Source organism: Streptomyces sp. NRRL B-24085 (assembly GCF_001282115.1).
GTDB lineage: Bacteria > Actinomycetota > Actinomycetes > Streptomycetales > Streptomycetaceae > Streptomyces.
Genome location: NZ_LJBR01000023.1, coordinates 1 through 49,119, shown reverse-complemented (window position 1 = coordinate 49,119; position 49,119 = coordinate 1). Strand labels below are relative to the sequence as shown.

Genomic DNA, 49,119 nt, shown 5'->3' with positions numbered 1-49,119 from the left:
GATCAGGGCGGGCATGCGTCGCCTCCAAGACGGGGCGGCCGGGGTGTGCGGGTCGGTTCTGACTGCGCCGGCCCGCGAGCCGGAGGGACGGGTGCTGCGGCGGTGTTCAGGTGCGGCGACGCCGTGTACGGGGGCGGTCCGGGCCGCTTGCGAGGGCGTGGTGCGAGTGCCTGGGGGACAGCGGCTGGGTGAGACCTCTGAGCCGGAGCTGGCGGGGTGGGCGGAGCTGCACGGTTTCACCTCCGTGGGACACCGTCTGGCCACCTGACCAGTGAGCTGCACTGGTCAGTTCACCTGTTGAGGTGAGGAAGAAGGTGGCATAGACCAATTGCGCCGTCAACCCCCGTCGCAGACAAGGGTTTTGTCGGGCAGGACAGCCAATACGCTGACGACCACCGCTGGTCTGCGGCTACACTTCGGTGGCTGAGACGGGGAAGATACTGCCTTACCACTGGTCAACTGGTCAGGCTGAGGGCTCAGCGCTGGGGCTGACGGCTCAGGGCTGACGGCTCGGGGCTGAGGGTTCAGGAGTGAGGGTTCAGGGCGAGGGGGAACGCATGAAGGCCGACGCACCTGGTGCGGTGCTCAAGCGTGAGCGAGTCCGCGACTTCCTCCTCGACCTGGTGGAGTCCCACCGCCCCGGGGACGCGATCCCCTCCGAGCGTGCCCTGTGCGCCCAGCTGGAAGTGTCCCGGCCGACCCTGCGCGCGGCGGTGGACGAACTCGTCGCCGCGGGTCTGCTGGTGCGCGAACACGGGCGGGGCATGTTCGTCGCACCCGAGAAGATCACTCAGGAACTCGTCTCCGCCGAGCAGTCCATGACCGTGCCCCAGGCCGCGGGGGCCTGGTCGAGCCGCCTGCTGGAATTCGTCACCATTCCGGCAGGCGCGCGCGTGGGCCGCAAGCTGCGGATCTCACCCGCCGCCGAGATCGTGTACGTCGCGCGGCTGCGCCTGGTCGACGGCGCCCCGATGGCCATCGAGCACCTGCACATCAAGGCCGAGCTGGTTCCCGCGCTGTCCGCGGAGGAACTGGAGGCCGGCGACCTCTACGAGCACCTGCGCCGGCAGCACGGCGTGCACGTCCGGGAGGCGGTGCAGGCGATCGAACCGACCGTCGTCACCCGTGCCGAAGCGGAACTCCTCGACGTCCCCGAGCTGTCCCCGGCGCTGCTCTTCGAACGGCTCACCTCCGACACCAGGGGACAGCCCGTCGAATACGTCCACTCCGTCTACCGCGGCGACCGCTACCGGATCGTCTCCCGGCTCACCCTCGGCCCCACGGCCACCGCGCCGACCGACCGGCTGGGACACCACCCGGGCATCCCCCCGGGCGACTTCGCCCACCGGGACGCCATCGCGTCCTCGACGCGGGGGGACGTTCAGGCGGGGTCGTGAGGTGGTACGGCTTGCCCGGCAGAGCGCTGTTGCCGCTGCCCGGGGTGTCGTCGGGGCAGGCCCTCCGCAGGGACTTCAAGCCGTCAGGATGCGCCGCCGGGCTCGACACCTGGTGGGAGTCCGTGGATTCCCGGGGCGGTGACGGAGTCGTCCTCGATCAGTGGTGGGCAGATGCTCCAGTCGGCGGCGATGCGCATCACGTCGTGTTCGGTCGGCATGGCTTCGTGCCAGGCGTCCCATTCGGCGTCTCCCCAGTCCTGCCGGACCTCTTCGCGCCCGACCAGCCCGACGCCGAGCTGCCTCTCGACGGCGGTGGGCTCACCGTGGCGCAGGGGAACTTCACCGCTCATCCCGACGTAGCAGTAGGCGCGGGTCAGTTCACCGGCTTCGACTTTGGCCCAGGCGTGGTACTCGCTGACACGGTCGGTGCCGAAGTACTGGAGGTCCCCGAGGCGCGCGGCCAGTGTCCGCAGCCAGGTGGGAAAGTTTGGGCGCGTGGGGTCGGTCTCGTGCGTCAGATGGATCCTGCCGTGGGCGAGGGTCCACTCCGGGACGGGTCTGGCCACGAAGACCCCTTGCCGGTAGGCGAGTTCGGTGCCGGTCGTCCAGTCGACGGGCTGCCGATGCCGCAGGCCGAGGGCATCGGCGACCTCTTCCGGCCCGGCGTCGCGTATCGCGAGCCATGACGTCTTGAAGCCGAAGGACATGAACCCTCCCACCGTGGTGTCCGTAGACCAGGCGGGATAATCGCAGACGGCACTGACAGCCGCGGAGTGCTTGGAGTCTTATGCAGGGGAGGGTTGGCCGTGGTCGGCGGTCGGTCCTTGAGCAGGTCGGGCGTGTGTTGGTCGTGTGTTGGTCGTGCCACTTCCGCGTACATGACTTTCCGGAGGCGGCACACGTATGCCCGTGTGAGTGTCCTCAGGGTTTCCGAGGGGGCGGGTTTCCGAGGGGGCCCGCGTCGGTGGCGGCTTGATCAGCGCCTGACGATGCAGAAGGGATGCCCCACCGGATCGGTGAGGACCCGTGCCTTGTCCCCGTGCGGCTGATGATCCGGCTTGCCCGCACCCAGCTCCAGGAGCCGGGCTTCGGCCACGGCCAAGTCCTCTTCGACCGCGAAGCAGATGTGAAGCTGCTGGGGAACGATCTGGTCAGGCCAGCTCGGAGCCCGGTAGTCGTCGGCCCGCTGAAACCCGAGCAAGAGTCCGTGCTCACCGTTGAGGCCCGCGAAACCGGCGTCCGACTTCGGATGCAGCTCAAGACCCGTGGCCTCCTGATAGAACGCCGCCAAGGCCGGCGGATCGGGGCAGTCGAGTGTTATCGCAGCCAACTTCATCTGCAGTGGCATGGGGCCTCCGCCCACATCGGCGTTGCTGTGCGGTCGCTGACGCTGACAAGTATCAACGTGTCGGCCGACTGCCTTGACGGCCATGACGTCCCCCGTCGAAGCACTGATACCTCATGCAGTTGGCATAGAATTCATGAATGCCCTCTTTTCGCGCGCTGGAATGTCTCGTCGCTGTCGCGGACACGGGATCGATCACTCAGGCCGCGCTGCTGCTGCACTCCTCGCAACCCGCCGTCTCCCATCAGATCGCCTCACTCGAGCGCGAGACCCGCACGGCCCTGCTGCGTCGGGAGGCACGGGGGGTCAAGCTCACCGCCGCGGGGCGGGTCGCGGTCGCGGACGCCCGGCGCGCGGTCGAGGCGGCTACCGCTGCCGTACGGTCGGCGCGCGCGGTGGGAGAGGCCGGGGGCGGGTCGCTGCGCATCGGTTGCGCGCAGAGCCTGACCGTCGCCTTGCTCGCCCCGGTGCTTCGCGACTGGCGCCGGCGCCACCCGGAAGTGACCATCGCTCTGCGTGAACTCACCGTCATGGACGAGGCACTGAGGCTGATCGAGTCCGACGATCTTGACGTCGTGGTGCTGCCGGACCCCCCGTCCGACCGCTTCCATGTCACTGCCGTCGCCGAGGAGGAGATCGTGCTGGCCGCGCCCACCGGTCACCCTCTGTCCCAGCGGGCCGCAGTGCGGATCCAGGACCTTGATGGCGCGCCCCTCGTGCACTTCACGGCGGACAACGCCCTCGGCGCATGGCTTGACCAGTCGTTCGCCCGGGCCGGGGTCCAGCCGGAGGCGGTCATGCGGACGTCCGTCACTGTTGCGGCACCTCAACTCGCCGCCGCCGGGCTGGGCGTGGCGGTCTGTCCGGTGAGTGCGGTCACGGCGGGCTTTCCGGGCGTCGTCCGACCCTTCTCACCACGGTGGACCAGACAGCTGATGGCGGTGACCTCGGCAGGACCCGATCCGCTCGTCGCGCGGTTCATCGCAGGGCTGCGCCGTCACGGAGTGCGGGTTCCCCGCAGCGTGCAGACGCAGCTCGACGCAGGAGCTGCGGTCGCGGGCGAGTGACTATGGACGCTCTGTCCTGCGGCCCTGATCCCGGAGAAGGGGTTGGGGTTGCGGCACTGGCGACCAGTCAGCACTCAGACCGTCCGTTCATTGAGTTCCGCGGCAACCGGGGACCGGCTCGGGACGGGCGCCCTCGGCGTCGTAGGCAGGCAACGTTCGTCTTCAGCGACGGATGTTGCCGACCCACTCGCAGTCGGACTGCCGTTGGGAACTGAGACGCCTCCACGCCCACCTTTCCGACGGCCGGCAACGGGTCGCGGGGTGCCGCCGGGACCTCTTCCGAAGGGGTCCGCAGTGGCGAGCTCTGGGAGCGCGCGGTCGGGCGATGCCGTACAGATTCCCGCGTCCTCTCAACGAGCTGGAGGCATTCATGTTTTCTTTGGCAAGCCGTCGAGTCATGAATGACTTCGAGGGAACACCGGCCAGCCCCTGATCGCTGCACATCACATGGCTCACCGCCCCAGCGGGCGGAAGCGTCACACACGAGGAAGGGAGATTCCCATGGCACAGGCATTCGTCACGGGTGGTTCGGGTTTCATCGGTCGGGCCCTGATCCGTCGACTTGTCGGAGACGGTCACACGGTCCGCGCACTGGTCCGCAGCGAGGCGTCGGCCGACAAGGTCGCGGCCCTCGGCGCGGAGCCGGTGCGGGGCGAGTTGACGGAGCCGGCCGGATGGCAGGACGCGGTGGCCGGCAGCGAGGTGTTCTTCCACCTCGCCGCCGAGACGGACATCACCGCCGACCGCGAGCGCCAGGAGCGGGTGACGGTCGGCGGCACCCGAGCGGCCGTGGAAGCAGCCCACGCCGCGGGGGTCGCCACCTTCGTCAACTGCGGCAGCGAGTCCGCGCTCCTGGCCGGCGAACCGCTGCTGGACGTGGACGAGACCGCACCGCTGCGGCCGGACTCCGAAGCCGCCTACTGCGCGGTGAAGGCCGTCGCCGAGCAGATTGTGCTGGATGCCGACGCGCCGGGCTTCACCACCGTCTCCGTACGGCCGCGGTTCGTCTGGGGTCCCGAAAGCAGCCTGACCGAGGGCCTGGCGGCTGCGGCCAAGGCCGGGCATTTCGCCTGGATCGAGGGCGGCCGGCACACCACCGATGTGACCTACGTGGACAATGCCGTCGAGGGCTTGGTACGCGGATGGCAGCACGGCCGGCCGGGTCAGGCGTACTTCGTGACCGACCAGCACCGAGTCGTCCTGCGGGAGTTCCTGGAGACGCTCTTCTCGCTCTACGGCGTCGACACACCCATCCCTGACATGGACGCCGACATCGCCGCCCGTGTGGTGCCGGTCCCCGCCCGGTGGTTCGTCGGACAGTCGTGCACGCTGCGCACCGACAAAGCCGTGGCCGAACTGGGGTACCGGCCCATCGTCCCGTACGCCGCCGGCCTCACCGCCGTGAAGGAAGCGCTCTTTTCCGACGCTGCGTGACGACCTCACCGGCCTACTAACCGGCCTACTCGCCGGCCTGCACCCGTCCGTGGTGTCCGCCGTGCTCACGCGGTGGAGCCGGTGCAGGTGGGTGAACGCGCCTTCTTCGACCAGGCGTTGGGTGCCCGGGCCGGTCGTGCTCACTCCGTGGGGGCCATCAACGGTTTTGCCCCGGCACCTACCTCAGACCATGCGTCGACGACTCTCGTCGCGGTCGCAGTCCGGGCCGGACACCACCACATCCGGGTGGGCGAGCGGGGCCACTTCCGCTTGCCCACCCGGCGGTATCGCCTCAGCTTCGCCCTGCCGGGGATCTTGGACGGTCGAGGTCACGGGCCGAGGTGTGCCAGGTGGCTGCGCAGGCGAGACCGCAGAGCGCTTGTAGACGGCTTCGGAGCGCTGTCCGGGCTCTGGGCCCCGCCACCGCGTGCAGGGACGGCCGCCGGGAGCCGAGGCCGCTCGTGTGCAACCGGGTGTGACACCGGTTCATAATCGGTCGCGTGATGCGTCTTGCAATTCTCGGTCCTGTCCGTGCATGGCGGCGGGACGAGGAGGTCGACCTCGGATCCCCACAGCAACGCGGACTGCTCGCGCTGCTCCTTCTGCGCGAAGGGCGCCCGGTGGAGACCGAAGCGATCCTCGACGCCCTGTGGGGCGAGGAAGGGCCGCGAGGCGCTCGGGGCACCGTCCGCACGTACGTCTATCGTCTGCGGCCGATCCTCGGCGACGTCGCGACCATCGAATCGACCGGGAGCGGTTACCGTCTCACGGTTCGTGACGGGCAGGTCGACCTGAGCAGGTTCCGCGAGCTGATCGCACAGGCTCACACGGCGCGCGGCGCCGGCGCCTCGGCGCGTGCCGCCGATCTCCTGCGCCAGGCCCTCCGCACCTGGCAGGGACCGGCACTGTCGGGTGTCCGGGGCCGCTTCTTCGAGCTGGAGCGTGACCGGCTGGAGGAGCTGAGGCTGGCCGCCCTGGAGGAAGTGTTCGACCTTGAGCTGGAGGCCGGAGGGCACCCAGGTCTGACGTCCGAGATCCGGGCAGCCGTCATGGAGCACCCACTGCGGGAGCGCCTGCACGAACAGCTCATGCTGTCGTTGTTCCAGGCCGGCCGCCGAGCCGAGGCTCTGGCCGCCTATCAGCACACACGGCAGCTTCTGCGCGAGGAACTGGGCGTGGATCCCGGGCCCGGCCTTCGCTCCCTGCACAGCCGTGTCCTGCACGAGGACGACGAGTCGCCCGCCCCCGCAGACCGTGAGCCGGCCTCGGCCGTCGCGCCGGTTCCGGCCCAACTCCCGCCGGATTCAGCAGTGTTCACCGGGCGCCGGGCAGAGATCGGGGAACTGAGCTCAGTGCTGCGTGATGCTGCGCATGCTCCGGTCGTCGGCATCACCGGCCTGGGCGGGATGGGCAAGACCGCGCTCGCCGTGCACCTCGCGCACACCCAGCGCCACCTGTTTCCCGACGGGCAGGTTTTCGCCGACCTCGGCGGTTTCAGGGAGCCGGTCGGCCCGCTGGAGGTGCTCGGCCAGTTCCTGCGCGCGATCGGGGTGTCGCGGCTGCCGGGGTCCCTGGACGAACGTGCCGCGCTGTGGCGTACGTCGGTGTCCGGGCGCCGCCTGCTGATCGTCCTGGACGCGGCAACCAGCGGTGAGCAGGTGCGTCCCCTGCTGCCGGCCGCCCCGGGCTGTGCCGTCATCATGACCAGCCCGCGTCGCATCATCGACCTGCCTGGCATTCCCTGGTTGCGTCTGGGCGTTCTGCAGCCCGAGGACGCGTTGCAGCTGCTCGCCGCCATCTCCGGGACCCGGCGGGTGTTCGCGGAGCGGGAAGCGGCCAGTCGCCTGGTGCAGGCCTGCTCCTACCAGCCGCTCTCGGTGCATGTGGCGGCAGCCCGGTTGGATGCCCGGCCGTCGTGGACGATCGACCAGATCCTGGCCCAGCTCGAGGACGATCTGCGCCAGCCGGTCGTCATGCACGAGGACTGCAAGATCGTCGACAAGCCGTTCCGTGACGCCCAGGCGCGCATGGACGCCTTCCACCGCGACGCCTTCCATCTCGCCGCTGTTCCCGACTGCGGCCGGCTGGACCCCGCCATGGCGGCAGCGGTGCTCGATCTGCCGGTCAACGAAGCCACAGCGGTCATGGAAGCCCTCGTCGACGCTCATGTGGTGGAGACCGGCGAGAACGGGGACTACCACTTCCTCGGGCTCGTCAAGGCGTTCGCGCGGCGCCAAGCCCTCAACGGGCTGGGACACGAGCGCTGCCAGCAAGCGCTGCACCGGCTGCTGGGACACTGCCTGGCCGGCGAGAGCACGGTCGGTGACGAGGACCTGCGCGCGGTACTGAACCAGATCACCGACCTTCCGGACACGGTCGCGGAGAAGGTGTCGCTCTCGCCGCGCTGATCGCCGCACCGCCGCGCGCGAGGCGACGCACCCGCACACACCCTGGCGTGGCCAGCGACGGTCGCGGGCGACCGGGTCTCGGTCACCGGCTTCGGTTCGCCCCGCGGCTACGTAGGCGAAACGGCTCGTCGACGCGCCGTCGACGCCACGTCGACACGCGTCCGATGCAATGCACGCATGCTCAATCCCCTCACGCGCGCCGAACTGGCAGCGCAGATCACCGGGCCCGTACTCGAGCCGGAAGACGAAGGCTTCGCCGCCGAGTGCGCCCCCTTCAACCTTGCCGTGACCCACCGCCCTCGCGTGGTTGTCGGGGCCGTGAACAGTGCCGACGTGCAGGCCGCCGTTCGCTTCGCCGCACAGCGGCGTCTGCCGGTCGCCGTCATGGCCACCGGCCATCAGGCGACCCTCACGGCCGACGATGCGGTACTCATCACCACGCACCGGATGACGCAGGTGAGCGTCGACCCCGCGTCCCGCACGGCCCGCGTGGCGGCGGGAGCCCGCTGGCAGCAAGTGATCGACGCCGCAACCCCGTTGGGGCTTGCCCCGCTCAACGGCTCCTCACCGCTCGTCGGCGTCATCGGCTACACCCTCGGCGGGGGCTTGAGCCCCACCATGGGCCGCGCTCTCGGATGGGCGGCCGATCACGTCACCTCCATGGAGGTCGTGACAGCCGACGGTGAGTTGCGTTCCGTGGACGCCGCGTCGGAACCCGACCTGTTCTGGGCGCTGCGCGGCGGCAAGAGCAACTTCGGCGTCGTCACCGGCATGGAGTTCGCTCTCTTCCCGGTGGAACAACTGTGGGCGGGTGGACTCTTCTTCGACGGTGCCGACGCGGAAGCCGTCCTGCACGCCTATGCCGAGGTCACGGCGGGGGCCCCGGACGATCTGAGCTCCTCGATCGCCCTGCTGCGGCTGCCGGCACTGCCCGGTGTGCCGGAGTTCCTCGCCGACCGGTTCGCCGTGCACGTACGCATCTCCTGTCTCGGCTCGCCGGACGAGGCCGCCCGGCTGGTCGCGCCGCTGCGGGCGGCCGCACCTGTCCTCGTGGACACTCTGGGCCCCATGCCGTACGCGTCCTTCGCCCAGATCCACAACGATCCGGCGGACCCGGCACCGTTCATGGAGCGCACCGCGATGCTGCACTCACTGACCGCCGAGGCCGTCGGGGAAATCCTGGCCGCAGCGGGCCCGGCGGCCGACTGTCCGGTGCACTTCGTCGAGTTGCGGCACCTCGGCGGCGCTCTGGGCCGGGCCGCGGACAACGCCGTCGGACACCGGGACGCCCGGTTCGCACTCTGGGTCGTGGGTGTCGGCGCACCCGACGCCTTCACCGCGATGAACGCCTACGCCGATGAACTGCTGCAACGGATGCACCCCTGGTCGACGGGCGGAAAGTACCTCAACTTCATGGCCGCCCAGGACACCGGCGCCTCCGACGTGAGCGCGGCCTACGACGAAGCCGCCTACCACCGGCTCCGCAGCATCAAGAGGCGCTTCGACCCGGACAACCTCTTCCGCCTGAACCACAACATTCCCCCCGAGGAGCGCCCGATGGCCGACGACAAACTGCAGCTTCTGATCGACCACGCCGCGATCGTCGACGCACTCCACCGCTACACGGCCGGGCTCGACCACGGTGACGCCGATCTGCTCGCCTCGTCACTGACCGAGGACGCCATGGTCGACCTGACACCGGCCACGAGCAAGATCGGTCTCGACTTCCCAGCACTCAAGCCGCGCGACACCGTGGTGGGCGTCCTCATCCCGGCGGTCGGCCCGCTCGACACCAGCCACGTGATCAGCAACGTCCGCGCCAGCGTGGACGGCGACAACGCCCACGTGAAGTGCTATGCGACGGCCCAGCACTACCTGCCCGGAGAGGGCCCCAAGCCGGACCGGACCCGCCACGCCCTGATGATGAACCGCTACGACGCAGAACTGACGCGTGACGGAAGCACCTGGCGCATCAGCCGGCTGACGATAGACAACGCCTGGTTCGAGGGCGACGAATCCGTGTTGCTTCCCGGCGACTGATCTCGGAACGCACCGTCCCACCGGGGTGGCGCCCGCAGCACACAGCCGCAGGGCGCCCCCTTGTACGCCGGCGGCCCGGCATCGCAGCCGTGGCCGCGGCCGCACATTCCTCACTCACGAAACCCCACGGCTGACCACCTCCATGCCTCCGATACCCGCACTCCGGAATCCGTTTGGGAGCGTTCCGCGTGTCCACCACCCCTGAGGTGCCCCACCCTCCTCAGCATGCACACCTCGACACCGTCCGGGGACGACTTGCAGCACTGATGCGGGACTTCCGTGAGGGCGCCTGGCAGCCGACCGACCTCGAACGTCGTCTGGCCGAACTGGTCGCGCAGTCGGCCGCCGGGACCGGATCGCTCGACGCGGCCGGCCTCCGGGCCGCGATACGGGAAGGCTCGATGACGGCCATCCATGAGAACGGCGGTCGCTTCGTCGGCCTGCTGGCCGACCTCCTGCCGTTGATCGAAGGGCCCGAACCGTCCGCACGGCACACTGCCGGCCTTGCCCACGCCTTCGCCGAGACGGTCGCGCGGACGGCACCGGATCGGCAGACGGCACCGGACCGGCAAACTGCCGCCCACTCACCGAGCGCTTGTCCCTGTCCCAGCGAGGCGGGCAACGATCAGAGGGAAGGAGCGCAGCCGCAGCGCCTGTCAGCACCTCGCGGCGAGGCCGGCAGACGTCTGCGCGCGGACGCGGCACTCAACCACACCCGGGTGCTGACCGCCGCGGCACAGATAGTGCGCGAGCGCGGACTGTCACACCTCACCATGGAAGCGGTCGCCTCCGAGGCAGGCGTCGGCAAGGGCACCGTCTTTCGGCGGTTCGGTGACCGCACAGGTCTGTTGCAGGCCCTGCTGCAACGCTCCGAGGAGACGTTCCAGGCCGCCCACCTCAGCGGCTCGGACCCGGCGGACACCCGGGACAGGGCGATCGAGCAGCTTCGCGCATTCGGCGTGGCCGCGATACAGCGCTATGCCACGGAGCCGGAACTCCAGATGGCCGCCGAGCCCTCCCCGGATCAGCGTTACCGACACGCACTCCGGCGCTCGTACCACGAGCGGGTCAGCCTGCTGTTCAGTCTGGCCGCGCCGGAAGCAGACGCAGAACTGCTCAGTCACGCGGCGCTGGGCTACCTCGATCCAGCCCTTCTCTGGCACCTGAGCGAACAGTGCAGGCTACCGCCGCACCGGCTGGAAGCCGGCTGGCTCGAACTGGTCTCCCGACTCACCCGGCAGTCACAGCCCCGCACGACGTGACCCGAGAACCCCGAACGCACGGGGTGGTGCAGGCCGGGTGGGCGGACCTCCCACGTCGAAGCTGTGTCGTCAGAACGCGTAGCGCACGCGCAGCCAGGGTGCATGGTCGGTGATGAGGCCGCGCAGCGAGCGCACCGCTTCCGCTTTGATGTGGTCGCGGTAGCGGACGTTGTGCGCTCCGTTCTGCGAGCGCTTGCCCTGTTGCAGCTCGGGCTGCCACAGGACGTCCTCGGCGCGGGGATGCCAGCCGAGGTTGACCTGGTGCAGGTCCTGGTTGTGGGTGAGCATGATGATCTCCGCGGCGGCCTGGCGCTTCACCCGGTGGGGCAGGACGTCGTCGAGCTGCCGCAGGACGTCGGCCCAGTCGTCCTGCCAGCCGGGCCGCAGGACGACGGGGGAGAGGTTGAAGTGGACCTCGTAGCCCGCGTCCACGAAGTCGGCCGCGGCGGCGATCCGGTCGGCCACCGCGGAGGTGCGCAGGTCCAGCAGTCGTGAGTCGGGCGCGGGCATTAGGGAGAAGCGGATCCGGGTACGGCCGCGGGGGTCCAGCGTCAGCAGATCGGGGTTGACGAACTTGGTGGCGAAGGATGCCTTGGCGGTGGGCCACCGGCGGAAGGCGGTGATCAGGTCCGCGGTGTTGTCGCAGATGAGCGCGTCCACGGAGCAGTCGCCGTTCTCGCCGATGTCGTACACCCAGGCGGTGTCGTCACACTGGTTGGGTTCCCGCTTACGGCCCTGGCGCGCGACGTGGCGCCCGAGGTGGCCGATGATCTGGTCGATGTTGGTGAAGACGGTGATCGGGTTGGCGTATCCCTTGCGGCGGGGCACGTAGCAGTAGGCGCAGGCCATCGCGCAGCCGTTGGTGGGGCCGGGGGCGATGAAGTCGGCGGAGCGTCCGTTGGGCCGGGTGGTCAGGGTCTTGCGCTCACCGAGGACCAGGGTCTCGCCCTTGACGCGGACCCAGCGCTCGACGTTGTCCTCGTTTCCGTGCAGGCCCGGGATGCGCCAGTGGGAGTCCACCTCGACGACCTGCGCGGCGGGGAAGCGTGCGAGGATCTCGCGGCCCCGGCGGGATGCGGCGGCCGCGGGTTCGGCGTAGACGGTGCGCACCGGCAGCATGGTCCGGGCTGCGGGGGAGTCGCGGAAGCCGGAGCCGGGCGGGGCTGTGCCGCCGACGGGTGCGCTGCCCGCCGCTGTCCCGGTCAGGGCGTCGAGGTCGAACAAGGCGTCGGAGCCGTGCTCGGGTTCGGCGAAGGGGGATGTCACGCGAAGCTTCCCTTCGTCCGATGCCGCGGTTCATACCAATTGTACGGAGTGTCGGGCAGGCCCTGGCCGGGAAGCCGGGGAATCGGGGGAGGGTTCGCCGGAGCGGCCCGGAGGCCGCACACAACGAGGCCCAGGTCTTCGCCGCGTGGTGTCGGTCAGTACTCGGCCGACGGGTTAGGTACGGGCGATCACGGGGCAGGACGTCGTAACCCCCCGGGGCGCAGATCTCCCTTTCGCACCTCCTTGACGAGAGACACAGGACATGTCTGCTGAAGAAAGCGCACAGCATCCTCCTCGCCGCGTCGGCGTCGTGGCCGAGTCCGGCTCCGGAGAGACACGGGTCGCGGCGACCCCGGCGACCGCCCGACTGCTGCTGGGCCTCGGTTACGAGGTCGTCGTCGAGTCCGGGGCCGGCGAGGCCTCGGGCTTCGACGACCAGGCGTACGCCGACGTCGGCGCCGCGATCGGCGAGGCATGGGAGGCGGACGTCGTCCTGAAGGTGAACGCCCCCACCGAGGCCGAGATCCGCCGGCTGCGGAGGGGTGCGGTCGTGGTCGCCCTGCTGGCCCCGGCGCAGAATCCCGGGTTGCTCCAGGCGCTCGCCGACGCCGGGGTGACGGCCCTGGCCCTCGACGCGGTGCCACGCATCTCGCGGGCCCAGTCGATGGACGTGCTGTCCTCGATGGCGAACATCGCGGGCTATCGCGCGGTCATCGAGGCCGCGCACGTCTTCGGACGGTTCTTCACCGGTCAGGTCACCGCGGCGGGCAAGGTGCCGCCGGCGAAGGTGCTGGTGGCCGGCGCGGGTGTGGCCGGTCTGGCGGCGATCGGCGCCGCCTCCAGCCTTGGGGCGATCGTGCGCGCCACCGACCCCCGCCCGGAGGTGGCGGACCAGGTGAAGTCGCTGGGCGGCGAGTACCTGACGGTGAACGCCGCCCAGGAGGCGAGTGCCGACGGCTACGCCAAGGCGACCTCCGCCGACTACGACCGCGCCGCCGCCGAGCTCTACCACGAGCAGGCCGGGGACGTGGACATCGTCATCACCACCGCCCTGATCCCCGGGCGGCCCGCGCCGCGGCTGCTGACCGCCGAGGACGTGGCCGTGATGAAGCCGGGAAGCGTCATCGTCGACATGGCCGCCGCGATGGGTGGCAACGTCGAGGGCACCGTGCCGGGCCGGATCGTGGTCACCGACAACGGCGTGACGCTCATCGGCTACACCGACCTGGCCTCCCGGCTCCCGGCCCAGGCCTCGCAGATGTTCGGCACCAACCTGGTGAACCTGCTGAAACTGCTGACCCCGGGCAAGGACGGCCGTCTGAACATCGACTTCGACGACGTCGTGCAGCGGGCGGTGACCGTGGTGCGGGACGGTGACGTCACCTGGCCGCCGCCCCCCGTCGCGGTCTCGGCCGCCCCTGCCGCACCGGCCACGGCCGCACCCGAGGCGCCCGCACCGGACCGGCCGGGGCTGTCGCCCGTCCGGCGCTTCGGCCTGATCGGGCTCGGAATGCTCGCGATGTTCCTGCTGGTGGCCTTCGCTCCGGCCCAACTCGCCGGAAACTTCACCGTGTTCGCGCTGGCGGTGGTGATCGGCTACTACGTCATCGGCAAGGTGCACCACGCGCTGCACACCCCGTTGATGTCGGTGACCAACGCGATCTCCGGGATCGTCGTGATCGGTGCCCTGCTGCAGATCGGGCACGAGAGCCGGATCGTCACCGCGCTGTCCTTCGTGGCGATCCTGCTGACGAGCGTGAACATCTTCGGAGGCTTCGCCGTCACCCGCCGCATGCTGTCCATGTTCTCGAAAGGCTGAGCCGAGATGACCTCCCTGACGGCCTCCCACGCGGCCGACCTGGTCGCCGCCCTGCTGTTCATCCTCAGCCTGGCCGGCCTGTCCCAGCACCGCACCTCCCGCGCCGGCGTCGTCTACGGCATCGCCGGCATGGGTCTCGCCCTGGTGGCCACCGTGGTGGTCGCGTCGCGGAGCATCAGCGCCGGCGCGGTCGCGCTGATCGTGCTGGCGATGGCGCTCGGCGCGGCCATGGGCCTGTGGCGGGCCCGGCGCGTCGAGATGACGCAGATGCCCGAACTCATCGCCGTGCTGCACAGCTTCGTCGGCCTGGCCGCGGTGCTGGTGGGCTGGAACAGCTACCTGGAGGTGGAGCACCACGGCGCGGCGCAGGACCGGATCGGTGCCGACCTGCTGGGCATCCACCACGTCGAGGTGTTCATCGGCATCTTCATCGGCGCGGTCACCTTCACCGGCTCGATCGTCGCGTTCCTGAAGCTGTCGGAGCGCATCAAGTCCCGGCCGCTGATGCTGCCGGGCAAGAACGGGCTGAACGTCGGGGCGCTCGCGGCGTTCGTCGCGCTGACCGTGTGGTTCACGATCAGTCCGAACCTGCCCCTGATGATCGCGGTGACCGCGCTGGCCATGGCCCTCGGCTGGCACCTGGTCGCCTCCATCGGCGGGGGCGACATGCCCGTCGTCGTCTCCATGCTGAACAGCTACTCGGGCTGGGCGGCGGCCGCGTCCGGCTTCCTTCTCGACAACAACCTGCTCATCGTCACCGGCGCGCTGGTGGGCTCCTCCGGTGCCTACCTGTCGTACATCATGTGCAAGGCGATGAACCGGTCCTTCCTGTCCGTCATCGCGGGCGGATTCGGCATCGAGGCGCCGTCCGGGGGCGCGGAGGAGCAGGGGGAGCACCGGGAGGTGCGGGCGGCGGAGGTGGCCGAGATGCTCGTCCAGGCCCGCTCGGTGATCATCGCTCCCGGCTACGGCATGGCCGTCGCGCAGGCCCAGCATCCCGTCGCCGAGCTGACGCGGCGGTTGCGCGAGCGGGGCGTCGAGGTGCGCTTCGGGGTCCATCCCGTCGCCGGACGCCTGCCCGGTCACATGAACGTGCTGCTGGCCGAGGCGAAGGTGCCCTACGACATCGTCCTGGAGATGGACGAGATCAACGACGACTTCGGCGCCACCTCGGTCGTGCTGGTCATCGGCGCGAACGACACGGTCAACCCGGCCGCGACCGACGACCCGGCGAGCCCGATCGCCGGGATGCCGGTGTTGCGGGTCTGGGAGGCGGAGCAGGTCGTCGTCTTCAAGCGCTCCATGGCCTCCGGTTATGCGGGCGTGCAGAACCCCCTGTTCTTCCGGGAGAACAGCAGCATGCTGTTCGGCGACGCCAGACAGAGCGTGGAGGAGATCCTGCGCGCACTGGGCACCGAAAGCCGGCACGACGAGGCGTCGGCGGCGCGACAGCCGACGGTGCCCAGTCGCTGACGGCTTGGTTCCTTCGTGTTCGCTGGCGGGCGGAGGTGCGGGAATCGGTCGGCGAGGCCTCGGTGCCGCGGATCCGGGCCCTGCCGCATCTCCCGTGCCGCCGCCGTCGCCCCACGCCGGTGACCCCGCTCAGGTGGACCGGGCGGGGCGGTCACTGAGGAGGGCGCCGCGGATCGCTCTGCGCTGGCTCGCGGTCGTATCGCCCCAGACGCCGTCCGCCTCGCCGTGGCGGACGGCCCAGTCGCGGCAGGCGGCCAGCACCGGGCAGCGACGGCACACGGCCCGGGCGGGTGCCGTCGCGACGTCCGTCTCCACCAGGGGAAAGAACAGTTCGGGGTCCTCGCCCACGCACAGCGCCCGGAAGCGCCAGCCGGAGTGATGATTGTCGATCGAGGGTGTACGAGCCATACCGCACCTCCGCGGTCCGACCAGGGCACAGGTGTGAACGCGGCTTGGGAGCCACGGTCCCGGCAGAGGTGCTCAGCATCTTATGCCGCACGACCGACAGAAGGCCATAGGGGATATTCACGGCATAGTGGCCGCGGATGTCGGAGTCGTCGTAAGGGACGGTGTGCTCCCTGAGGCCGTGATCCGTCGGTCGATCGCTGCTCTTAAGTGTTCATGTCACTCCAGGTCGAGGCCCGGCTCGAAACTTGGCCGAAAAGATGCCCTGCCGGTACGGCGTGTGCCCCTTGCGGCGGGGCGGTGTGCCTGTCTCGTGTCCCGGATCGCTGAACTCCGCATGTGCGGGATCCACCCGCACCGGGCAAAGGTGCATACCACACGCACCAATGGCGAAGGCTGTTTCCCGACTAAGTGAACTCGTGTGCAGGATGGGGGCGTTGGTGTGCTTCCGCCACTCGAAAGGGTGACTAGCATGAGCGGCACGCGTGAGCCGGAAGCGCACCGTCCGTGAGCGGTCGCCCTTCGGAACGCCGACGACGCGCAGTCGTCCACCTTCTGCTCGTACGAACCGAGGGACCGCGGAATGCCAGTGCCTGCTCGCTCCCGTCAGCGTCGACGTGGGAAAGGGGCGAGTTCCTCTCCGGCCGTGTTCCCGGCGGTTCTGCTCGTGGCGGCGGGTGCCGCCGCTGCCGCCGCCGTTCTCGCTCCCGCGGCGGCCCGTTCCTGGGTGCTGGGCACGGTGATCGCCGCCTGGTGCTGTCTCGCCCTCGTCACCGGCATCGCCGTCTACCTCCTGCGTCGTGTCCGTCGGCAGGCGGCCGCCCGGGACAGCGAGCTCGGGATGACCAAGGACAACTGGAAGAAGCAGGGCACCGAGGTCGCCCAGCTCGTCAACGTGGGTCTGCCAGGGGTCGCGCGGCATCTGAACGGCGGTGCGAGCGCCGAGGAAGCCGTCTCCCGGGTCGCCACCCCGTCCGACCCGCAACTGCGCCAGATACTGGACACCTTCGCCGCGGAGTTGGGCGCGGCGGTGACGCGGGCCGTCACCGCCGAGACCGAGCTGCGCGGGATGCGTAGCGAACTGGCGAGGGGCAGGGCGGAACTCGAGAGGCTGACCGAGGAGACCCTGCCTGCCGCGGTGGCCCTGCTGCGGGAGGGCAGTTCCGGCAACACCGTCCTCACCAAGTTCGACTGGCCGCAGAATGCCCTGGTCCGGGAAACGGCCGAGTGGTTCGTCCGTGAACTCGCCTACAGCGAACGGCGCTCCGCCGCCGCCCAGGCGGCCTCCGCCAAGGCGCTCAGCCGGGTCCAGTCCAAGACCGTCGCGATGCTGGCCGATCTGCGGGAGATGCAGGACCGGCACGGCCAGGACGTCCTCGGCGACCTGCTGCGGCTGGATCACAGCACCTCCCAGCTCGGTCTCATGACGGACCGGCTGGCCCTGCTGATGGGCGGCCGCTCCAGCCGGGTCTGGAACAAGCCGATCGTGATGGAGAGCATCCTGCGCGGAGCCGTCGGCCGTATCGCCGCCTACCGCCGGGTGCGCCTGCACTCCTCCAGCAAGGCGTCGATCGCGGGCTTCGCGGCCGAGGGCGTGATGCACCTGCTCGCCGAACTCATGGACAACGCCGCGAACTTCTCGCCGCCCATCGACGAGGTGCACGTCTACGTCGAGGAACGCAGCGCGGGTCTCGTCGTCACCATCGAGGACAGCGGCCTGAAGATGTCGGACGCCGCCATGCGCCGTGCCGAGGAGTCCGTGTCGGGCCGGGTCACCGACCTCGCCTCGCTGCAGGGCACCCGGCTCGGTCTGACCGTGGTGGGACGGCTCGCCGAGCGGTACGGCATCAGCGTCAACTACCGGCCCTCCTCACGTGGCGGCACCGGCGTCGTCGTCCTGCTGCCCCAGCAGCTCCTGGCCCAGCAGCGCGAGCCCGTCGCCGAGCGTCCGCGGCGTACCGCGGAAACTCCCGCCGTGCCCGCACCCGCCGTTGGAGCCGACAGGACGCCGGCCCCGCGCACCCCGCCGACCGCGTCCGTGGAACCGACCGCGTCCGTGGATCCGGTCACGTCCGTGGAACCGGTCGCGTCCGAGGAGGCGGCGCCCGGCGCCGATGCCCCGGCCGCCCGTGGCGCGGCCACCGGCAACGCACTGCCCGTGCGTGCCCCCGGCCGGACGATGGCCGCCGCCGAGCGCGCACGGCAGAAGCAGGCGGCCACCCCGACGACCTCGGCCGAGCCGGGTGAACCGTCGCCCGCCCGCGATGCCGGAAGCAGGTTCGGCGCCTTCCACCGTGCCCGTCACGGCGGCGGCGTACCCGGCGACTCCGTCAGCCCGCCCGACGACGGGCACGACCCCGCGGCCGACTGAGCCGCGCACCCCCGCACCTCTCGGCCTGCGCACACCGCACGGGCAGCACCCCACACCCAGAACCTCGCCGCCGTATTCGATGGATTGGAGGAACGGGCCGGGTGACCGTCGACCGGTCGCAACCCGTCCCGATCGCCATGGAGACCACTGACAACAGCCTCACCTGGCTCCTGATGAACCTCTTGGAGCGCACCCCGGGCACGCGCCACGCGCTCGTCCTGTCGCGGGACGGCCTGAAGCTGTGCTGGACGGAGCACATGACGCTCGACCAGGCCGACCAGCTCGCGGCCATCTGCTCCGGCATCCAGGCCCTCGCGCAGGGCGCCTCCGTCGAGTTCGGGGACGGATCGGGGGGCGTGCGGCACTCCATGACCGAGTTCCACGGCGGCCTGCTGTTCATCGTGGAGGCGGGCGAGGGCGCGCACCTTGCCGTCGTCGCCCAGGAGGACGCCGATCCGGGAGTCGTCGGCCACCAGATGACGGAACTCGTCGAACAGATCGGGGAGCATCTGCGGGCCGAGCCGCGCACGCCCGCCGGCCGGGGTGCCCGCGCGTGATCCGTAAACCAGTGGACGTCGGGGATCCCGACCGGCTCTACACGGTCACCGGTGGGCGCAGCACGGCCGACGACTCGTTCGACCTGGTGACGCTCATCGTCAGCGAGAGCGAACCGAGCACCGGCATGCAGTCGGAGCACGTGAGGATCCTCGAGCTGTGCCGGCACCCCACGGCACTGGTGGAGATCTCCGCCGAGCTGAAGCTGCCCGTCACGGTCGCCCGCATCCTCGTCGGCGACCTGCACGACATGGGCAAGGTCAGCGCCCGTCATCCCCGCGCCGCCGACTCCGTCGCGTCGCTTCCCGAAACCGCCCTGCTCCAGGAGGTCCTCAATGGGCTCCGCAACCTCTGAGCTTCCCTCCCAGCGCACGCCGCTGGCCGATGCCGCCGAGACCGGTCTGAAGATCGTCGTGGTGGGCGGGTTCGGGGCCGGCAAGACCACCCTGGTCCGTTCGGTGAGCGAGATCCGCCCGCTGAACACCGAGGAGCTGATGACTCAGGCGGGGCAGGGCGTCGACGAGACGGCCGGTGTCGAGGGCAAGACGACCACGACGGTCGCCTTCGACTTCGGCCGGATCAGTCTCAACGAGCGCATGGTCCTCTATCTGTTCGGGGCACCGGGCCAGGAGCGGTTCTGGTTCCTGTGGGACCGCCTGTTCTCCGGGACGCTGGGCGCCGTCGTCCTCGTCGACACGCGCCGCATGGAGGACTGCTGGTACGCGATAGACAGGCTCGAACACCACAGGACCCCGTTCGTGGTGGCCGTGAACCGCTTCGACGGCGACGAGAACCGGTACTCGCTCGAGGAGATCCGCACGGCCCTCGCACTCGGCGCGCATGTGCCGATGGTCGACTGCGACGCACGGGTCAGATCCTCGGGCAAGGAGGTCCTCATCGCCCTCGTGGACCACCTCTACTCCATCGCACTGTCCCAGGAGAGCACACCGTGAGCGATCCCACCGGCTCCCCGTCCGCGGCCACTCCGCCTCCCGGCTGCCCCGCACACGACGCCGCGGTGCACCTGAGCGGCCTGGAGTACCAGCAGACGCCCTCCCAGATGTACCGCTCGATGCGCCGGGAACACGGGCCGGTCGCGCCGGTGCTGCTCGACAACGACATCCCCGCCTGGCTCGTCCTCGGCTATCCCGAGGTCTGCTACGTGACCAGTCACGACGAACTGTTCGCGCGGGACTCGCGGCGCTGGAACCAGTGGGACCGCATTCCGGCGGACTGGCCGCTCCTGCCGTTCGTCGGCTACCAGCCGTCCGTCCTGTTCACCGAGGGCGCGGAGCACCAGCGCCGGGCGGGTGTGATCACCCAGGCGCTGGAGGGCGTCGACCAGTTCGAGCTGGCCCGCGAGTGCGAGCTGATCGCCGGTCAGCTGATCTCCTCGTTCTCCGGCAGCGGCCAGGCCGAGCTGATGAGCGCGTACGCGCACGCGTTGCCGGCCCGTGCCGTGCTGTGGATGTGCGGCATGCCGCAGGACAGCACCGACACCGAGCAGCTCGTCGACGACCTGCGGATCTCGCTCGACGCCGGTGAGGGGGACGACCCGGTGGCGGCTTACACGCGGGTCGGCGAGCGGATCGTGCATCTGGTGAAGGAGAAGCGGGAGCGGCCCGGGCCGGACGTCACGTCCCGGATGGTGCTGGACCCGGCCGGGCTCAGCGACGAGGAGATCGTGCAGGACCTGATCTCCGTCATCGCGGCGGCACAGCAGCCGACGGCCAACTGGATCTGCAACACCCTGCGACTGCTGCTGACCGACGAGCGCTTCGCGCTGAACGTCTCCGGGGGGCGGGTCAGCGTCGGTGACGCGCTGAACGAGGTGCTGTGGCTGGACACACCCACGCAGAACTTCATCGGCCGCTGGGCCGTGCGCGACACCCAGCTCGGCGGGCGTCTCATCCGCGAGGGAGACTGCCTCGTGCTGGGCCTCGCGGCCGCCAACACCGACCCGCAGATCTGGCCCGAGTCGCACGTCGGCGCGGAGAACTCGGCGCACCTGTCCTTCAGCAACGGCGAGCACCGCTGCCCCTATCCCGCGCCCCTGCTGGCGGATGTGATGGCGCGTACGGCGGTGGAGACGCTCCTGGAGCACCTCCCGGACCTGGTTCTGGCCGTCGAGCCCGAGGAACTGACGTGGCGTCCGTCGATCTGGATGCGCGGACTGACCTCCCTGCCCGTGCAGTTCACGCCGGCGGTGCAGTAGCCGTCCCTCGCCGCCGCCCTCTCCGCGCGATCCGTGGGATCCGTCAGGGGCGGGCGGTGGCGGGAACGGCCGTGTGGGGGAGTGGCGTTCAGTTTCCGGCCGGGGTGAAGCGCACCGGCAGCGCCTGCGGGCCGCGGGTGAACACGCCCTGCTCGACCGGCTCGAACCCGTCGGCGAGACGAAGGTCGGGCATCGCGTCGAGCAGGTGGTTCACGCCGGTCTCGACCTCCGCCTTGGCGAGGAGCGCGCCGACGCAGAAGTGGCGGCCGAGCGCGAAGGCCAGGTGGTCGGCGGCGGCCGAGAAGGCCGACGTGGTGGTGAGGTCGTCGCGGAAGATGTCGAACCGGTCGGGCTCGCGGTAGCGCAGTTCGTCCCGGTTGGCGGCGCCGATGAGGCACGTGACGGTCGCGCCGGCCGGGATGGTGCCCCCGCTGACCTCGACCTCGGTGGCCGACTGCCGCATGATCATGTGCACGGGCGGGGTGTAGCGCAAAGTCTCGGCGAAGGCCGCGGGTATCAGGGAGCGGTCCTCGCGGACCGCCGCCAACTGTTCCGGATGCCGGAGCAGGTTGGCCAGGATGCTGGCGATCGCCTTGTCGGTGGTCTCCCCGCCGGCCGCGAGCAGCAGGCTGCAGAACGCCTTGATGTCCTCGTCGCTCATACGCACGCCGTCCACCTCCGCGGCGCACAGCGAGGACAGCAGGTCGTCTCCCGGACGCTCACGCCGCTCGCGGATGATGGGGATCATGTACTCGGCGAACTCGACCCGGGTGCGCTCGCCCGCCGCGGTCACCTCCGGGTCACCGGCGAGGTTGCCGAGGAAGGCGATCACGGTGGTGTACCAGCCGTGGAAGCGGGCGTGGTCGGCCTTGTCGAGGCCCAGCATGTCCGCGATGACGTTGACCGGAAAGCGAGTGGCGTAGTCGCTGACGATGTCGGCGGAACCGGTGTGTCTGAAGGCGTCGATGAGTTCGCGGGAGTTGCGCTCGATGACCGGCATGAACTTCTCCTGCAGGTCGCTGCCGCGGAAGGCGGGTGCGACCAGCGCCCGGCGCACGGCGTGCTCGCGACCACTGAGCTGGAGGATCGTCTTGCCGTGGACCGGCTCGAGCTGCCAGTTGTAGTTGTCGGTCGTGAACTCCGCCTTCTTGTCCTTGAAGACGCGCTCCACGTCCTCGTAGCGGGAGATGATGTAGCTCTGGGTGGCCTCGTGCCAGATCAGAGGCTCTTTCTCCCGCATCTCCGCGTAGGCGGGGTAGGGATTCTCGGCGAACTCTGGCGACAGGATGTCAGGTACCTGCTGGGCGGTGGACACGCGACTCCTCAACGGTAGATGCCTGTGCTCTGCACCAGATTAATGATCTTCCAGTGGCTCAAACAGGCCAGTCCTGGCCGAAGTTGAGCGTACAAACAAGTCGGTTAGAGCGGCCCGCCGTCGTCCGGCGGGGTGCTCCGTCAAGCGTGTGCGGGAGACTGTCTTCTCGTGCCGGAGATGATGAGTGACTTGGAGGCGGCCTTGGCTGCGGCGTCGTCTCCTTCGTGGGAGCGACGTGCTCGTGCCGGGCGCGACCTTGCGTCCTTCGCTGAGGTTCCTGAGGCTGCCGAAGTGCTGGTGCGGCTGTTGCTGGACGACGAGGACACGGCGGTGACCCGGCGGACGGCGGAGGCCCTGGCCCGGGTGGGCACGGCGGCCGCTGTGCGGCTGATCGCCGTCGCGGTCGCCGGGGCTGACGGGAATCACGCCGACTGGCTGCAGACCGGGGTGCATGACGCGCTGGCGGAGGCGGACGGTGTGCCCGACGTTGCAGCGGTCTGCGCGAAGCTCGCCCAGGATCAGGAAGAAGCTGTGCGGCGGGGTGCCGCGGAGATCTCGGCGTGGACGGACGGCACGCGGTGCTGACGCGACCTGCCTGTGGGTGCCGTGCCTTGCGTCCGCCCGACAGCGCGGTGGTCATGGTCCCGCATTCCCGGGACGACACCGACGAAGACAACTGTCGAAACTCGTGCTGATTCCCGCGAGAGTGGTGAAGAAACCAGGTAGATCTGCTGCGTGTTCTCGCATTTGCCGGGCATCAGGAGCGACGGAGGTTGATAACTATGGTTCCCCTGCTGGTTGTTCTTCTGCTGGCCCTGCTTCTCTTCGGCGCTGGTTTCGCACTGAAGGCACTGTGGTGGCTCGCCGTCATCGTGCTGGTGATCTGGCTGCTCGGCTTCGTCATGCGTTCCGCGGACTCAGGCGGCCGAAAGGGACGCTGGTATCGCTGGTGACCCGCTGAGCAACAGCGTGTGTGGGCCCCTGACAGGTCAGGGGCCCACAAGCATCTCCGGGATCAGAGAGACTTTTCATAGGCAAGCTATGGCAATGGCGGCATTGTCGAAGCCGGGCCCCGAAGGCGGGGCCCGGCTTGTTCGAATTTCCGTGATGTGAGCTCACCGGTGCGCGGTGAGTCGGAGGTCACGGCCGGGTGCGTCCCGGTGCCGATCATCCGAGGGCGTGACTGTTCAAGCGGTCAGGAGCCGACGATCTGGCGCACGTTGTCGACCGAACCGCAGCCTGACTTCAGCTGACGCTCACGCTCTTCCATGAACGCCTCGCCCAGTTCCTCGCGGCGCTCCATGGCCACGTTCTCCCGAGCCCCGTTCAGGATGGTGCGTTCCTCCTCGTCGGCGTGGTGTGTGACGGCCTGCACGAGCTCTTCCAGCTTCTCGTCCCACTCCTCGGAGCCGACCTCATCGACTTCCAGGAGTTCCAGGAGCGCCTTGTTGCCCTCCTCGTGCTCCTCCTCGCCGTGTTCCACCTCATCGTCGTCGATCTTGTTGTAGCGCTTCAGGGCGGGATACACCTTCGCCTCTTCCGCCAGAGCGTGCGCGATCAGCAGATCCGAGAATTCCCGAAGGGCGGAAGCCCGGTCGGCTTCGACGCTGCGCATCTGGCGAAAGAGATCCTCCATCTTCCGGTGGTCCTGGAGAATGAGTTCAACGACGTCTCGTGTCTGCGCCATGGGGGTAGGCATCACTTTCGTGCGAGGGACCTTGCAGGAATCCGGTTACCCCGTCTTGCGGTCTTCACCACGGCCCGATCGGATGACGAGGAGTTGCGAGGCGATCACGATAAGTTCGCCGCATCCGCCCGCGGGCTTCGGTGACGTACCGGGACACGTGGAAATGCCGCGCCTGTGCGGCCGGCCGTGAGGCGGGTACGAGAACCCGTCATATCAGGAGAGTGGCGAGACGGCGCAGGGCGGATCGTGGAGACGATACGACGCCAGAATTCCGGTCCCGCTCGAAATGTCCGGCACCCGTCATCCGTCACCGGCGATCTGATGGCGTAAACGACCGTCCAAAGCAGAACCGTCCAGTCCTCTTGGTCGTCTTGAGGGTGAAGCGGGGTCGAGACGTGAGTCAACTCCCGGCTCCGCTGTTGCAGTTGAGAGTACAGAGAGAGGCTGTTGAAGTGGTGTTAGTGGATCAGAGGACGAGACGGGTCGGTGCGATCGCGGGAGCTGTGGTCGCGGCGGTCGTGGGTCTTTCCGGCTGCTCGGACGACCCGAAGCCGGCCGAGGGCAAGAAGCCGTCCGCGAGCGGTTCCCCCGTCGACGACTCGAGCGAGCCGGCAGACGCCGTCTCGTCACCGGCATCGGGCGTGGACCGGTCCTCTGCCGAGAAGGCCGTCGCCGGCTGGGTCGCGGCGTTGATCAAGGGTGACATCGAGCAGGCGTGCCTGCTGATGGCGGAACCGGCGGACGGTTCCGAACCCGCGCGGGTCGGCAGCGAGAAGACGTGCGGCGCCGACGCGCCCGAGCGCGAGCGGATGGAGTCGGCGCTGGGGAAGTTCAAGGAGTCGTTCACTCCCGACCCGCCCTCGGACGACCCGAAGGTCGAGGTCACACAGGCTCCCGGCACGGGTGACAAGGTCACGGTCCCCGCCGCCGAGATCAACGTCGACGGCCAGGCCCTCGACAAGGTCGTCCTGTCCCATTCCACCGGGGTGACGCAGGACCAACTCGACATCAACGTCGAGTCCAGCAGGATCCAGGGCTCCTGGTACGTGACCAACCTCGACTTCAACCTGGGCTGAGGTCAGTCAGGCCGTACGACGCGGCCGCGGTGACCCGCACCAAGGGCAGGCCGAGCGTGTTCCCGTGCGGGACGCCAACCGGCGGTCGGCTTCATCCCGCCGAACACGTCACATCCCGCGTCGGCCGCACCCCGGACGATCCTCGGGTGGCGCGCGGATACGCCCGGCCGCCCCGTTCCCTCCTCCCGGGCCTGTTCCGGGAGGAGGGAACGGACCGGTGTTCACGCGGCCACCGCGCAGACACCGCAGGCAGTCAGGCTGGGCAACCCCCTCGCCTCGGACGGTCCGAGCGAGGGCGACCGGTGCGGATCAGGGCTGCCATGTCGCCTCCACCAGGGCCCGCTCGGTGCCGGACAGGTACACGGCCGCGCTCAGCCACACCCGCGCGTATGCGTCCGGATCGGCCTGCTGGGTGCGGCCGAACACGTCACGGCCGCGCCGGTCCGCCTCCGCGGCGAGGGCCTCCGCCAGATCCGCTGCCGTCTGGAAACCGCTGCGGCGCAGCGCTACGGCGCCCGACGCGCGGGCACCGTCCCGTGCGGGCTCGGCGGCTGCCCGGCGGCCACCGGACACCGCGACCTCGACCAGTCGCCGCAGCCGCCACAGGGGTGCCTCGGACACCGGGTCCGGCGGCAGCGCGGACGGACCTTCCACCGGAGGGAGTTCGGCAGCCGTCGGGAAGTGCGCGCCCTCGAGCCGGTCGTACCCCAGATCGGCGTGGCCCGCCCACTCGGGCGGCAGCCGCAGCGTGGCCGTACCGTCCGGCACGGGGCCGACTGCCAGTGGCCGCAGTGTCGCGGCGCGGTCGGGATCGAGGCGGCCCACGAGGCGCAGCCGCAGTCCCGGACGCGCGGCGAGCTTGCGGAAGTTGGCCGCATGGGCCAACTCCGGGTGGCCGTTGGCCGGCAGCAGGCGGATCAGCAGCCCCTCGCGGTCGGCTCCGTCGGGAACCAGTTCCCGCGCGAGCAGGTGGTCCCCGGCCGCCCCCACGACGACGACGTCACAGCCGATCAGTTCAGCGGCCTGCGCCTCGGACCGTTCCGGGGCGTCGCCCGGGGCGAGTCCGGCCGCGGCGGCCTGGGCGAGCGGGCGGGCGAACAGAGGGGCGAGCTGTCCCGACGTCCAGGACAGGCCCGTGACCGGGGTGGCCCGTACTCCCTTGCCGGCGCCGAGACGGCCGTCCGGGGAGAGCGTCGCGCCGGAGATCAGCAGGCCGCTCCGGGAGAGCTGCGCGTGATCGAGGCTGCCGGCGCCGAGCGCGACCGTGGCGGTGGCCGCGCCGCGCGCCCGTGCCGGACCGCCGGGCTTGACGTCCGACACGGAGAACCAGCGCCCGTCCTCTGCGAGGACATGGGTGACGACCCCGCCGTATCCGGTGGCGGAGATCACCGGCTCCCGGCACACCCCGTGCACCTTGAGGCCGCCGCCGGGGCGGTAGCCGCGCCGGGCGGTGCCGACCAGGGCCGGGTCGGGGTCGGACGCGGCGAGCAGGCCGCTGGTGAGCAGCAGTTCCCGCAGTCCGGCGACCAGGTCGGCCAGCCGGTGGCCGTCATGGCGGGCCCGGGCGGCGCGCAGCGCGCGGACCACCCGCAGGGCGGCCGCCTCGGCCCGGTGCAGACCGGCGAGGCGGGCGGTGTGCGCGGCCCGCAGCACCTCCGCCTGCGGTACGGCGCCCGCACCGGGCACTCCTGCGGCCAGCACCGCCGCCGCCGCGGCCCACAGCCCGGCCGCGGCGGCGACCTGTGCCGCGCTCGGGCCCGCCGGGCCGGGCGGCGCTGCGGCGGTCGCGTCGGTGTCCGGCGTCCCGGACTCCTGCTCGCCGCCGACCCGTTCGGCTTGCTCGCCGCCGACTGGTCCGGCCTGCTCGGTGCCGCGCCCCGACGGCTGGTCCGCGGCCTCGGCCACCACGTCGGCGTCGGCCACCGGCGCGGCTCCCAGGACCGCCGCGCGATGCAGGCACCGCGGTGCCAGCAGACAACTGCACTGCGCCTGGTCGGCGTGCGTGACCGCCCCCGACGGGCCGGGAGTGAGGGTGACCTCGGCATCCTCGCCGCACCGCACGCGCCGTACCGTGCCGTCCGCGGTGACGGGCAGCGCCGTGTACGTCTCGATGGCGGCGTCCAGTTTCTTGCGCAGCCGGGAGGTCAGGTGCTCCACGGCGGCGGCGACCACCTCGGGCGCCACGGGGGGCAGTTCGGTGTTCATCGGTTCTCTCCGCGGAGGCGGTCGCCCACCCAGCGGGCCAGGGCGAGAGGGCTGAGGGCGGCGACCGGCATGCCGGCCGCGACGAGCTGCTGGGCGACCGGGACCGAATAGCGCGGGGTGCCGGTGTCGTCCAGGGCGGCGCAGCCCATCAGATGCACCCCGGAGCCCGCCAGGGCCCGCACCTCGCCGAGGAGTCCGCCGAGCGGATACCCCTCCTCGAAGTCGCTGACCACCACCACGAGGGTGCGACTGGGCACGGTCACCAGCGACCGGGCGTGGGCGAGGCCCGCGGCGATGTGGGTGCCCCCGCCGACCCGTACCTCCAGCAGCAGCGACAGCGGGTCGTCGACCCGGTCGGTCAGGTCGATCACCTCGGTGGAGAAGGCGAGGAAGTGCGTGCTCAGCGTGGGCACTCCGCCCAGGACGGCCGCGGTCAGCGCCGACCAGACGACGGACGCCTCCATCGATCCGGACACGTCGACCACCAGGATCAGCCGCCAGTCCGCCTCCCGGCGGGAACGGGTGCTGAACACCGGCCGCTCCGGGACGATCAGGGTGCGGCCGTCGTCGGCGCGGCGCGTGCGGGCGAGGTTGGCCCGCAGGGTGCGCGGCAGGTCGATCCGTCCTCCGGGGCGGTGGGTGGGACGCGGGGTGGCCAGTCCGGTCAGGGCCGGGCGCAGCCGGGTGGCCAGTTCCTTGGCCAGTTCGTCGACCAGGCGGCGCACCAGCGGGCGCAGCTTGGCGAGTTGCTGCTCGGGCATCCCGCCGGCCAGGGACAGCACGGAGGTCAGCAGGTCGACCGAGGGGCGTACCGCCTTGGGGTCCAGCTCGGCCAGGACGTCGGTGCGGCCCAGGTCGGCTGCCCGCGCCAGGACCTCTTCGCGGACGTCGGCGCCGAACAGCGCGTCCAGTTCCTCCGCCCATTCACGGGCCGTCGGGAAGGACGCGTCCTGGCTGCCGCCCTGGCCCCCCTCCCGGCCGAGGTCCGAGGAGCCCTCGCCGCGGCCGGTGCCGTACAGCTCGTCGAGCGCGTGGGCGAGACGGCGGGCGTTGTGCGGCAGCTTCTCGCTCTCGCGGCCGAGCAGCAGGCGCCAGCGGTCGGCCGGCGTCAGGTAGAGGGCGGGACCGGCCGGTGCCTCGGCGGGTGGCCCGGGTTCGTCCCGCGCGGGGTCCTCGGTGCCCGCGGTGCCGTCCAGTCCCGTCCCCAGCGGCGGGCGCAGGGACGTCACCGCAGCCCGGCCCGCCGCGTCGGCGGCCGTCCACAGCGCCAGCAACTGCGGCGAGGCGCTCAGCGACAGGTCGAGACGGTCCCCGAGGCGTTCGGTCACCGTGGACAGCAACCGGTCGCGGCCGGCGGGGCTCAGGGTGTCGAAGCCGCCGCGCAGGGCGGGCAGCCGATGGAGGAACCCCTGGTCGGTGAGCGTGTCGATCCGGTCCAGCAGCGGGTCAAGGGCGGCCGGCGCCGACTGGAGCAGCGGAGCGGCGGCGCTGACCAGTCCCGTGAGCCGGCGGCTCATCGCCTGCCGGGCCTCCGGACCGGTCGCGTTGTCGATCCAGCTCGCGGCCCGGCGGCCGAGGGTGTCGGCGTCGTCCAGGTCGAGCATGACCCGGGCGGCGAGCGCGGCTCCCTGCATGAGCGGGGACCCGTGGCGCGCGAGGTCGTCCAGGGCGTCGTCCATCCGCAGGCCCAGGCGGTGTTCGCCCGCCCGGGAGGCCAGCGCCACGAGGGCGTCCGCGTCCTGCGGGTCGTCACTGCCCGCCAGGCCCGGCAGAGACCGCACGGCCGATTCCATCAGCTCCGTGGCCAGTTCTGCGGCGCTCTGCCGGCTCTCGGGGGTGGTACCGGGCAGATGGCCGCGCTGGAGGGCCTCCAACAGGTCCAGGGCGGCGAGGAGTTCGGGCAGGGTGGCACAGGTGGGAAGGACCTCGGCGGCGTCGGCGAGCCGCTCGGACACCAGCGCGGGCAGATCGCAGCGGGCCGCGTCGCGCAGACCCGCGAGGACCAGGGCGCTGGTGGCTCCGCCGTCCGCGGCCTCCCTGCGGAAGGTCTCCCGCAGGGTGCCCTCGGCGGCCAGGGCCGCGGTGACGCCGCGGATGCCGGCCAGGTCCAGGCGGACCGGCACCGCCGGCGTCCAGGCCAGCCGCCATCGGGTGGTCAGGGCGGCCGTGTCGCCGGTGCCCGCCACCTGGATCGGTTCGCCGTACCCGGCGCCGCACACCGCCAGCCGCTGGAGGAGGACCTCGCGTCGGCCGTCGAGGGCCGAGCGCAGGGGGTCGAGCCGCAGCTCACGCGGTGCGGGGTCGTCCGGTCCGGGCAGGCGCAGTGCGGTGAGTTCGGCCTCGACGGAGGGGCCGAGACCGGAGCGGGGGGTGCCGGGGGCGACACGGCCCCGGGCGGTGCCGACCAGGACGGTCTCCAGCGCCCGGGCCAGTGCCCGGCCGCGGCCCAGCGGTTCGCCCTGGCCCATGACGGTGGTGAGCGCCTCCAGCACCTCGCCGCGGCCGGGCGCCGCCAGTCCGCGCAGCCGGGCCAGGTCACACGCGACGCGCAGGGTCTCCCGGGCCTCGCCCGTGCCGGCGACGTGTCCGGCCGCCCGCAGCTCGCGGCACACGTCGGTGACCGCCCGCGCGGCCGCGTCGTGCAGTCGCTCGGGGTCGCCGCCCGCGGTGAACACCGCCTGCTGCCAGCGCGGGTCGCGGATGCCCGCCGGATAGCCGGAACGCGAGTCCAGCAGGTCGAACGCGTACGGCACGAGAGAGGTGACCACGGCCGGGGCGTCACCGATATCGGCCGGCCCAGCGGGCTCGGCCGCTTCCCCCACGGTCAGTGCGGGGGCGTGGAAGGCTCCGACGACGGCTGCGATCCGGCGGCCGTCGGCCGAGGCGCGGGCGAGCACCGCGCGCATGTGGGCCTCACGCGCCAGATCGACCGCGGGCACACCGCCCCCCGACTCGGCGTCACGGCGCAGCGCCCAGCCGACGCCCAGTGCGGCCCGGCGGATCGCTTCCGGGGTGCAGCCGGGGGCGAGGACCTCCACGCTGCGGTCCCACATGTCGTCGTCGTCGCGGCCGGTTCCGGACGCGGTCAGCGCCGCCGCGAACGCGGTGGGCGCCCCGGCGGAAGGACCCCGGCCGTCCGCGGCCGCGGCGGGCCCCTCGGTGCCCCACCGCGGGTCGGACATCGGCAGGTCGCAGCAGACGACCTCCGCCCCGCGCTCCCGTGCCCAGCGGACCGCGGCGAGCTCGGGCGAGAAGTCGGCGAAGGGGTAGAAGCCGAGTCGGCCGCCCTCGCCGGCCCCGGCCAGCGCGACCGGGGCGTGGGTGCCCGGCGCGGCGAGATGGGGCAGCCACGACTGGAAGTCGACGGGCAGTTCCACGCAGACGACCTCGGCACCGGCGGCGTCCAGCAGCGCGGGCACCGCGGCGGCGAGCGCGGGGCTGTGGTGCCGTACGCCCAGCAGGTACGGGGCGGTGCAGTCGGCGAGGGCGGTGAGGGCCGCCCTCGGTTCCAGGGCGAGGGTCACCGGAGGTTCTCCCGCAGGTCCCACAGGCGCCGCCAGGTCGCCGAGCCGTCCTCGGCGCGGCGGCGCACCGGCCCGTCCCAGTAGCCGAGCAGTCGCGCATGGTCGGACGGGTCGTCCTTGCGGACCACGCCCAGCAGATGGCCAGGTACCAGGTCGAGCGTGTCCCCGCCGGGGAGATAGGCGGCGGCCACCCCCAGGGAGACGGCGACCTGCACCGCCTCCGCGGTGGACATCACCGTGCCGGGGCGCTCGACGTCCCAGCCCTCGGCGGAGCGTCCGGCCCGCAGGTCGCGGAAGACGGTGACCAGGACGTCGAGGACCGCGTCGTCGACGCCGAAGGCCGCGCCGGCCCGTGCGACGGCCGCCTTGGCCTGCCGCTTGACGAGTTCGGTCTCGGCCTCGACGTCCGCGATCGGGTGCACCGTCTCGAAGTTGAAGCGGCGTTTGAGGGCGGCGGACATCTCCGACACCCCGCGGTCGCGGAGGTTGGCGGTGGCGATGACGGTGAAGCCGGGAACGGCGGCGACCTGGGCGTCCTCGGTGCCGGACAGCTCCGGGACGCTCATCCGCCGGTCCGAGAGGATCGACACCAGGGCGTCCTGCACCTCGGGCAGGCAGCGGGTGATCTCCTCGATACGGGCCACTTTCCCGGCGCGCATCGCGGCGAGCACCGGTGAGTCCACCAGGGCCTGCGGGGTCGGGCCCTGGGCGAGGAGCAGCGCGTAGTTCCAGCCGTAGCGCAGGGCGTCCTCGGTGGTGCCCGCGGTGCCCTGCACGGTGAGCGCGCTGGTGCCGCAGACGGCCGCCGACAGCAGTTCCGACAGCATGGACTTGGCGGTGCCCGGCTCGCCGACGAGCAGCAGCCCGCGCTCGCCGGCGAGGGTGACCACGCACCGCTCCACCAGGGCGCGTTCACCGACGAACTTCGGGGCGATCACGAGTTCGTCCGGCACTCCCTCGGTCGCCTCGGGCAGCTTGAGGGCTTCGCCGCCGCTGCCGCAGACGAAGGTGATCACCGCGCGGGGCGTCAGCAGCCAGCCGGGCGGGCGAGGGCCGTCGTCGTGGGCGGCGAGGAAGGCGAGTTCGGTGGCGAAGCGCTCTTCGGCGGGCAGGGTCTGCCGGGCCGGAAGGGCCGTCACCGTGTCGGTCAGGGGCATGGAGGTCCTTGCTCGGTAGATCGGTCGGTGTCGATGTGTGGGGGAGTGCAGGTGGGGGGAGGGGCGCCGTCGGCGGGCGGCGCCCCGAGCCGGTGATACGTCAGCGGCGCCGACCCCGCCGGACCTTCAGCTCCTCGAACCGGGGAGCGTCGCCGTCCTGGACCCGCTGCCACGCCCTGCGGAACAGGTCCGCGACCGGTTCGAACGGGACGATGACGCCGAACGGGACGTGATCGTCGCTCATCTCGCCGAACAGCGGCAGCTTCCAGCGCTCCAGCGGCACCCGCGGGGCCGACTGCTCCACCCAGCCACCGGGCAGGAACAGCGAGCGGCCCGCCCGGGTCCGGCTGGCCTCCACTACGAGACCGGTCGCGGCCAGCTCGGCGCGCGCCGCCTTCAGCCGTGCCGGCTTCCAGCCCGTCCACCGGGCCGTCATGCGGTCGGTCGGGTCAGGCATCGCCAGCAGCATCAGATAGAGCGTGGCGGCGTCCTCACCCAGTCCGTGCTCCTTGGCCACCTCGGTGACCAGATCGGGAACCGAACGACTGGGGTCCTGCGGCCACCAGGTGCCGTCCTTGCCGCGGCCCCCAGCGATCGGCTCCCCGGGATCGGCGAGCAGGGCAGCGAGCCTCTGGTCGCGGACCAGACGCAGCGCCACCTCGACGCCGTAGGGCTGCTGGCTGTCGACGCGCACCGCCGGCAGATAGGGGTCCTGGCCCGCCTCGTCGAGGAGGTCGACGCGGACGGCCGGGGCGGGCCGGTCGTCGTGGGTGGCCAGGACGACGGCGCCGTACCGCTCGAAGCCCGGGCCGATCTCGGTGGGCGTGCCGGCGGTCTTCCGGAAGTCGGGGAGGCTGATGTAACGCCCGAGGTCGAGCATCAGTCCGGGGTGGGCAAGCCGTTCGCGGACGACGGTGAGAGCCGGGGGCAGTGCGGCGCGGACCGGGTCGCCGGCGGGCAGCCGGTGGGCGAGCCAGGCGAGCAGACCGACCGCGCCGACCAGCGTGTCCGCGGTGAACCCTTCCGTGTCGTCGCCGACGGGCTTGGCCCGGTCCCCGCTGACCGCCCAGGTGAGGTCCCGGCTGAGCCGGGGGGAGGCGGCCGGGTCCAGCAGGGCGGGCAGCGCCTGCCGGATCGGCCAGGAGGGGTACCGGAAGGCACGGATCGCGTCACCGAGCAGTGCCTCCGGGACGGCCACCCGCTTGCCCACCTTGGCGTTCCACACCGCGGCGGCGGCCGCCACGTCCGGGCCCTCGGTCCACAGCCGGGCGGGCTCGGCGGGCAGCAGGGCGCCCACGACCGCGGCCCGCACCGCGCCGTCGACGCCGCGCAGTTCGTCCTTGGCGACCGCCGCCGGGCCCACCTTCACCCCGATGAGGGCGCGGGTCTCGGCGCTGAGGAAGTTGCGCTCGTAGACGTCGATCCTCGGCATGCCGGCCACGACGAGCCGGGCCGTCGTCTCGGTCACGCCGGTGAGGCGGGCGAACTCCTCGGCGGCCTCCGGGAACCAGGGGGCCGGGCCGCGCTCGGCCAGTTCGGCGAGGAACGTCCGGATCCTGCCCGGGGCCGTGCTCTCGCCCAACGGCCGTGACTGGAGCGCCTTGTAGGGCAGGGGTGTCTCGAAGCGTCCGGCCGGGTCGTGGAAGTAGCCGGTGAAGCAGGCACGGTCGTCGTCGAGGGAGTTGCGGCCCGTCACGGCGATGAAGGAGCCGTCGGCGAGCGGGAGCACGCCGTTCCAGGAGCCTTCGCGCCATCCGCCCGCTGTGGTGCGCAGCGTCGCCGCCTCCAGGTGCAGGTGCACCTTCCGCCAGGCGGTGGAGTCGTCCGGTGTCAGACCCAGGCGGTCGAACTCGGCGAGGAGGGTGCACAGGACCTCGCGGTGGTCCTGGGCGGTGGTGCCGCCGACGGCCCGGTAGGCCAGTGCGGTCGTCCTCTCCAGCAGGGACTCCAGGTCGGGCTGTCCGGAGGGCAGGGGGTGACCGTCGAGGTGGAGACGCACCTCCGTGAGGTCGGGCAGGGCGGTGTCGGCGAGTCCGGTGGCCCGGGCCAGGACGCGCAGGGTGCGGAAGACGGTGTCGGACTCGTCGTCGCGGTTCCACCAGTAGCCGTGGGAGCAGCCGAGCCCGTTCGTCGCCGCCATGAGCTTGACGTCCGCCGGTCCGCCCGGCCCTTCCTCCTCCAGGCCGCCTTCCAGGGCGCGGGTCAGCCGGGTGGCCGCCGCGTCCAGCACGGCCTGCTGGGCGGCGGCGTAGCGGGCGACTCCGGCGATGCCCTTCACGAGCCCGTCATGGCTGACGGGGAGGAGGGCTCGGACGGTGTCGGTCAGCGCCTGCTCGTCCTGGTCGGCCGCTGCCGTAAGCAGGGCGGCGGCCGTGTCGCGGTCGATGGTCCGCAGTGCCTTCGACCCTTCGGGGTCACGGGCCGTCAGGCACTCCCAGAACTGCACGGGAGGAAGCAGCAGGGTGCCCTCGCCGAAGTTGCCGGGGGTGCGGTCGGTCTTGGCCCAGGCGGTGTGCACGCCGTCGGCGTCGACCAGGCGGAGCTGCCAGTTGTCGCGGACGACGGCGGTGGCCCGGTCCGCGCCGGGGAAGACGATGAGCTCGTAGGGCACACCGGCTCCGGCGGGCAGGGTGACGCGGTGTCCGGCGAGGTCCTCGGCGCGATGCGAACCGCCGGGCAGCTCGATCACCCGCAGGCCGACCAGACCGTCCACGGGAGCGCAGCTGGGGCTGGCTTCGGCGGTGGGGGACGGGCGCAGTCTGCCGCCCACGTAACTGCTGCCCTCGGGGGCGTCACGCAGGGCGTCGGCGAGGAAGGCGGGCTTGCTCATCCGCCCGCGCTCGTTGGTGGCCGGGTCGTACTCGTACCAGCCGTGCGCCGCGCGGTCCTCGGAGTCCGCGTGCCACACCCAGTAGGACGATCCGTCGAAGAGCAGCGGCCGTTCGTCGGGCAGGGTGGTGTCCCCGGCGTGCACCACTCCGCGACCGGTGGTCCGGCCACCGCCCGGCAGGGGCAGCGTGATCGGGAAGTCGCCGCGGTACCAGTCCATCTCGGTGCCCCGCGTGGCGTGCGCGCCCTTGAGGGACTCGACGCGGTCGGCGCGCGAGTGCCAGTAGCCGCGCAGACCGTCTCTGCGGGAGTTCCAGTACACGAGGAGTTCGCCGTCCACGTGGTGGAAACCCGGGTCACCCGAGACGTCGTTCGCCGGGAGCCGCAGGTCGTGCGTGAGTACGGTGCCGCCGGCGCCGATCACACGGGCCTGGGTCTTGCCGGCCACGACGAGGTGGGGCCAGGCGTCGGCGACCACGAGGTCCTCCACCCGGTCCTTGGCGACGAGCTCGGCCGTCGCCTCCTCCCAGGCGGGCCAGCCGAGTTCGTCGAAGAGTCCGGCTCGCAGGGTGCGGGCCAGTACCGGCGCGAGGTCGGTGCCGACGGCGGCGCGGGCGTCGTCCTCGGCCAGCGCCAGTGCCTCGGCGGGCAGCCACCCGAGCCGGTTCAGCGCATGGGGCAGTCCGGGCAGACCGACGGCGGTGAAGCCTCGCACCACGCTGCGGACCCACTCCGTCAGCCACGGGCGACCGCCGGGCGAGGCCGCCAGCAGACGGATGGCGCGCAGTGCCTGGTCGCCCTGGTGGAAACGGTCGGCTCCGAGCAGGAAGGCGTCACGGAACCGCGGATCGGCGCCCAGGAGGGTCAGCTCACGCTGTCCGTCCCCGATGGCCCATGCCGTCAGCGGCAGGTCCTGGTCCTTGGCGGGAGCGGCGACCGGCACGTCCAGGGACAGCAGCAGGTCGATCAGGTCGATGTCGTGCGTGACCCTCAACCCCCGCTCCGACGCGGTGAGTTCGGTGCGCAGCCGGGTCGCCGCCCGCTCCACCAGCGGGTAGAGCTCCGGCATCCGGGTGGAGCCGCGCCAGGACCGGGCCCGCTCCCGGAACGTCAGGAAGCGCTCCAGCCAGCCCGCGGTGCCGTCGCTCGGCCGCTGGTGCGCGGGCAGAGTGTCGTCCCACAGTCCCGTCGTGGCGCCGGACGTCTCCAGGACCTCGAGCCACATGGCGGGCATGTCCGTGTCACCGCCGGCCGGGATCATGTCCAGCAGGGCGCCGCGTACCTGCGGTTCCCGCTCGGCCAGCGCCACCAGCGCGGCCCGGTGGCCCTTCCACCAGCCGCCCGCGGCGCGCAGCGTGGCCGGCAGCCCGAGCAGCTCGGCCAGGTAGTCCTGCTCGGCCCGGTCGGCGTCCTGGCCGGCGCCACGGGCCAGCTTGCGCAGGTCGTTGGCCATCTGGGCGGACGGCGGCAGACCGCCCGCGGTGCGGCGCAGGCACAGCCGGGTGAAGCGCTCCAGTGCCTCCCCGGCGGAGACCCGGGCGGCGAGCTCCCTGCCGTAGGCGGAGAGCACCTTCACGGGCAGCGCCCCGGCCAGCGCGAACTCCAGGAACACCGCGTCCAGGCGGTCCTCCTCCACCGTCAGTCCGTGCTCCGCCTCCGCCTTGCGGGCGCGGGTGAACAACTGGGCCGCATAGGTGGCGTTCTCCTCGGCGAGGAACACCCGGCCGGCCTGCTCGTAGAAGGTCGGCAGGAAGTGCGGCACCGACGCGGCAAGCCGCCGGCCGAGTTCCAGGTAGGCGTCCAGCGCGGCCTTCGGGCGGGACTTGACCTGCCGGGCCGCTCGCTCCAGGTCGGGGACGACCCCCAGGGCGTGGTGGCCGTCCTCGGGGTGGTGCACCAGCACCCACTCGGGAAAGCCCAGCGACTGGCGCAGTCCGAGGCCCACGACGGCGGGCTCGGCGGCCGGTTCCAGGCCGAGGAAGCCGGCCGCCAGGTCCTCGGCGGCGCCCAGCTCGCCTGCGACCAGCCGCACCACCACCCGGTCGTCGAGGCCCGGGTGGTGGTACGCGCGTGCCGTCAGAGGCACCGCCCGCTCGCCGGCCTCCTCGGTGTCCGGCGGCAGGACCGCACCCGCCGTCAGCAGTTCCTCGTACGACACCTGCGTCCCCCCGCTCATGCGTCCTTGCCTTCCTCGATCGTTCGCCCGGCGTACAGCGCCGCGGCCATCCGCATCCCCTCCGACCAGGCCACCGGGCCCACCTCCCGCAGCGGCAGGGCGCGGCCGTCGAGGTCCTGCCAGGTGAGGCCGCCGGTCTCCACCGTGTCCTCCCAGTACGGTTCGCCGATCCACACGGCGGCCTCCACGGTGCGGTCGCCGTCGCGGACCCGGGCCGTGGCGTAGCCCCCCGAGACGCGGTAGCCGAGCGAACTCGCCCGCGCGGCCAGGGCGAAGCGGGAACGGAAGGACCCTCCGGCGAACTCCCGTATCTCCCGGGCCTTCGGGTCGAGGTCCTCGGGGCGCTGCCAGGTCGCGCGGTGGATCTGCTCCACGCGCTGCACGATGCCCAGCTCCGCCGCGAACTCGCGGATGTCGTCGAGGTCCGGGAGCAGCACCGGGTGCGGCAGCGTGACCGTACGCGGGGACAGCCGTACCGTCTCGCCGTCGAGGTTCACCACGCGCAGTTCGCCGTCTTCCGTGGCACCGCGCAGGAAACCGACCTCGTCGGGATCGTCACCCACCACGGCGAGGTCGCGCAGCGCCGACTGCCAGGCCTCGTCCGGCCACACCCGGGCCAGCAGACCGGTGGGGACGGGAAGCGACGACACCATCCAGGAGTCGACCTGGGCGACGCATGCGGTGGCGTGCCGATCCAGCCATTCGGCGAACCGTCGCAGCCGGTCCACCTCGGGATGGTCGCGCAGCGCGCGCGGCAGCGATTTCAGCTGCCGCCCCGCAGCCCGGCCCGAGGTGGCACGCGCCGCCACCCGCCCGTCCACCAGGGCGACTTCATACCCGTCACCCGCCGAGAGCCAACCCACGAGTCCCCGCCTTCCACAACAAGTCAGCAAGAAGAAAGCACAGTTCAGCCGGGTACGCCCCGGCGTCAGTGCGACGATGTGAGGAACGTTAGCGGCGATCACTGACAATCGGTGGCGGAAGCGGGTCACACAGCTGTCGCGGTCCGGCGCCGCGGGTGTGCGGGGTGGGTGAGTCCACTGTTGCGCGTGGCGCGGGAAGGCATGCGGAGGGGTGTCCGACCGTGCGGTTTCGGCCAGGTGGGGGTGGTCGCCGGAAGGATGGACAGCCTGCCGTCGACACGTACTTGTGCCGGTCAGCTGTTCCGGCAGCGGTCCAGGGCGCGCAACGCCTCGGCAGCCGCCTCGCGTACGAAGTCGGACGGGTCCGCGTCCAGGGCGGTGAGCCGGTCGCGCAGATGCTCCTCGCCCGGCGGGAGCGTGCCGGTCTCCTCCACCCAGTGGGCGATTCCTTCCGCGGCGACTTTGCGCACCCACATATCGACGTCGTCCAAGTGCCGCACGAAGAGCGGCAGATCATGCCGGGTGTCGGCGTCCGTCGCATTGTGCGGGTCGAGGAGCGACAGCGCGGCGGATCGGACAAGGGGGGACGGGGCCCGGTCCACCAGTTCCCGCAGCCCGGGCAGGGCTTCCGGCAGGCCCGTGAGAACCCTCTCCGCCACTCCGACCAAAGTGGGTCGGACGTCAAGACGGGCCACCACAGCCCGGGCGACCGCCGCGCGTTCCCAGGGCCGGAATCCCGTGTCGGCCATGGCGTCCAGGCCGCGCAGCGCACCTTCGTACACCTCGGGCTCGGCATGGTTCAGCAGGGGCAGCAGCAGCCATACGGCGTCCCATCGCCCCATGTCTCCGTAAGCCGTTGCCGCTGCGGCCAGCGTGCGTGGGGTCGTCGCCGGGTCGGTGAGAAGGGCCCGCAGGAGCCGCGCGGCGACCTTGCCGCCGACGGACCCCAGGGCAGCGGCGGCCGATGGACCCACCCGCTCGTCGCTCAGCCATCGGGAGGCCGGGGCCAACAGCCGTTCGTCCCCCGATCGGTCAAGTAGGAACAGCAGTTGTGAGGCCACGGCCGGCTCCCGCTCCGCCTTCAGGGCGGCGAACAGCGCGTCCCGCGTCTCCGGGCGGCTCCTGAACGTGAGTCGGAAAGCCACGGCGCGGCGCACCTCGGTGGAAGGGTCGTCCGTGAGATTTCGCAGCAGCGACGGGAGCAGCCGGTCGACGTGCTGGTCCGGCAGCATGCACAGGGCGAGCACCCGGGCGGAGTCCGCCCCCCACTGGGCCGTGCGGACCACCTCCGCCTCGACGTCCGGGTTTTCCCGGAACTCGAAAACCATGGCCCGCGCCCGACCCCAGATAGCGTCCAAGGGGTCACCCAGCAGCCGGACCAGCGCGGGAACGTCACCGGGTACGCCCAACTCCTGCAACGCGTCCAACGCGTTGATCCGCAGGTGATGGTCAGGATCGCCGAGCAGTCGCCCATAGGCGTCCACGACTTGGCGATCGCGCAGCCCGAGCCGGCGGGACGCCAGAGAAGCCTGTCTGCGCACCCGGGGATCGTCGTCGTCCATCAGAGTGCACAGGGTCTCCGCCATGCCCGCCGCGACCCCCAGCCTGCCCAGGCCCACCGCCGCGCCTTCCCGGACCTCGGGCGAGGGGTCGGCGGCCGCCCGTACGAGCACCGCGGCGTGCTCGGCGGTGCCGAGTGCGCCGAGCCCTTTTGCCGCTGCTGCGCGTCGCCAGGTGTCGCCCGTCTCCAGTTCCCTCAGGAAGAAGGCAATCTGGTGTTCTGCCGTCATGTGCACCCCCGGCAAGTAAGACCACTGAACCCGCGGGAGGTTGCACTGCGTCTCTGCGGCTCCGCATACGGCTTTTACGGCGGGTACAGCAACGTCGGCCTCCAAGGCCACGATCAGGCTTGGAGGCCGACGTCATGCGAGCCCGGCCCTGGAAGTCGCTGTCAGCGACTCCCTCCCCCCAGGAGCGCGAACCCGCTGCTGTCACCCTCGGTAGGAGCGAGGGGCGTCTACCACCACACACCCGAGCGCAGCTTCGCCCAGGTCTTCGTGCCGACCTGGCCGTCCCACTGGCTGGAGTCGTTCGGGAAGGCGTGCTTCTGCACGCTCACCACGGCGTTGTACGTCTTGGTGCCGAACTTGCCGTCCACGTCCAGCAGGGTCGGATAGGACGTGTTGATGTTGATCAGGCACTGGACTTCCCTGATCCGCTTCGCCGCGGCGGATCCGGTCTGCCCCGCCTTCGTCAGCTTGGTCCCGCTGTAGTGGTTGCACGAGGCCTTCACGGCCGCCTGCTGGACGGAGTGCGCCGGCGCGGCGTGTGCCGCGGGAGCGACGGCCAGTCCGGTGCCGAGGGCGGTGACCGCCGCGGCGAGGGCGATGCGCTTGCGTATGTTCATGAGTGCCGATTCCCCTTTCGGTGCGGTGCCGGTGGTCGGCCGGCTCCGTGGTGTCACCGAACGTACGGCGGCCCGCCGGCCGCCCGCGTCCCACAGCGGTTGGAACTCATGGCCCATCGGGCGCGGTAGCCGCTGTGGTCGTACAACTCGCGTGGTACCGCGACCGGTTGACCCGTCCACTCGTACCGCGGCGCTACGCTGCCGCGATGCGCTCGTACGTCGTCGACTCGCTGATCGCCGTCGCCATGCTCGGGGTCGCCGTGCTGCTGGGGCGGGAATCGGTGGCACAGGGCTGGCCGGAACTCGACGCGCGCGCCTACCTCCTGGTCGCGCTGGCGCACCTGCCGGTGGCACTGCGCGGCAGGTGGCCCCTGGGTGCCTTCGTGGTCGTGCAGGCCGCGAGCGTCGCCTATGTCACGCTCGGCTACTGGCCGGTCGTGTCCACCTTCGGTTCCATGCTCGCCCTGTACACGGTGGCGTCCGTGCGCACGCCCCGGGTCGCGGCCGGCTGTGCGGCCGTGATGGCCACGGTGTGGGTGTACGCCGGTCTGATCACCGACGGCTCGTCCATGCCGTCGGTCGTCGGCCAGGCGCTGCTGTACTGCTCGGTGCTGGTGTGGTTCGGCATACTCGCCCGCCGCTCCGCCGAACTCACCCGGCGGCTGCGTGCCGAGCAGGCCGAGCGGGCCCGGCGGGCCGTCGCCGAGGAACGCGGCCGGATCGCGCGTGAGCTGCACGACGTCGTCGCCCACCACATGTCGGTGATATCCGTGCAGGCCGGTCTCGCCCGGTTCGTCTTCGACTCCGATCCGGCCAAGGCGCGCGGCGCGCTCGGCACCATCGCGGGCACCAGCGGGGAAGCACTGGAGGAACTGCGGCGCATGCTCCAGGTGCTGAGGGAGGAGGACTCCTCGGTCCCGGAGGGCGCCCCCATGCCCACCCTCGCCCGGCTCGGCGAGCTGGTCGAGCGCGTCCGCGCCGGTGGCCTCCCCGTTGAGCTGGCCGTCGAGGGCACCCGGCGTCCGCTCCCGCCGGGTGTCGAGCTGTGCGCCTACCGAGTCGTGCAGGAGGCGCTCACCAACGTCCTCAAGCATGCCCGTGACGCCCACGCGCGCGTGGAACTCCGCTACCGGCGCCACGACCTGACGGTGTGCGTCACCAACGACGGGCAGCGTGTGGATCCGGACAGAGTCCCGCCGGGGGCCGGACACGGCTTGATTGGGATGCGGGAGCGGGCCAAGCTCTACGGCGGGACGCTCAGCGTCGGCCCACGCACCGGAGGCGGGTTCGCGGTGCGGCTGACCCTGCCGACCTCGGCCACTGACGGACGACGGGGAGACGACCGTACGGGATGACCAGAGTGCTCGTCGTCGACGACCAGTTCCTCATCCGTGCCGGTCTCGTCGGGTTGCTCGACGCCGCGCCGGGCTTCGAGGTCGTGGGGGAGGCCGGGGACGGGGAGGAGGCGGTGCGACTGGCCGCCGAGTCCCGGCCCGACGTGATCCTCATGGACATCCGGATGCCCGGCGTCAACGGCATCGAGGCCACCGAGCGCATCCTCGCCCAGGCTGACGGTTGCGGCCCCCGCATCCTGATCCTCACCACGTTCGATCTCGACGAGTACGTCTACGGGGCGTTGCGCGCCGGGGCTTCCGGGTTCTTGCTCAAGGACTCCGGGCCCGAGCGGCTGCTGACCGCCGTACGCGCCGTGGAGGTCGGCGATGCGCTGTTCGCGCCCAGCGTCACCCGCCGCCTGGTCGAGGCCTTCGCCCGGCAGCAAGGTGTGGCGGAGGAGTCGGAGAGCCCGCCTGACCTGGACGTGCTGACCTCGCGCGAGGTGAAGGTTCTGAAGCTGACGGCCGGTGGGCTGTCCAATCTGGAGATCGCCGACCGCCTCTACATCAGCGAGGCCACCGTCAAGACGCACCTCAACCGCACGATGACCAAGCTCGACCTGGACAGCCGGGCCCAGGCGGTGGTGGTCGCGTACGAGACCGGTCTGGTGAAACCCGGGGGCGGTTCCGGACGACAGGTCGTTCCGTCCACCGAGTAGAACCCGGAGGGCGGATTCGGCGTCGAGCCGATCACGCAGGCCCGATTCCCCGGCGGGCGGGGCGCCTGTCGCACGAAGCCGTCACCAGAGGCGACTCCTGATCATCTTGATCCGGGGCAAGTGGGGCCGGCCCGGAGGAACGCTCCGGGCCGGCTGCCGTTCTGGAAGGGGCGAGGCTACGGCACCGTGTATCCCGCGGCGCGGAACAGTTCGTACCACTCGGACCGGGTGAGCGGGATGTCGGAACCGAGCGCGGCGGCCGTGACGCGTTCCGGCGTGGTCGTACCGAGCACGACCTGCATCTGCGCGGGATGGCGGGTGATCCAGGCGACCGCGATCGCCTCGGCGGGCACCCCGTACTTCTCGCTCAACCGGTCGACCACCGCGTTCAGCTCGGGGAAGCGGTCCGAGCCGAGGAACGGGCCGTCGAAGAATCCGGCCTGGAACGGCGACCATGCCTGGATGGTGATGTCGTGCAGGCGGCAGTAGTCGACGATTCCGTCGTCGCGTACGACCGACTGATCGAGGCCCTGCATGTTCGCCGCGACGCCCTGCGCGATCATCGGGGCGTGGGTGATCGACAACTGGAGCTGGTTTGCCACGATCGGCTGCGTCACGTGCTTGCGCAGCAGGTCGAGCTGTCGGGGGGTCTGGTTGGAGACGCCGAAGGCACGCACCTTGCCTGCCGCCGACAGTTCGTCGAAGGCGCGGGCCACCTCCTCCGGCTCGACAAGGGCGTCGGGACGGTGCAGCAGCAGGATGTCGAGGTAGTCCGTGTCCAGTGCCCGGAGCGAACCGTTCACCGACTCGATGATGTGGTCGTAGGAGAAGTCGAAGTACGGCCCGTCCTTGACGATGCCGGCCTTCGTCTGGATGACGAACTGCTCGCGCTCCGAGGAGCTGAGTTTCATGGCTTCAGCGAACCGGCGCTCGCAGCCGTGGTCGTCCGAGCCGTAGACGTCGGCGTGATCGAGGAACGTGATGCCGGCGTCGCGCGCAGTGTTCACGAGCGTGCGCACCGCCTCGTCGGTCATGTCCTGGATGCGCATCAGTCCGAGGACGACGTTCGGGACCACCATGTCGGTGCCGGGCAGGGTGAAGGTTTTCATGCGACTCTTTCAACGGGGCTGGAACGTGCCTGGTTCGAGTTCTCCCAGGAGGCCGGACGGATCGCGCACAGGTCCCGGTCGCCGCGGGGGCGACGCCGCATGAGTTTCCTCCTCCCGGACGCCTTGGCGAATGCGCGGCGCGGTGGGACGTCGCGTGCTCACTCTAGAAATGGCCGATCCAGAAATCCAACAGCTGTTGGTTCTGATATTGAGAACTGCCGGATGTGAATGAATCCGCGCCGGACGAGAAGGTGTCGGGGCGCCGATGTGCCACCGGCAGCCCGGCCCGCCCGTACGACCACCACCGAACACGTACGTCAGGTCAGGACACCCCCGGCACGTCCGGTACGGCAGGGGCTAGCAGTTCCTGATCCAGTAGACCCAGGCCCATGAGGCGACATCGTCGGAGCTGTGGGCACGCGGAGTCGTGTAGCCGAGACTCCCGTTGCCGTCGTACATCCGGGCTCGCGTGCCGGTCGTCTGGTTGTTGTCCCACGATCCGGTGACGCCCCACGGCATGTAGTAGTCGGCACAGTCGTACATCTCGATGTAACCGCCCCTGAAGTTCGGCTGGTCGTAAGCGCAGAACCAGCCGTAATCGGCTCCGCCCGTGCACGGGTCGTAAGAGGCGGCATCGGCGCCGGGGACGGACCTCAGGTCCCGCGGTGCGGCTTCTCCCGGCACGGCCACGTGCACGCTGTTCCTGCCGCCGAGGGCGATCGTGTTGAGGTTGACGCGCGTTCCGCCCATCTCGGCCTGGATACGTTCGACTTCGGCATTCAGCGCGGCGGTCTGCGCGCCGGTCAGATGGATCGCCCTCGCCTGCGCGGCGAAATCATGGCCGGTGTCGGTGGATGTGGTGGCGCTGGTGGCGGTCGTGGTGCCCATCACCGCGAACAGGGCGCCCGTGAGCGCGACGAGAAGCCGCCATCGCCCGCCGCCCGCAACGACGTGGTGCTTGGTCATTGAGTCACTTCCCTCTCAGTCCGGACCGAACTGGTGCGGTGGTCCCGGACTCGGCCAGTCGGTCACCCGTTTCGGGCCCGGCCGCCGTGCCCGCAGCCCGTTCGGCACGCTAAGCCCGCGCCCCGGGTGCCAGCCATCAATTCGAGGAGGGTCGAAAGGTGCGTCGCCGACGAAAGGACCCGTGGCCCGGTGGCTTCGTCGTGGCGGGCCTGTAGGCCGGTCAGTAACTCGGTGATCAGGCCGACGGGGACTCCAGGTGTTCCGGACGGCCGCCCGCCCGACCCCGTTGCCCTGCTCGGTGCCATCGATCACCATGCCCCCGAGCCAGTACGAGCCGTCCTCGTCACGACGCCACATGAAGCAGGTAGCGAGCCGCCAAGGCGGGTACGTATCGGCGCTGCTCGTCCAGCGGGGCGATGTCCGCGACAGCACGCCAGTTCCCATCGGTCACCTCACGCAGGATGACACGTCGATGTCTGCGTCGGCCGAACCGGCAACAGCTCTCTTTCTTGCTTGTGTACTCAGTGCTCCTGCGGCTGCTTCGTCCCGTCGTCGGCGTGGGCCGCCTCGGCGGTCTCCCGCTCCGTGGCGGACAGCGAGCCCAGCAGAGCGAGTGCGGCGGCCGAAGGAGTACCGGGTTCGGCGTGGTGTACGACGAGGAGCAGTCCGTCGGATCCGGTGACGGCCAGCTTCTCGCGGCGCAGATGCAGTTCACCGACCTGCGGGTGCCGCAAGCGGGTGAGGGCTCCTTCCCAGCGGCGGACATCGTGCCGGGCCCACAGTCGACGGAACCGTTCGCTCTTGAGGCTCAGCTCGCCGATGAGCTGCGTCAGGCGCGGGTCGTCCGTGTCGGCTCCGGCCGCGGCACGAAGCTGCGCGACCACACCGGCCGTGCCCCGCTCCCAGTCCATGTGCAGCTCCCGTGCGAAGGGATCGGTGAACAGCGCCCGCAGGCGGTTGACGCCCGGTGCCATGTGCGGCGACAGGGCGACGGCCAGCCGGTTGGCGGCGAGCACGTCCATGCACCGGTTCTGCACGAACGCGGGCACGGCGAGTGTGTCCAGCAGCATCGCGATGCCGTCGGGGACGCGTTCGGTGCGGGGGAGCGGCTGTGCGCGGCGCGACCTGGGCCGGGCGAGCTCGACGAGATGAGCGGCGCTGTCGGCGTCGAGCCGCAGCACCTCCGCGAGCGCGTCGAGCACCTGGATCGAGGGGTTGCGGTCCCGGCCGCGTTCCAGTCGCAGGTAGTAGTCGGCGCTGATGCCCGCGAGCATCGCGACCTCCTCACGGCGCAGCCCCGGCACCCGTCGGATCCCCGCGGCAGGTAGTCCCACTTCCTCGGGGCGGACGAGCCCGCGACGTGCCCGTAGGAACGCGCCCAGGGCGTTGCGGCCGTCTGCTGTGTCCATGCTCCGACGGTAACGCGCCGCTCCTCTGCCTGAGGGGGCCCTGTCACTACCCGGAACAGGGGGGCACTGCCTGACCCCACGACATCGGCCAAGGATCGAGGACGCGGCCCCGGGAACACCGCGGCGCACCGGAAACCCCCTCACCTGGGAGCAGGCCATGACACGTCGTACCTGGTTCATCACCGGCGTCAACAGCGGCTTCGGCCGGCACATGACCGAGCAGTTGCTCGAGAGAGGCGACAAGGTGGTCGGCACGATCCGCCGGCCCGGATCCGTGGACGATCTCGTCGCCGAGTACGGCGACCGGTTCCGGGTGGCGTCCCTCGACGTCACCGACACCCCCGCCGTCAAGGAGGTCGTCGGGCGGGCCTTCGCCGAGCTGGGGCGGATCGACGTCATCGTCAACAACGCGGGTTACGGCCTGTTCGGTGCCGCCGAGGAGGTCACGGACGAGCAGCTCCTCCGTGTCCTCGACACCAATCTGGTCGGTTCGATCCAGGTCACCCGGGCCGCACTGCCGTATCTGCGGGCGCAGGGCGGGGGACGCATCCTCCAGATGTCCACGTACGGCGGCCAGGCCACCCATCCCGGCGCCTGCATGTACCACGCCGGCAAGTGGGGCATCGAGGGCTTCATGGAGTCCACCGCCAAGGACGTCGCCCCGTTCGGCATCGGCGTCACCATCGTCGAGCCCGGCGGCGCGCGCACCGAGTTCCGCTACGGCAGCCTCCGGATGGCGACCCCGCTGCCGGAGTACGACGACACCCCGGCCGCCATGACCCGCGCGGCCCAGGACCGCAGCCGGCCTTCCCTCGGTGACCCCGCCCTGATGGCCACCCGCATCATCGACAGCGTGGAGCAGACCCCCGCCCCGCTGCGACTGGTCCTGGGCAGCGACTCCTACCGGTTCCTCCGGGCGGCGCTGTCCGAGCGGCTGGCCGAGATCGAGGCCCAGCGCGACACGGCAGCCCTCACGGACATCACCGACAGCGTGTGACCCATGGTGCCGCTGACCCGCCCTCGCAACGGCCGGCCGTCCTGGTCCCCACATCACCGGACGCAGTGCGGGATCCGCCCCGCGTGATCTCTCCCGCGGGGCGGCCCTGCCCGGACCGGATCAGCAGGTGGCGTTCAGGCCGGCCCAGTCGGCGCGGTCGTTGTAGCCACCGTCCCCGGCGTCGCCGACCACCAGGTCGAGGACGCGGACGCCGGTGAGGTCGACGTCGGCCTGGCGGGTGGTGTCACGGTCGACGACTCCGCTGTCGAACAGCACCTTGCCGTCACCGAGCACTCGGAAGGTGGAGGTGCCGCCTTCCGGGCCGACGTCGCGTACCGCGTCGTCGATGCCGACGGTGGTCGTCAGCCGGGTGCAGCGGTCGCCGAGGTAGTAGCGGACGGTGGAGGGGGAGGCGACGCCGAGCCCGGTCGGGTGCTCCTGGCCCAGCAGGCTGATCGGCGTCCAGCCGCCGACGCTCCGGTCGACGGTCGGGGACATCCAGCCGCTGGTGGCGCTGATCCAGTCGTGGTGGGACAGGGCGACGTCGCCGTGCGGCGGCGCGGGTGCCACCACGAGTGGCGTGGTGGTCTCCTGCCGCAGCCGCTTCCTGTCGATCGTCTCGTAGGCGGTGGTGGCGGCCAGGGTCGCGCTGCCCGGAGCGGCGGCGTCCGGCAGGGTGACCGTGAAGGCGAAGGTCGCGGAGCGGCCGGGCGTCAGCACTTGCGGAGCGGTGCCGGCCGAGCGGGCGGTCCACCCGGTGGGTACGGCCAGTGCGACGTGGGGGGCGAGGACGGGCCGCGGGCTGTCGTTGCGGACGTCGACCTCGACCTGCGCCTGGTCACCGCCGGCGACCACCGGTGCGACACCGGCCGGCACCGTGTCGCCGCCGACCTTCGTGACCTGCGGCAGCCCGGCGACGACGTGCGGAAGGCCGGGCTTGCCCGTTGCCCGGGCGACACGGAAGAGGGCCGCGCCGTGAGCCGGGACGGCGGCGCTGATCGTGCCCGCGCTCTCGGTGACGCGGTCGGTCCAGGCGTTCTTCAGGGTGAACCGGCTTCCGCTCAGGCCGACGGAGGACGCCTTGGTGGTCAGGGTCGCCGGGCTGTCGCCGCGGTTGAGCAGCACCACGGCCCGGTCGCCGTTCGCGAGCCGCTTGACCCAGGTCTCCGTCGTGCCGGCCGGGCCGACGCGGACGGCCTGGACTGCGGCGCTGTCCTGGTCGATGGCGAGGACGTCGGGGTCCGCGAGGATGTCGAGCGAGGTCCTGCTCAGCTTGCGGATGTCGCTGCCGATCACCAGCGGTGCGGCCGCGACCGACCAGAGCGTCATCTGGGTGCGGAACTCCTCGTCGGTCATGCCGAGTTCGGGGCCCAGGTAGTCCGGGTCGTTGAAGTGTCCCGGGCCGGCCGCCTCGGGATGCCGCGCGTTCGCGTCGTAGTTGCGCAGCACGTCCTTGAACTTGATCTCACCGACGAATCCGACGTCCGTGTACGTGCGCCAGGACTGGGCGATGGCCGGTGCGTAGGACCAGGAGTACGTCGACTGCTGCTCCTCGGGGTAGTCGCCCCAGTCCGGGGAGGTGACGGGGTTGCAGAGGTTGAAGACCATGGGGCGCCCAGCGGCGTTGTCGCGCAGCGCCTCGGCGAACTGGGTGTAGACGGTCTTCGGGTCGAGGTCGGCGGCGATGCCGCAGAGGAAGTCCACCTTGACGGCGTCGAACTCCCAGGCGGCGAACTGGTCGGCGTCGCGCTGGTAGTAGCCGTGGCTGCCCAGTCCGCACTTGCCGGGGATGTAGGGGCCGGCGTCGGTGTAGATGCCGGCCTTGAGGCCCTTGGAGTGGATGTAGTCGACGAGCGGCTTCAGCCCGTCGGGGAACTGGGCGGGGTTGGGCACCAGGTCCCCGGCCGCACTGCGCGGCGTGGGGGCGGCCCAGTTGCCGTCGATCCAGACGTACTTGTATCCCGCGTCGCGCAGACCGCTGCTGACCAGGAAGTCGGCGGTCGACTCGATCTCCGCCGCGGTGGGGTCACCGCCCAGTGCGTAGTAGGTGTTCCAGCCCATGTACGGGGTCGGGCTCAGGAGTTGTCCGGATGCCGACGCCGTGACGGTGGCGTCGGCGGGCGGGGGAGTGGCGTGGGCGGGGGCCTGTGCGACCAGCAGCGTGGTCAGGAGGGCCAGGAGGACGGTGAGATGTCGTTTCACGTCGGATCCTTCGTCGTCCGATCAGGCATGCAGGACCGTCCCGGTCGTGTGTCTGCTCGCCTGCGGGTGGTTGCGAGGATCTTCCAG

Annotated in this window: 36 protein-coding genes; 19 read left to right on the top strand and 17 right to left on the bottom strand. The window is 71.2% G+C overall.

Features of this window, described 5'->3' with window-relative positions; genetic code table 11:
- Positions 1-557: 557 nt before the first annotated feature.
- On the top strand, positions 558-1,397 hold the full coding sequence (locus AOJ26_RS03165) for a GntR family transcriptional regulator (RefSeq protein WP_053846607.1): 840 nt from the start codon (positions 558-560) through the stop codon (positions 1,395-1,397).
- Between the two features lie 83 nt (positions 1,398-1,480).
- Here AOJ26_RS03165 and AOJ26_RS03160 read toward each other — a convergent pair whose 3' ends face one another.
- Together AOJ26_RS03160 and AOJ26_RS03155 are read right to left on the bottom strand one after the other, a co-directional pair.
- Entirely contained in the window at positions 1,481-2,104 is a 624-nt protein-coding gene (locus AOJ26_RS03160) for a hypothetical protein (RefSeq protein ID WP_053846606.1), read from the bottom strand.
- A 269-nt stretch (positions 2,105-2,373) separates the two neighbouring features.
- Complete coding sequence (locus AOJ26_RS03155; protein WP_053846605.1) at positions 2,374-2,745, bottom strand: VOC family protein; 372 nt, start codon at positions 2,743-2,745, stop codon at positions 2,374-2,376.
- A 137-nt stretch (positions 2,746-2,882) separates the two neighbouring features.
- Between AOJ26_RS03155 and AOJ26_RS03150 the strand changes: the two genes are divergently transcribed.
- The 5 genes from AOJ26_RS03150 (at position 2,883) to AOJ26_RS03130 (ending at position 10,953) form a co-directional block, all read left to right on the top strand.
- Positions 2,883-3,809 carry a LysR family transcriptional regulator gene (locus tag AOJ26_RS03150; RefSeq protein WP_053846604.1) on the top strand — a complete coding sequence of 309 codons (927 nt, stop codon included), beginning with the start codon at positions 2,883-2,885 and terminating at the stop codon, positions 3,807-3,809.
- A gap of 501 nt (positions 3,810-4,310) precedes the next feature.
- The gene (locus AOJ26_RS03145; protein WP_053846603.1) at positions 4,311-5,243 is read left to right on the top strand and encodes an NAD-dependent epimerase/dehydratase family protein; all 933 of its coding nucleotides are present in this window, start codon (positions 4,311-4,313) and stop codon (positions 5,241-5,243) included.
- 503 nt (positions 5,244-5,746) lie between these two features.
- Complete coding sequence (locus tag AOJ26_RS03140; protein WP_078959725.1) at positions 5,747-7,651, top strand: AfsR/SARP family transcriptional regulator; 1,905 nt, start codon at positions 5,747-5,749, stop codon at positions 7,649-7,651.
- Positions 7,652-7,828: 177 nt separating this feature from the next.
- Entirely contained in the window at positions 7,829-9,691 is a 1,863-nt protein-coding gene (locus AOJ26_RS03135; protein WP_063790219.1) for an FAD-binding protein, read from the top strand.
- A 188-nt stretch (positions 9,692-9,879) separates the two neighbouring features.
- Complete coding sequence (locus tag AOJ26_RS03130; RefSeq protein ID WP_234358425.1) at positions 9,880-10,953, top strand: TetR/AcrR family transcriptional regulator; 1,074 nt, start codon at positions 9,880-9,882, stop codon at positions 10,951-10,953.
- A 69-nt stretch (positions 10,954-11,022) separates the two neighbouring features.
- Here the strand turns inward: AOJ26_RS03130 and AOJ26_RS03125 are convergent, their stop codons facing one another.
- Positions 11,023-12,219 (bottom strand): spore photoproduct lyase family protein, encoded by a 1,197-nt coding sequence (locus AOJ26_RS03125; RefSeq protein WP_053846601.1) that lies wholly within the window; start codon positions 12,217-12,219, stop codon positions 11,023-11,025.
- A gap of 262 nt (positions 12,220-12,481) precedes the next feature.
- Between AOJ26_RS03125 and AOJ26_RS03120 the strand changes: the two genes are divergently transcribed.
- Positions 12,482-14,038: a Re/Si-specific NAD(P)(+) transhydrogenase subunit alpha gene (locus tag AOJ26_RS03120; RefSeq protein WP_053846600.1), complete on the top strand. Its 1,557-nt coding sequence runs from the start codon at positions 12,482-12,484 to the stop codon at positions 14,036-14,038.
- A 6-nt stretch (positions 14,039-14,044) separates the two neighbouring features.
- Positions 14,045-15,511 (top strand): Re/Si-specific NAD(P)(+) transhydrogenase subunit beta, encoded by a 1,467-nt coding sequence (gene pntB / locus AOJ26_RS03115; RefSeq protein WP_053846599.1) that lies wholly within the window; start codon positions 14,045-14,047, stop codon positions 15,509-15,511.
- A 129-nt stretch (positions 15,512-15,640) separates the two neighbouring features.
- Here the strand turns inward: pntB and AOJ26_RS03110 are convergent, their stop codons facing one another.
- Positions 15,641-15,919 carry a WhiB family transcriptional regulator gene (locus AOJ26_RS03110; RefSeq protein WP_053846598.1) on the bottom strand — a complete coding sequence of 93 codons (279 nt, stop codon included), beginning with the start codon at positions 15,917-15,919 and terminating at the stop codon, positions 15,641-15,643.
- Positions 15,920-16,562: 643 nt separating this feature from the next.
- On the opposite strand from AOJ26_RS03110, the gene AOJ26_RS03105 reads away from it, so the two are divergent.
- The 5 genes from AOJ26_RS03105 to AOJ26_RS03085 all read left to right on the top strand — a co-directional run bounded on the left by AOJ26_RS03105 (position 16,563) and on the right by AOJ26_RS03085 (position 21,057).
- On the top strand, positions 16,563-18,287 hold the full coding sequence (locus tag AOJ26_RS03105; RefSeq protein ID WP_234358424.1) for a sensor histidine kinase: 1,725 nt from the start codon (positions 16,563-16,565) through the stop codon (positions 18,285-18,287).
- A 137-nt stretch (positions 18,288-18,424) separates the two neighbouring features.
- Positions 18,425-18,844 (top strand): roadblock/LC7 domain-containing protein, encoded by a 420-nt coding sequence (locus tag AOJ26_RS03100; RefSeq protein WP_053846610.1) that lies wholly within the window; start codon positions 18,425-18,427, stop codon positions 18,842-18,844.
- Positions 18,841-19,197, top strand: a complete 357-nt coding sequence (locus tag AOJ26_RS03095) for a DUF742 domain-containing protein (protein WP_053846597.1) — start codon at positions 18,841-18,843, stop codon at positions 19,195-19,197. The genes AOJ26_RS03100 and AOJ26_RS03095 overlap by 4 nt, the downstream gene beginning before the upstream one ends.
- Positions 19,178-19,795: a GTP-binding protein gene (locus AOJ26_RS03090; RefSeq protein ID WP_053846596.1), complete on the top strand. Its 618-nt coding sequence runs from the start codon at positions 19,178-19,180 to the stop codon at positions 19,793-19,795. The genes AOJ26_RS03095 and AOJ26_RS03090 overlap by 20 nt, the downstream gene beginning before the upstream one ends.
- Complete coding sequence (locus AOJ26_RS03085) at positions 19,792-21,057, top strand: cytochrome P450 (protein WP_053846595.1); 1,266 nt, start codon at positions 19,792-19,794, stop codon at positions 21,055-21,057. Before AOJ26_RS03090 ends, AOJ26_RS03085 begins: the two co-directional genes overlap by 4 nt.
- Before the next feature lie 88 nt (positions 21,058-21,145).
- On the opposite strand, the gene AOJ26_RS03080 is transcribed toward AOJ26_RS03085, so the two are convergent.
- On the bottom strand, positions 21,146-22,372 hold the full coding sequence (locus AOJ26_RS03080; protein WP_053846594.1) for a cytochrome P450: 1,227 nt from the start codon (positions 22,370-22,372) through the stop codon (positions 21,146-21,148).
- Positions 22,373-22,549: 177 nt separating this feature from the next.
- Here AOJ26_RS03080 and AOJ26_RS03075 point away from each other — a divergent pair, with 177 nt between their 5' ends.
- Together AOJ26_RS03075 and AOJ26_RS03070 are read left to right on the top strand one after the other, a co-directional pair.
- Positions 22,550-22,957 (top strand): HEAT repeat domain-containing protein, encoded by a 408-nt coding sequence (locus tag AOJ26_RS03075; RefSeq protein WP_234358426.1) that lies wholly within the window; start codon positions 22,550-22,552, stop codon positions 22,955-22,957.
- Between the two features lie 197 nt (positions 22,958-23,154).
- Positions 23,155-23,325, top strand: a complete 171-nt coding sequence (locus AOJ26_RS03070; protein WP_053846593.1) for a hypothetical protein — start codon at positions 23,155-23,157, stop codon at positions 23,323-23,325.
- A 242-nt stretch (positions 23,326-23,567) separates the two neighbouring features.
- On the opposite strand, the gene AOJ26_RS03065 is transcribed toward AOJ26_RS03070, so the two are convergent.
- Complete coding sequence (locus tag AOJ26_RS03065) at positions 23,568-24,059, bottom strand: hemerythrin domain-containing protein (protein ID WP_053846592.1); 492 nt, start codon at positions 24,057-24,059, stop codon at positions 23,568-23,570.
- 461 nt (positions 24,060-24,520) lie between these two features.
- Here AOJ26_RS03065 and AOJ26_RS03060 point away from each other — a divergent pair, with 461 nt between their 5' ends.
- Positions 24,521-25,135 (top strand): hypothetical protein, encoded by a 615-nt coding sequence (locus tag AOJ26_RS03060; protein WP_143663588.1) that lies wholly within the window; start codon positions 24,521-24,523, stop codon positions 25,133-25,135.
- A 309-nt stretch (positions 25,136-25,444) separates the two neighbouring features.
- Here the strand turns inward: AOJ26_RS03060 and AOJ26_RS03055 are convergent, their stop codons facing one another.
- From AOJ26_RS03055 to AOJ26_RS03025, 7 genes are all read right to left on the bottom strand, one after another.
- Positions 25,445-27,340, bottom strand: coding sequence for an SWIM zinc finger family protein (locus AOJ26_RS03055; RefSeq protein WP_053846590.1), 1,896 nt, complete (start codon positions 27,338-27,340; stop codon positions 25,445-25,447).
- The gene (locus AOJ26_RS03050) at positions 27,337-30,864 is read right to left on the bottom strand and encodes a vWA domain-containing protein (RefSeq protein WP_053846589.1); all 3,528 of its coding nucleotides are present in this window, start codon (positions 30,862-30,864) and stop codon (positions 27,337-27,339) included. Before AOJ26_RS03050 ends, AOJ26_RS03055 begins: the two co-directional genes overlap by 4 nt.
- Entirely contained in the window at positions 30,861-32,021 is a 1,161-nt protein-coding gene (locus AOJ26_RS03045) for an ATP-binding protein (protein ID WP_053846588.1), read from the bottom strand. The genes AOJ26_RS03050 and AOJ26_RS03045 overlap by 4 nt, the downstream gene beginning before the upstream one ends.
- 100 nt (positions 32,022-32,121) lie before the next feature.
- A complete protein-coding gene (locus AOJ26_RS03040) occupies positions 32,122-37,026 on the bottom strand; it encodes a DNA-binding protein (protein ID WP_179200322.1) in 4,905 nt (1,634 codons plus the stop codon).
- Positions 37,023-37,889, bottom strand: a complete 867-nt coding sequence (locus tag AOJ26_RS03035) for a DUF4132 domain-containing protein (protein ID WP_053846587.1) — start codon at positions 37,887-37,889, stop codon at positions 37,023-37,025. The genes AOJ26_RS03040 and AOJ26_RS03035 overlap by 4 nt, the downstream gene beginning before the upstream one ends.
- A 293-nt stretch (positions 37,890-38,182) precedes the next feature.
- The gene (locus AOJ26_RS03030) at positions 38,183-39,679 is read right to left on the bottom strand and encodes a HEAT repeat domain-containing protein (protein WP_053846586.1); all 1,497 of its coding nucleotides are present in this window, start codon (positions 39,677-39,679) and stop codon (positions 38,183-38,185) included.
- Positions 39,680-39,906: 227 nt separating this feature from the next.
- Positions 39,907-40,296 carry a peptidoglycan-binding domain-containing protein gene (locus AOJ26_RS03025; RefSeq protein ID WP_053846585.1) on the bottom strand — a complete coding sequence of 130 codons (390 nt, stop codon included), beginning with the start codon at positions 40,294-40,296 and terminating at the stop codon, positions 39,907-39,909.
- A gap of 206 nt (positions 40,297-40,502) precedes the next feature.
- On the opposite strand from AOJ26_RS03025, the gene AOJ26_RS03020 reads away from it, so the two are divergent.
- Complete coding sequence (locus AOJ26_RS03020) at positions 40,503-41,651, top strand: sensor histidine kinase (RefSeq protein ID WP_053846584.1); 1,149 nt, start codon at positions 40,503-40,505, stop codon at positions 41,649-41,651.
- A complete protein-coding gene (locus AOJ26_RS03015; RefSeq protein ID WP_053846583.1) occupies positions 41,648-42,349 on the top strand; it encodes a response regulator in 702 nt (233 codons plus the stop codon). Before AOJ26_RS03020 ends, AOJ26_RS03015 begins: the two co-directional genes overlap by 4 nt.
- Before the next feature lie 176 nt (positions 42,350-42,525).
- On the opposite strand, the gene AOJ26_RS03010 is transcribed toward AOJ26_RS03015, so the two are convergent.
- The 3 genes from AOJ26_RS03010 to AOJ26_RS03000 form a co-directional block, all read right to left on the bottom strand.
- Positions 42,526-43,458 (bottom strand): aldo/keto reductase, encoded by a 933-nt coding sequence (locus AOJ26_RS03010; protein ID WP_053846582.1) that lies wholly within the window; start codon positions 43,456-43,458, stop codon positions 42,526-42,528.
- A 357-nt stretch (positions 43,459-43,815) separates the two neighbouring features.
- Positions 43,816-44,424: a hypothetical protein gene (locus AOJ26_RS03005; RefSeq protein ID WP_053846581.1), complete on the bottom strand. Its 609-nt coding sequence runs from the start codon at positions 44,422-44,424 to the stop codon at positions 43,816-43,818.
- A 521-nt stretch (positions 44,425-44,945) separates the two neighbouring features.
- A complete protein-coding gene (locus AOJ26_RS03000; protein ID WP_053846580.1) occupies positions 44,946-45,833 on the bottom strand; it encodes a helix-turn-helix domain-containing protein in 888 nt (295 codons plus the stop codon).
- Between the two features lie 157 nt (positions 45,834-45,990).
- Between AOJ26_RS03000 and AOJ26_RS02995 the strand changes: the two genes are divergently transcribed.
- A complete protein-coding gene (locus AOJ26_RS02995) occupies positions 45,991-46,830 on the top strand; it encodes an SDR family oxidoreductase (protein ID WP_053846579.1) in 840 nt (279 codons plus the stop codon).
- A gap of 120 nt (positions 46,831-46,950) precedes the next feature.
- Here the strand turns inward: AOJ26_RS02995 and AOJ26_RS02990 are convergent, their stop codons facing one another.
- Positions 46,951-49,032 (bottom strand): NPCBM/NEW2 domain-containing protein, encoded by a 2,082-nt coding sequence (locus tag AOJ26_RS02990; protein WP_053846578.1) that lies wholly within the window; start codon positions 49,030-49,032, stop codon positions 46,951-46,953.
- Positions 49,033-49,119 lie beyond the last annotated feature (87 nt).

Coding starts and splice junctions, on each gene's coding strand:
- AOJ26_RS03150 (WP_053846604.1), top strand. CDS start 2,883: ATGCCCTCTTTTCGCGCGCTGGAATGTCTCGTCGCTGTCGCGGACACG.
- AOJ26_RS03015 (WP_053846583.1), top strand. CDS start 41,648: ATGACCAGAGTGCTCGTCGTCGACGACCAGTTCCTCATCCGTGCCGGT.
- AOJ26_RS03135 (WP_063790219.1), top strand. CDS start 7,829: ATGCTCAATCCCCTCACGCGCGCCGAACTGGCAGCGCAGATCACCGGG.
- AOJ26_RS03090 (WP_053846596.1), top strand. CDS start 19,178: ATGGGCTCCGCAACCTCTGAGCTTCCCTCCCAGCGCACGCCGCTGGCC.
- AOJ26_RS03000 (WP_053846580.1), bottom strand. CDS start 45,833: ATGGACACAGCAGACGGCCGCAACGCCCTGGGCGCGTTCCTACGGGCA.
- AOJ26_RS03045 (WP_053846588.1), bottom strand. CDS start 32,021: ATGCCCCTGACCGACACGGTGACGGCCCTTCCGGCCCGGCAGACCCTG.
- AOJ26_RS03120 (WP_053846600.1), top strand. CDS start 12,482: ATGTCTGCTGAAGAAAGCGCACAGCATCCTCCTCGCCGCGTCGGCGTC.
- AOJ26_RS02995 (WP_053846579.1), top strand. CDS start 45,991: ATGACACGTCGTACCTGGTTCATCACCGGCGTCAACAGCGGCTTCGGC.
- AOJ26_RS03020 (WP_053846584.1), top strand. CDS start 40,503: ATGCGCTCGTACGTCGTCGACTCGCTGATCGCCGTCGCCATGCTCGGG.
- AOJ26_RS03075 (WP_234358426.1), top strand. CDS start 22,550: ATGATGAGTGACTTGGAGGCGGCCTTGGCTGCGGCGTCGTCTCCTTCG.
- AOJ26_RS03070 (WP_053846593.1), top strand. CDS start 23,155: ATGGTTCCCCTGCTGGTTGTTCTTCTGCTGGCCCTGCTTCTCTTCGGC.
- AOJ26_RS03005 (WP_053846581.1), bottom strand. CDS start 44,424: ATGACCAAGCACCACGTCGTTGCGGGCGGCGGGCGATGGCGGCTTCTC.
- AOJ26_RS03110 (WP_053846598.1), bottom strand. CDS start 15,919: ATGGCTCGTACACCCTCGATCGACAATCATCACTCCGGCTGGCGCTTC.
- AOJ26_RS03025 (WP_053846585.1), bottom strand. CDS start 40,296: ATGAACATACGCAAGCGCATCGCCCTCGCCGCGGCGGTCACCGCCCTC.
- AOJ26_RS03145 (WP_053846603.1), top strand. CDS start 4,311: ATGGCACAGGCATTCGTCACGGGTGGTTCGGGTTTCATCGGTCGGGCC.
- AOJ26_RS03065 (WP_053846592.1), bottom strand. CDS start 24,059: ATGGCGCAGACACGAGACGTCGTTGAACTCATTCTCCAGGACCACCGG.
- AOJ26_RS03040 (WP_179200322.1), bottom strand. CDS start 37,026: ATGAGCGGGGGGACGCAGGTGTCGTACGAGGAACTGCTGACGGCGGGT.
- AOJ26_RS03140 (WP_078959725.1), top strand. CDS start 5,747: ATGCGTCTTGCAATTCTCGGTCCTGTCCGTGCATGGCGGCGGGACGAG.
- AOJ26_RS03100 (WP_053846610.1), top strand. CDS start 18,425: ATGGAGACCACTGACAACAGCCTCACCTGGCTCCTGATGAACCTCTTG.
- AOJ26_RS03030 (WP_053846586.1), bottom strand. CDS start 39,679: ATGACGGCAGAACACCAGATTGCCTTCTTCCTGAGGGAACTGGAGACG.
- AOJ26_RS03010 (WP_053846582.1), bottom strand. CDS start 43,458: ATGAAAACCTTCACCCTGCCCGGCACCGACATGGTGGTCCCGAACGTC.
- AOJ26_RS03160 (WP_053846606.1), bottom strand. CDS start 2,104: ATGTCCTTCGGCTTCAAGACGTCATGGCTCGCGATACGCGACGCCGGG.
- AOJ26_RS03155 (WP_053846605.1), bottom strand. CDS start 2,745: ATGCCACTGCAGATGAAGTTGGCTGCGATAACACTCGACTGCCCCGAT.
- AOJ26_RS03055 (WP_053846590.1), bottom strand. CDS start 27,340: ATGAACACCGAACTGCCCCCCGTGGCGCCCGAGGTGGTCGCCGCCGCC.
- pntB (WP_053846599.1), top strand. CDS start 14,045: ATGACCTCCCTGACGGCCTCCCACGCGGCCGACCTGGTCGCCGCCCTG.
- AOJ26_RS03165 (WP_053846607.1), top strand. CDS start 558: ATGAAGGCCGACGCACCTGGTGCGGTGCTCAAGCGTGAGCGAGTCCGC.